The 57,671-nt window shown below is 60.1% G+C and carries 51 protein-coding genes and 1 pseudogene (1 of these 52 running past the window's edge); 39 read left to right on the forward strand and 13 right to left on the reverse strand.

The genetic code is table 11. The features are described 5' to 3' along the window. Together LCF59_RS04290 and LCF59_RS04295 are read right to left on the reverse strand one after the other, a co-directional pair. Positions 1–141 (reverse strand): transposase DNA-binding-containing protein (locus tag LCF59_RS04290; protein WP_292286257.1); only part of this gene is annotated, 141 nt, incomplete at its 3' end. 797 nt (positions 142–938) lie between these two features. Further along, positions 939–1,622 carry a fumarylacetoacetate hydrolase family protein gene (locus LCF59_RS04295; RefSeq protein ID WP_292285946.1) on the reverse strand — a complete coding sequence of 228 codons (684 nt, stop codon included), beginning with the start codon at positions 1,620–1,622 and terminating at the stop codon, positions 939–941. A 139-nt stretch (positions 1,623–1,761) separates the two neighbouring features. Here LCF59_RS04295 and LCF59_RS04300 point away from each other — a divergent pair, with 139 nt between their 5' ends. From LCF59_RS04300 to LCF59_RS04380, 17 genes are all read left to right on the forward strand, one after another. Next, entirely contained in the window at positions 1,762–2,481 is a 720-nt protein-coding gene (locus LCF59_RS04300) for a FadR/GntR family transcriptional regulator (RefSeq protein ID WP_292285948.1), read from the forward strand. Positions 2,482–2,558: 77 nt separating this feature from the next. Then, a complete protein-coding gene (locus LCF59_RS04305) occupies positions 2,559–3,545 on the forward strand; it encodes an ABC transporter substrate-binding protein (RefSeq protein ID WP_292285950.1) in 987 nt (328 codons plus the stop codon). 75 nt (positions 3,546–3,620) lie between these two features. Then, positions 3,621–4,436: an ABC transporter permease gene (locus LCF59_RS04310; protein ID WP_292285952.1), complete on the forward strand. Its 816-nt coding sequence runs from the start codon at positions 3,621–3,623 to the stop codon at positions 4,434–4,436. Positions 4,437–4,441: 5 nt separating this feature from the next. After that, positions 4,442–5,248, forward strand: a complete 807-nt coding sequence (locus tag LCF59_RS04315) for an ABC transporter ATP-binding protein (protein ID WP_292285954.1) — start codon at positions 4,442–4,444, stop codon at positions 5,246–5,248. A 4-nt stretch (positions 5,249–5,252) separates the two neighbouring features. Then, positions 5,253–6,005 carry an ABC transporter permease gene (locus LCF59_RS04320; RefSeq protein WP_292285955.1) on the forward strand — a complete coding sequence of 251 codons (753 nt, stop codon included), beginning with the start codon at positions 5,253–5,255 and terminating at the stop codon, positions 6,003–6,005. Further along, positions 6,002–6,979 carry a 4,5-dihydroxyphthalate decarboxylase gene (locus LCF59_RS04325; RefSeq protein ID WP_292285957.1) on the forward strand — a complete coding sequence of 326 codons (978 nt, stop codon included), beginning with the start codon at positions 6,002–6,004 and terminating at the stop codon, positions 6,977–6,979. The genes LCF59_RS04320 and LCF59_RS04325 overlap by 4 nt, the downstream gene beginning before the upstream one ends. Beyond that, the gene (locus LCF59_RS04330) at positions 6,976–7,731 is read left to right on the forward strand and encodes a sulfite exporter TauE/SafE family protein (RefSeq protein ID WP_292285959.1); all 756 of its coding nucleotides are present in this window, start codon (positions 6,976–6,978) and stop codon (positions 7,729–7,731) included. Before LCF59_RS04325 ends, LCF59_RS04330 begins: the two co-directional genes overlap by 4 nt. Positions 7,732–7,826: 95 nt before the next feature. Beyond that, on the forward strand, positions 7,827–8,828 hold the full coding sequence (locus tag LCF59_RS04335; protein ID WP_292285960.1) for a tripartite tricarboxylate transporter substrate-binding protein: 1,002 nt from the start codon (positions 7,827–7,829) through the stop codon (positions 8,826–8,828). 79 nt (positions 8,829–8,907) lie between these two features. Then, positions 8,908–9,420, forward strand: coding sequence for a hypothetical protein (locus tag LCF59_RS04340; protein ID WP_292285962.1), 513 nt, complete (start codon positions 8,908–8,910; stop codon positions 9,418–9,420). Continuing rightward, positions 9,413–10,927, forward strand: coding sequence for a tripartite tricarboxylate transporter permease (locus LCF59_RS04345; protein WP_292285964.1), 1,515 nt, complete (start codon positions 9,413–9,415; stop codon positions 10,925–10,927). The genes LCF59_RS04340 and LCF59_RS04345 overlap by 8 nt, the downstream gene beginning before the upstream one ends. Further along, positions 10,924–12,180, forward strand: coding sequence for a hypothetical protein (locus LCF59_RS04350; RefSeq protein ID WP_292285966.1), 1,257 nt, complete (start codon positions 10,924–10,926; stop codon positions 12,178–12,180). Before LCF59_RS04345 ends, LCF59_RS04350 begins: the two co-directional genes overlap by 4 nt. Beyond that, on the forward strand, positions 12,177–12,665 hold the full coding sequence (locus LCF59_RS04355; RefSeq protein WP_292285967.1) for an OsmC family protein: 489 nt from the start codon (positions 12,177–12,179) through the stop codon (positions 12,663–12,665). The genes LCF59_RS04350 and LCF59_RS04355 overlap by 4 nt, the downstream gene beginning before the upstream one ends. Next, positions 12,665–13,141 carry a (2Fe-2S)-binding protein gene (locus LCF59_RS04360; RefSeq protein ID WP_292286259.1) on the forward strand — a complete coding sequence of 159 codons (477 nt, stop codon included), beginning with the start codon at positions 12,665–12,667 and terminating at the stop codon, positions 13,139–13,141. The genes LCF59_RS04355 and LCF59_RS04360 overlap by 1 nt, the downstream gene beginning before the upstream one ends. Further along, on the forward strand, positions 13,138–15,243 hold the full coding sequence (locus LCF59_RS04365; RefSeq protein ID WP_292285970.1) for a molybdopterin cofactor-binding domain-containing protein: 2,106 nt from the start codon (positions 13,138–13,140) through the stop codon (positions 15,241–15,243). The genes LCF59_RS04360 and LCF59_RS04365 overlap by 4 nt, the downstream gene beginning before the upstream one ends. A 354-nt stretch (positions 15,244–15,597) precedes the next feature. Further along, positions 15,598–19,482: a hypothetical protein gene (locus tag LCF59_RS04370; RefSeq protein ID WP_292285972.1), complete on the forward strand. Its 3,885-nt coding sequence runs from the start codon at positions 15,598–15,600 to the stop codon at positions 19,480–19,482. Between the two features lie 48 nt (positions 19,483–19,530). Further along, a complete protein-coding gene (gene galE / locus LCF59_RS04375) occupies positions 19,531–20,661 on the forward strand; it encodes a UDP-glucose 4-epimerase GalE (RefSeq protein ID WP_292285974.1) in 1,131 nt (376 codons plus the stop codon). Beyond that, the gene (locus LCF59_RS04380) at positions 20,658–21,614 is read left to right on the forward strand and encodes an endo alpha-1,4 polygalactosaminidase (protein WP_292285976.1); all 957 of its coding nucleotides are present in this window, start codon (positions 20,658–20,660) and stop codon (positions 21,612–21,614) included. The genes galE and LCF59_RS04380 overlap by 4 nt, the downstream gene beginning before the upstream one ends. Positions 21,615–21,656: 42 nt before the next feature. On the opposite strand, the gene LCF59_RS04385 is transcribed toward LCF59_RS04380, so the two are convergent. Next, entirely contained in the window at positions 21,657–22,979 is a 1,323-nt protein-coding gene (locus LCF59_RS04385; protein WP_292285978.1) for a hypothetical protein, read from the reverse strand. Next, a complete protein-coding gene (locus LCF59_RS04390; protein WP_292285980.1) occupies positions 22,913–24,622 on the reverse strand; it encodes a hypothetical protein in 1,710 nt (569 codons plus the stop codon). Before LCF59_RS04390 ends, LCF59_RS04385 begins: the two co-directional genes overlap by 67 nt. Before the next feature lie 244 nt (positions 24,623–24,866). Here LCF59_RS04390 and LCF59_RS04395 point away from each other — a divergent pair, with 244 nt between their 5' ends. From LCF59_RS04395 to LCF59_RS04420, 6 genes are all read left to right on the forward strand, one after another. Next, entirely contained in the window at positions 24,867–26,309 is a 1,443-nt protein-coding gene (locus LCF59_RS04395; protein ID WP_292285982.1) for a polysaccharide biosynthesis/export family protein, read from the forward strand. 5 nt (positions 26,310–26,314) lie between these two features. After that, positions 26,315–27,349, forward strand: a complete 1,035-nt coding sequence (locus tag LCF59_RS04400; protein ID WP_292285984.1) for a hypothetical protein — start codon at positions 26,315–26,317, stop codon at positions 27,347–27,349. Then, positions 27,342–28,088: a hypothetical protein gene (locus LCF59_RS04405; RefSeq protein ID WP_292285986.1), complete on the forward strand. Its 747-nt coding sequence runs from the start codon at positions 27,342–27,344 to the stop codon at positions 28,086–28,088. Before LCF59_RS04400 ends, LCF59_RS04405 begins: the two co-directional genes overlap by 8 nt. Continuing rightward, on the forward strand, positions 28,085–29,593 hold the full coding sequence (gene pelF / locus LCF59_RS04410; protein WP_292285988.1) for a GT4 family glycosyltransferase PelF: 1,509 nt from the start codon (positions 28,085–28,087) through the stop codon (positions 29,591–29,593). The genes LCF59_RS04405 and pelF overlap by 4 nt, the downstream gene beginning before the upstream one ends. Then, positions 29,590–31,008, forward strand: a complete 1,419-nt coding sequence (pelG, locus tag LCF59_RS04415; protein ID WP_292285990.1) for an exopolysaccharide Pel transporter PelG — start codon at positions 29,590–29,592, stop codon at positions 31,006–31,008. Before pelF ends, pelG begins: the two co-directional genes overlap by 4 nt. Positions 31,009–31,321: 313 nt before the next feature. Next, positions 31,322–32,050, forward strand: a complete 729-nt coding sequence (locus LCF59_RS04420; protein ID WP_292285992.1) for a response regulator transcription factor — start codon at positions 31,322–31,324, stop codon at positions 32,048–32,050. A 121-nt stretch (positions 32,051–32,171) separates the two neighbouring features. Here LCF59_RS04420 and LCF59_RS04425 read toward each other — a convergent pair whose 3' ends face one another. Both LCF59_RS04425 and LCF59_RS04430 read right to left on the reverse strand, forming a co-directional pair. Beyond that, positions 32,172–33,590: a hypothetical protein gene (locus tag LCF59_RS04425; protein WP_292285994.1), complete on the reverse strand. Its 1,419-nt coding sequence runs from the start codon at positions 33,588–33,590 to the stop codon at positions 32,172–32,174. Positions 33,591–34,076: 486 nt separating this feature from the next. Continuing rightward, positions 34,077–34,199, reverse strand: a pseudogene (locus LCF59_RS04430) (IS3 family transposase); the annotation flags it as partial. A 339-nt stretch (positions 34,200–34,538) separates the two neighbouring features. Here LCF59_RS04430 and LCF59_RS04435 point away from each other — a divergent pair. The 10 genes from LCF59_RS04435 (at position 34,539) to LCF59_RS04480 (ending at position 45,473) form a co-directional block, all read left to right on the forward strand. Further along, a complete protein-coding gene (locus LCF59_RS04435; RefSeq protein ID WP_292285996.1) occupies positions 34,539–34,958 on the forward strand; it encodes a hypothetical protein in 420 nt (139 codons plus the stop codon). A 393-nt stretch (positions 34,959–35,351) separates the two neighbouring features. Beyond that, positions 35,352–36,062, forward strand: a complete 711-nt coding sequence (locus LCF59_RS04440) for a Crp/Fnr family transcriptional regulator (protein ID WP_292285998.1) — start codon at positions 35,352–35,354, stop codon at positions 36,060–36,062. Between the two features lie 6 nt (positions 36,063–36,068). Beyond that, the gene (locus tag LCF59_RS04445; RefSeq protein WP_292286000.1) at positions 36,069–36,299 is read left to right on the forward strand and encodes a hypothetical protein; all 231 of its coding nucleotides are present in this window, start codon (positions 36,069–36,071) and stop codon (positions 36,297–36,299) included. A gap of 172 nt (positions 36,300–36,471) precedes the next feature. Next, positions 36,472–37,773, forward strand: a complete 1,302-nt coding sequence (locus tag LCF59_RS04450) for an FAD/NAD(P)-binding oxidoreductase (RefSeq protein ID WP_292286001.1) — start codon at positions 36,472–36,474, stop codon at positions 37,771–37,773. A 12-nt stretch (positions 37,774–37,785) separates the two neighbouring features. Further along, positions 37,786–38,151 (forward strand): DUF5368 domain-containing protein, encoded by a 366-nt coding sequence (locus LCF59_RS04455; protein ID WP_292286003.1) that lies wholly within the window; start codon positions 37,786–37,788, stop codon positions 38,149–38,151. A 54-nt stretch (positions 38,152–38,205) separates the two neighbouring features. Then, complete coding sequence (locus LCF59_RS04460) at positions 38,206–38,685, forward strand: bacterioferritin (protein WP_292286005.1); 480 nt, start codon at positions 38,206–38,208, stop codon at positions 38,683–38,685. A gap of 12 nt (positions 38,686–38,697) precedes the next feature. Beyond that, positions 38,698–39,663 (forward strand): SLAC1 anion channel family protein, encoded by a 966-nt coding sequence (locus LCF59_RS04465; RefSeq protein WP_292286007.1) that lies wholly within the window; start codon positions 38,698–38,700, stop codon positions 39,661–39,663. Between the two features lie 280 nt (positions 39,664–39,943). Further along, positions 39,944–41,491 carry a bifunctional aminoglycoside phosphotransferase/ATP-binding protein gene (locus LCF59_RS04470; RefSeq protein ID WP_292286009.1) on the forward strand — a complete coding sequence of 516 codons (1,548 nt, stop codon included), beginning with the start codon at positions 39,944–39,946 and terminating at the stop codon, positions 41,489–41,491. 59 nt (positions 41,492–41,550) lie between these two features. Continuing rightward, positions 41,551–42,402, forward strand: coding sequence for an isochorismatase family protein (locus LCF59_RS04475; protein WP_292286011.1), 852 nt, complete (start codon positions 41,551–41,553; stop codon positions 42,400–42,402). Between the two features lie 383 nt (positions 42,403–42,785). Then, a complete protein-coding gene (locus LCF59_RS04480; protein ID WP_292286013.1) occupies positions 42,786–45,473 on the forward strand; it encodes a cation-transporting P-type ATPase in 2,688 nt (895 codons plus the stop codon). A gap of 424 nt (positions 45,474–45,897) precedes the next feature. On the opposite strand, the gene LCF59_RS04485 is transcribed toward LCF59_RS04480, so the two are convergent. After that, the gene (locus LCF59_RS04485) at positions 45,898–46,371 is read right to left on the reverse strand and encodes a phasin family protein (RefSeq protein ID WP_292286016.1); all 474 of its coding nucleotides are present in this window, start codon (positions 46,369–46,371) and stop codon (positions 45,898–45,900) included. A gap of 264 nt (positions 46,372–46,635) precedes the next feature. Here LCF59_RS04485 and LCF59_RS04490 point away from each other — a divergent pair, with 264 nt between their 5' ends. Then, positions 46,636–47,322: a Crp/Fnr family transcriptional regulator gene (locus LCF59_RS04490; RefSeq protein ID WP_292286018.1), complete on the forward strand. Its 687-nt coding sequence runs from the start codon at positions 46,636–46,638 to the stop codon at positions 47,320–47,322. A 9-nt stretch (positions 47,323–47,331) separates the two neighbouring features. Here LCF59_RS04490 and LCF59_RS04495 read toward each other — a convergent pair whose 3' ends face one another. Beyond that, a complete protein-coding gene (locus LCF59_RS04495; protein ID WP_292286020.1) occupies positions 47,332–47,772 on the reverse strand; it encodes a CBS domain-containing protein in 441 nt (146 codons plus the stop codon). Positions 47,773–47,923: 151 nt separating this feature from the next. On the opposite strand from LCF59_RS04495, the gene LCF59_RS04500 reads away from it, so the two are divergent. Beyond that, the gene (locus tag LCF59_RS04500) at positions 47,924–48,139 is read left to right on the forward strand and encodes a hypothetical protein (RefSeq protein WP_292286022.1); all 216 of its coding nucleotides are present in this window, start codon (positions 47,924–47,926) and stop codon (positions 48,137–48,139) included. A gap of 6 nt (positions 48,140–48,145) precedes the next feature. On the opposite strand, the gene LCF59_RS04505 is transcribed toward LCF59_RS04500, so the two are convergent. Genes LCF59_RS04505 through LCF59_RS04525 form a run of 5 tightly spaced genes read right to left on the reverse strand, consistent with a single transcriptional unit; the run spans position 48,146 to position 54,685 of the window. Continuing rightward, complete coding sequence (locus LCF59_RS04505) at positions 48,146–49,354, reverse strand: acetate/propionate family kinase (protein WP_292286023.1); 1,209 nt, start codon at positions 49,352–49,354, stop codon at positions 48,146–48,148. Between the two features lie 7 nt (positions 49,355–49,361). Continuing rightward, positions 49,362–50,759 (reverse strand): bifunctional enoyl-CoA hydratase/phosphate acetyltransferase, encoded by a 1,398-nt coding sequence (locus LCF59_RS04510; RefSeq protein WP_292286025.1) that lies wholly within the window; start codon positions 50,757–50,759, stop codon positions 49,362–49,364. Beyond that, a complete protein-coding gene (locus tag LCF59_RS04515) occupies positions 50,756–52,678 on the reverse strand; it encodes an alpha/beta fold hydrolase (RefSeq protein ID WP_292286028.1) in 1,923 nt (640 codons plus the stop codon). Before LCF59_RS04515 ends, LCF59_RS04510 begins: the two co-directional genes overlap by 4 nt. A 44-nt stretch (positions 52,679–52,722) precedes the next feature. Then, entirely contained in the window at positions 52,723–53,454 is a 732-nt protein-coding gene (gene phbB, locus LCF59_RS04520) for an acetoacetyl-CoA reductase (RefSeq protein WP_292286030.1), read from the reverse strand. Positions 53,455–53,497: 43 nt separating this feature from the next. Then, positions 53,498–54,685, reverse strand: a complete 1,188-nt coding sequence (locus LCF59_RS04525; RefSeq protein ID WP_292286032.1) for a thiolase family protein — start codon at positions 54,683–54,685, stop codon at positions 53,498–53,500. 422 nt (positions 54,686–55,107) lie between these two features. On the opposite strand from LCF59_RS04525, the gene LCF59_RS04530 reads away from it, so the two are divergent. The 4 genes from LCF59_RS04530 to LCF59_RS04545 all read left to right on the forward strand — a co-directional run. Next, positions 55,108–55,797: a hypothetical protein gene (locus LCF59_RS04530; RefSeq protein WP_292286033.1), complete on the forward strand. Its 690-nt coding sequence runs from the start codon at positions 55,108–55,110 to the stop codon at positions 55,795–55,797. A gap of 12 nt (positions 55,798–55,809) precedes the next feature. Next, positions 55,810–56,580, forward strand: a complete 771-nt coding sequence (locus tag LCF59_RS04535) for an SDR family NAD(P)-dependent oxidoreductase (RefSeq protein ID WP_292286035.1) — start codon at positions 55,810–55,812, stop codon at positions 56,578–56,580. A 65-nt stretch (positions 56,581–56,645) separates the two neighbouring features. Then, on the forward strand, positions 56,646–57,140 hold the full coding sequence (locus LCF59_RS04540) for a hypothetical protein (RefSeq protein WP_292286036.1): 495 nt from the start codon (positions 56,646–56,648) through the stop codon (positions 57,138–57,140). Between the two features lie 30 nt (positions 57,141–57,170). Next, positions 57,171–57,671, forward strand: the 5' portion of a protein-coding gene (locus LCF59_RS04545) for an HdeD family acid-resistance protein (protein ID WP_292286037.1). The gene runs 48 nt beyond the window's last position; the window shows 501 of its 549 coding nt (coding positions 1–501); it begins with the start codon at positions 57,171–57,173; the stop codon falls past the right edge of the window.

Raw genomic sequence — 57,671 nt, forward strand, 5'->3', positions numbered from 1 at the left:
CGACCAGTCCTGAAACGCTGTGGGCAGCGATTTTCCCGGGCGTTGCCCGAGGGCCTCGAGCATTGCCTCAAGCCGCCTGTTCAGCCGGGCATCACCCAGATCGCATCCGGCAGTTTCCGTTCCCACCCAATTCTGTCCCATGTCCGCACCTCAATCATTTGGTGCCACATGACGAATCATGATCGATTCCTCTCGGACAAGACCAAGACTGATGGGTGAATCAATTCACCGCATCAGACTTGTGGGTAACTGCAAGTCGGACGCGGCCGTCTGATCTTGGTTGCGCTCCGATAGTAAGTCTGACTTCATCCCCTGCTCTTAAATCGAAGTTATGTCCACTGCCAAAGGTGATCTCCACCTGTATTGGTCGGATGGTGACAAACTGCGCAATGTGGAGGAGAGCTTTGGAGAAACGCGCAAAAGTTGTGGATGCCCTGAGGGTGCTCACAAACAGAGCCTTTTGGGAATCCCATGATTCACGTTTCCGCCGAAATGCGTTAGGCTTGATCTGCTGTGCAGTCGCAGTTCGTCCTCAGGCACATGGACAGGATCAGAGCCGATTCGCAATCGTGACTATCGTTCCTGCGTCAGGCTGCTGTCCGCCCGATCAAGGGTGCGCTTATCATGTGTGGCCACGTCAGTCGGACCGCGCGCGGGGCGGTGTAGTCCTGTAGGCTGGCAAATACATGGAAGTCCTGATTGCCGGCCGAGCCGTCGGCGTCGCGCTGAATATCGATGGGTGGTAAAGGTTTACAAGCGATCAGAAACGAACATCACGGTGCGAGGACCGGTTGGGTCGGGGCAACTGTTTCAAGTGCGCCGGGCACGCTTGCGCGGCGAGAATTGTGGTGGAGGATGGCCTTCGGCATGCAGGCCCATGCACAAGGTCGTTCTGATCGGAGGGCTGCCGGGCAGAGATGTCCGCCCGGCAGAGACGTTCAGGTCACCTTGACCGTCATCGACCCCAAGCCTTCGACGCTGATTTCCATCTCGTCGCCCTTTTGCACCGGGCCGACGCCCGAGGGTGTGCCGGACAGGATCACGTCGCCGGGGGCGAGTTCATAATATTCCGACAGGTAGGCGATCATCTCGGGCACTTTCCAGATCATCTGGTTCAGGTCGCCTTCCTGTTTGAGGTCGCCATTGACTGTCAATGCGATGCGCCCGTGGTCTAGGTGGCCGATCTTGTCGACGGTATGGATCGGGCCAACCGGGGCAGAGGCGTGGAAGGCTTTGCCGATTTCCCAGGGGCGGCCCATCTTCTTGGCGACGCCCTGAAGGTCGCGGCGCGTCATGTCGAGAGACAGCGCGTAGCCGTAAACGTGATCGAGCGCATCCTCGAGGCTGATATCAGTGCCGCCGGATTTCAAGAAGACCGCCACTTCGGCCTCGTGATGCACGTCTTTGCTTTGACGTGGATAGGGGAACGCGCCGCTGGAATTCAGGTCATCGGGGTTCTTTTGAAAAAAGAACGGCGGTTCGCGATCCGGGTCGTGCCCCATCTCGACCGCATGGGCGGCGTAATTGCGCCCGATGCAATAGACCCTGCGGACGGGAAACGCCCCGCCACCGGCGACGGGGACCGCGACAGTGGGCGGCACGGGGATCACGAAATCGGACATGGAACACTCCCTTTTGATTTTGTCTGTGCGATCTTTAAAGGTAAACAATTTTCAGATCAATCCATACCAATCTGCACTGTATACAAAAATATACATTGATTTACCGATTAATCGGGGTAATCATGGGATTGTGAACACATTGGATAACCAATATTGGGAAACGGTCCCGGCAGAACGGTCTGCGAATGCACTCGACACGGTCGAACGTCTGCGCAGCTATATCACCGAAGGTGCCTATGCCCCGGGTGACCGGCTGCCACCGGAACGCAAGCTGATCGTCGATCTGGGCGTGTCGCGCGGGGCGTTGCGGCGCGGGTTGGATGCGCTGGAACGCGAGGGCACGATCTGGCGGCATGTCGGCAAGGGTACGTTCGTGTCGCGATTCGAGACGGGCGATACGCTTGATATCGCGGACTGGACCAGCGATGTGGCGCATCAGTTGACCCCGGTCCGGATGGTGCGCGCGCGTCTTTGCATCGAGCCTGCCATCGCAAGCGAGGCGGCGCTCAACGCCTCGGCCGAGGCAATCACCCGGATGCGGCTAGCGCAGGAACGCAGCCATGCCGCGCAAAGCTGGGAAGAATACGAGCTTCAGGACGACAGCTTTCACCGCTCGATCGCCGAGGCGGCAGACAACCTGCTTTTGCTGGGGCTGTTCGACCAGCTCAACAAGGTGCGCCGCGCGGTGGCCTTTGGTGCGGTCACCCGCGCAACGCCACGCCCGTCGCAAGATCATTCAAGCTTTGCGGAACACGAAGCCATCGCCGCCGCCATCGAGGCGCGGGACCGCGCGAGAGCTCAATCCGCGATGCGCCGACATCTTGATTCGGTGTCCGCCCGACTTTTCGAGGAGGAATAGACCAAGATCGCCCGCGACCAGAGCCAGACAAACCGGCCCGGCGACAGACGAAACGACATGCATCAGGGAGGAGCGACATGTCACTATCCAGAAGATTGATCCTGAAAGCCACCACCGGCGCCGCCGCGCTGGCGATGCTGGCCACCGGCGCGCTCGCGCAATCGGACCCGCTGCGCGTGGGCCTGGGCGATATCGCCAGCGTCGAAAGCCTGAACCTGCTGATCGCGATGGAGCGCACCAAGGAACGCGGCGTCCCGATGGAGATGACCTTTTTCAATTCCGAAGACGTGGCCGTTCAGGCGGCCTTGTCCGACGAGGTCGAAATTGGCGTCGGCGCACCTTATGCTTTCATGGCCAATTCCAAGGCCCCGATCCGCATGTTCTACCGCATGTCGACGCTACTGTTCTTTCCAGTCGTGAATTCCGACGTGTATTCCGATTGGACCGATTTGGACGGAGAGGAAGTCACCGTACATTCGCGCGGCTCGGGGACCGAAGCGCTGATGCGCCTGATGGAGCAGGTGCACGACATCGAATATTCGAACCTGTCCTATGTTCCGGGGTCCGAAGTAAGGGCCGGCGCGATGTTGCAGGGCACGATCAATGCGTCGATCGTGGATGCAACCAATTTCCGCCTGTTGCAGGAAAAGGGCGGGGCAAAGTTCATGCGCCTGCCGCTCGACGGTGTAAACGCCACCGACGAGGCGCTGTATGCCAGCGCCGAAACGCTTGAGGCTCGCGCCGACGATATTCAGATTTTCGTCGAGGAACTGTTGCGCACCTGGCAGGATATCGCCGACGATCCGGCGATCGTGGGTGAGCTGCGCGCGCAGTATGACCTGCTGCCCGATCTGCCCGAAGACGTGGCGGCCGAAGCGGTGCCCTATTTCGCCGAAGCAGCCGAGAACGGCATCTATCCGCTCGACGGTGGAGAGCCGCAGGATGCGCGCGACGACATCGCATTTCTTGCCGCCGCAGGACAGGTGACGCTGAACCCTGACGAGGTTGATCCAACGGAGTTCTGGGATTTCACCGCGCTCGAAGCGGCCAAGGCAGCGCAGTAACGCGCCCTTTCAAGCCCGCGCCTTCAACGGGCGCGGGCCACTCCTGACCCGACCCCAACGCTAGGATACACCCCGATGGCGAACACACAAACCGATCCCGGTGTGATCCCCGGCCCGACCAGCCGCGCCTTCGATATGCTGGGCGGCACGCCTCTGATTTGGCGGATGGCGTCTTTGGCGCTGTTCTTCGCGATCTGGGAAATCGCCGGGCGGACCAATTTCAACTGGGCCTTCCCGACGTTTCTCGAGACCATGGCAGCGCTATGGGAGATGCTGGCCAACGGGTCGATGTTCTCGGCTTATGGTCGCACGCTGGAGCCTTTGGTGATCGGGTTGGTGATATCGCTTGGCATCGGTGTCAGCGCCGGCGTGCTGATGGGCCTGCGCCGTGATGTGGAATGGATCACCCTGCCGGTTTTCATCACCATGCAGGCGGCCCCGATGGCGGCGCTCATTCCGCTGATCACCTTTGTCTATGGCATCGGCCTGACCTCCAAGGTGCTGGCGGTCTGTATGCTGGCCATGCCGGTCATCGCAATCAACAGCTACAAGGCAGTGCGCAACGTGCCCCCGTCTCTGGTCGATATGAGCCAGTCCTTCATGGGCAGCCGCCGCCAGCAGGTCTTCAAGATCATCCTGCCCGCCGCCAGCCCGATGATGTTCGCGGGAATCCGGCTGGGCGTCGCCGAAGGCTTTTCCGGCGTCGTGTTGGCCGAGCTTCTGATCACTCCCACCGGCATCGGCGACCTGATCACTTTCAACCGCTCGGTGGCCAAGTTCGCGCACATGTATGCGGCGATCTTTTCCATCGTGGCCTTCGCGGTAATTGCGGTGTCGTTGCTGCACCGTGTGGAAACATCCCTCTTTCGTCCGGAAAAGCGAGGCGCATGATGAACATGCCAAGCACTCTTCACTCTACAGAACGCAGCCCCGTCGCCACAACGCCCGAAGCGGTGATCGAAGTACGCGGCGTGCACAAGGTCTATGCCGGTAACATCACCGCGCTTCAGAACATCGACCTTGATTTCAACCGCGGCGAGATGACGTCGCTTCTGGGTCCGTCGGGCTGTGGCAAGACCACGCTGCTCAAGATCATCGCGGGGTTGCTGAAACCAACCAAGGGCGATGTTGCGGTCAACGGCCGTCCGGTTGCCGGGCCCGGTCCGGAGCGGGCCTTCGTGTTTCAGGATTTCGCGCTGATGCCCTGGGCCTCGGTGCTGCGCAACGCGGCGTTCGGGCTGGAATTGCAGGGCGTCGGCAAGTCCGAGCGCGAAGACCGCGCGCGCCACTACGTGAACGAGGTCGGCCTTTCCGGGTTCGAGGACAAGTATCCGCATGAGCTGTCCGGCGGGATGCGCCAGCGTGTCGGTCTGGCCCGCGCCCTGGCGGTGGATGCCGATGTGCTGCTGATGGACGAGCCGTTTTCCGCGGTCGACGAACAGACCCGACGCAAGTTTCAGGAAGACCTGATCCGCCTGCGCGAGATCGAGAAGAAGACCTTTATCCTCGTCACCCATTCCATCGAGGAAGCGGTTTACCTGTCGGATCGCATCGTGCTTCTGTCGCCGCGCCCGGGCCGGTTGAACAAGATCGTCACCCCCGAGATCGACCGTTCCGGCGATCCCGATCTGATCCGACGCAATCCCGAATATCTCGACCTGATCGACGACATCTGGAGCGGCCTTCGGGCCTATGTGGAGTAGGCGCATGGACCTCTATGGTTTCAAAATTCCCCGCGTTGCCGCGTTGCTCTTTTGGGCGGCGCTGTGGGAAATCGTCGGACAATTCGAGCTTTTGCTGCTTTTCCCGCCGCTCTCGGAAGTGCTGTTCGCGCTGCCCGACGTGGTCACGACCTCCAGCTTTGCCGAAGCAGCGCGGATCACCGTCGCCGCATATCTGGGCGGTCTGGCGTTGGCCGTGGTGCTGGGAATCGGCCTCGGAATGCTGATGGGGCTGGTCAAGGCCGCCGACAACCTGCTGAATATGTGGGTCAACATCTTCCTGTCCGCTCCGCTGTCCGCGCTGGTGCCAGTCATCATGATCCTCTTTGGCATGGGCATGCCCACGGTGGTCGTGACGGTCTTCATGTTCGCGGTCTGGATCATCGCGCTGGATACACGGGCAGGTGTCTTGCACGTGTCGCCATCGCTGATCGAGATGTCGCGGTCCTTTGGCGCGTCGCGCTGGGAACGGTTTCGCATCATCCTGCTATCGGCGATGCCGGAGATCCTCGCGGGGGTTCGTCTCGGAGTGATCCGCGGCGTCAAGGGTGTGGTCATCGGCCAGCTTCTGGTGTCGATCATCGGGGTCGGCGCATTGTTCAGCCTGTATTCCCAGAACTTTCTGATGGCGCATTTCTGGGCGTTGATCCTGATCCTGTTTGCCTTCGCGCTGACGCTGGCCGACGTGATCGCGCGGCTAGAGACACGCATCGAATATTATGCCGGAGCGCGCGCATGAAACTGACGCTTGCCACATGGGATCATGACCGGGTCATGCCGCTGCATGGCGGCCAGGTGCCGGTCGAAGGTGTCACCTTCGAAAGCCACATCCTGCCCACTGGCAAGCTCTTTCCCATCGCGGTGCAGGAGGTGCGGTTCGACATCACGGAACTGTCGGTCTCAAGCTATGTTTTGCAGGTGTCGCGTGGCGAATGCGCATATACGGCGATCCCGGCCTTCGTCAGCCGGGCATTCCGCCATAGCGGGTTTTACGCCCGCACCGGGTCCGAGATCGAAACGCTGTCCGATCTGAGGGGCAAGCGCGTTGGCGTGCCCGAATACCAGATGACCGCCGCGCTCTGGATGCGGGGGCTGCTGGCGGATGAGCATGGCGTGGATCCGGCCGGTATCACCTGGCGAACTGGCGCGCTGGATGCCGGCGTGCGGCATGAACGACTGAGCCTCGAACTGCCCGACGGCATGGTGGTTGCTCCGATCGCGGATGGCGAGACCTTGCAGGACCTGCTTCTGGCCGGAGAGATCGACGCGTTGCTGGCCCCGAAACCGCCGCAGGCATTTCTGGACGGAGATCCCCGCCTGCGCCGCATCATCCCCGATTTCGGCGCGGCAGAGCGGGCGTATCACGCGCGCACCGGGTATTTTCCGATCATGCACCTGATCGCCGTGCGCAAGACGCTGGTGGCGGAACATCCGTGGTTGCCGGAGGCCCTGATGCAGGGCTTCACCACCGCCCGCGACATGGCGCTGGCGCGGCTTGAGGATGTCTGGCTCGGCTCGGCCAACCGCCTGTCGCTGCCTTGGCTGAACGAAACCATGGAAACGACCCGCGCCGCGCTGGGGCCGGACCCATGGCCCTACGGCTATGCCGCCAACCTCAAGGAACTTGAAACCATCTGTCGTTATTCCTCCGAGCAATACCTCGCCGCGCGCCGCGTTTCGCCCGAGGAACTGTTCCCGGAGCAGGTCAGATGACTGCCGACATGATCCATGCCGGCCTGGGTTGGCCGGTCGCCGGCTCGCTTGCCGCGCTCAGCTTCATGGCGTCTTTCATGACCGTGGCCCTGGGCATCGGGGGCGGGGCGGTGATGCTTGCGGTGCTGGCGGTTCTGCTGCCCGCCGCCGCGATCATCCCGGTGCACGGGCTGGTGCAGCTGGGTTCGAATGTGGGGCGATTGTCGATCATGCTGCCTCATGTCCACCGCGCGGTGGTGCCGGCCTTCGTGCTGGGCGCGCTGATTGGCGTCACGGTCGGCGGCAGCATGGTGGTGCAACTGCCCGCCGGTGCGATCCAGATCGGGGTCGGCTGCTTCATCCTCTGGTCGGTGTTCTTTCGCCCACCGGCCTTCTTGCGCAATTCCAGCCTGATCACCGGCGTGATCTCAAGTTTTCTGACCATGTTCTTTGGCGGCACCGGGCCGTTTGTGGCGACCTTCGTCAAGGGTCAGGGGCTTGACCGGCTGACCCATGTCGCCACTCACGCTGCGTTGATGACCATTCAACACCTGCTGAAAACACTGGTTTTCGGCCTGCTCGGTTTCGTCTTTTCGCAATGGCTCGGCTTTGTGGCGCTGCTGATCGCCGCCGGGTTTCTGGGCACGCTTGTCGGTCGGCAGGCGCTGACCCGCATCAACGAGAAAAATTTCCTGTTCGCGCTGAATGCCGTGCTGACGCTGCTAGCGCTGCGCTTGATCTGGGGAGGCGTGACAAGTTTCACCACATCCTGACGCCACACACCCAAACCGCAAGGCCGCGCATCGGGGTCATTGCGGAGCGAAGATCAAAACCGATGCATTGATCCGAAATTTTTGGGAGGAAAACCATGAAAACGACCACTAGCATAACCCGCCGCACCCTGCTCGGCACCGGTGCCGCCGCTTCGGCGCTGACGCTTGCCACGCCATCGCTCTTGCGGGCGCAAAGCTATCCGGATGGAAATATAGAAGTCTATATCCCAACCCGCGAAGGCGGCGGCGCAGACCGCAACTTCCGCGCGTTCTCGAGCATCTGGAAGGAAAAGCTTGGCACGGATTTCGAACCCGGCTTCTATCCCGGCGCGTCGGGCCGTGTCGGTTACGAGATCTACATGGGCAAGGCCGAACCCAACGCCTATAGCCTGATCTTCGGAAACATGGGCCCAGAGGTTCTGAACTGGGCTGTGCAGGAACCAAAGTTCGACATCAACGATTACTTCTATTTCGGTCGTGTCGACACCGATCCGTGCTGTGTGTTCGTGGGTGCCGAAAGCCCGCTGCAGAGCATTGAACAGATCGTCGAGGAGGGCAAGAAACGCACCCTCACCGTCGGCACCAGCCGCATGGCGCATCCCGCCTCGATCGGCATCCTGGCCCTGGGCGAGGAAACCGGCGCGAAATTCAACTTGATCCCGCTGTCCGGCGGCAAGAACACCGTCGCGGGCGCAGTGACCGGAGAAGTCGATTTCTCGGTCCTGACATCGGGATCGGTGATCGCTGCCGGAGACAGCGTCAAGACCGTTCTGATCTTTGGCGAAAACCGTGTCGGCGAGGCGCTGGATAACGCCGTGAGCATCAATGACGCCTATGGCATGAACCTGCCCGAGATGCTCTCGGCGCGGGCCTTCGGTATCCACCGGGCCGCCGCCGAGGAGTTTCCCGACCGGCTCGACATCCTGCAAAGCACCTTCGATCAGACCTTCGAGGACCCCGGTTTGATGGAGGCCTATGTCGCCTCCGGTGGCACGCCGGAATACCTCAACAAGGGGGGCGTCGATGAATGCGCGCAGTTCGTCAAGGACATGCTGGAACTTGGCGCACGCTACAAGCCGCTGCTGACCGGCGCGTGACACGCTGACCCTCTAGCCGGCCTTCGCGAACCGAGGGCCGGTCGCCGCATCCTGACCGTCTGACGCCATAGGAATTCCGATGTCCCTTGATCCGAAAGAACCGCCCCGTCACCTCGGAGGAGAGCTTGTCATCCCCGTGATGGCGGTGATCTTCACGCTTTATTACTTCACGACGATCTGGAATTCGCCCTGGACGGCACAGGTCAGCGCCTTTGCAATCGGCGGCATTCTCCTGTTCGTCTGTGCGCTGTTCTTCATCAAGATGGTAGGGTACCTGCAGCGAGGTGAGGGGCGGCTGACTTTCGGCAACTTGTTCAGCTATGAGGACATCCGCAGCGGACGGATCGGGCTGCTGATCACCACCGTCGGGTTCTGCGTGTTGATCGGAGACCTGGGGTTCACGCTCACCACCTTCCTGTTTCTCTGGCTCAGCATGGCGATTCTGGGAAAGTTCAAACGGCTCGGCCTGATCACGCTCACTGCGACGCTGATGTCGCTGGGAGGCTGGGCGGTGTTCATCTGGGCCTTCGAGACGCGCTTCCCGCGCGGCTGGTTCGAAAACACGATGCGCATGGTGCTGTCCAATGGGTGACACGTCCACGATCCTGATCGAGGTCTTTCTGGAGACCATCGGCTTCTGGTGGGTCATCGTGCCCACTATCTTCCTTGGCCTCATTGTCGGCGGCATTCCCGGCTTTTCGGCGGCCAACACCATCATCATTCTGATGCCGCTGACGCTGGCGATGGAATTGCAGACCGGTCTGATCTTCATGGTCTCTCTCTATTGCGCGGCGCGGATGGGAGCGGGGATACCGGCCATCCTTGTCAATATTCCCGGCACGGCAGGGGCCGCGGCGACGCCGCTTGACGGCTATCCCATGACCAAACAGGGGCGCGGTCAGCAGGCGCTGGCAATCTCTTTCGTCGCGTCTTCCCTCGGAGGTCTGCTGACGACGCTCATCGCGCTGGCGGCAATGCCGCTTCTGGCGCGGGTTGGCTTTTACATGCACTCGGTCGAGATGATCGTGATCATGCTGTTCGGCATCTCTCTGATCGCATCGATCGCGGCGCAGGACATGGTGAAGGGCCTGATTGCCGGGTTCTTCGGCCTGATGCTGGGGGCCATCGGGGCGGATGTGGTCTATGCCACGCCTCGCGGCACGATGGGGTTTCTCGAGCTTTACGACGGTGTTCCCCTTATCCCTGCGCTTGTCGGGCTTTTTGCCGTGTCGGAGGCGTTCATCATCATCGAAAAGCGCGTAATCCTGACCGAAGAAGGCCAGGCGGCAATGGAAAATCCGACTTGGTCCGCGACCTTCGAAGGCGTCCGCGAAACGTTCAAACGCTGGGCGCACATCGTCTGGACGTCTCTGATCGGTCTGGTCATCGGGGTCATCCCGGGGGCTGGCGCCTCGATCGCCAGCTTTGTCGCTTACCAACAATCGCGCACCTTTTCCAAGACACCCGAGAAATACGGCACTGGCCACATCGAAGGGCTGATCGCCCCGGAAGCCGCCAATAACGGCGTCACCTCGGGCACCTTGGTGCCGCTTCTGGTGCTGGGCATTCCGGGTGGCGCCACGGCGGCGATCATGCTGGTGGTGATGCAGTTCCACGGCGTCAGCTTTGGCCCGTCGCTGTTCCAGCAGGAACCCAAAGTGGGCTACGGCATGTTCATGGCGATGGCGGTGGCCTATTTCATCATGATCCTGACGATCCTGCCGCTGTCGCGCTACATGAGCCGTGTGACCACGGTGCCGACGATCTACCTCGCGCCGATGATCATCTCCTTCACCCTGGTGGGGGCGTTTGTGCCGCGCGAATACATGTTCGACATCTACCTCGCGCTGGCGTTCGGCGTCATCGGCTATATCGCGCGCCGGACCGGGTACCATGTCGCGGCGATCCTGATCGGGGTCATCCTCGGCCCGCTGCTGGAAACCTATTTCCTGCGGGCGCTCAAGAAATCCGAAGGCGATATCTCGGTACTGTTTTCCTCGACGCTGGGCAACATCCTCTGGGTGGCGCTGATCGTGTCTTTGGTGCTGCCGCTGGTGTTCGACCGCAACCGCAAGAAGAAAGCAATGGTGATCCAATGAAGGTCAACTATGACATCCCGCTGTCCAAGGGCATCAAACATCTGGCCCGGCTCGACATTGCCGGGGGCGGGCAAGTGGTGGTCCAGGGCGAATACGCCTATATCGGCCACATGAAAGCGCCGCATGGCACGTCGATCCTCGACGTCTCGGACCCGGCCAATCCAACCGTCGTTGGCCATGTAGAGCCGCCCGAATGGTCACACACTCACAAGGTCCGCGTGGCGGGTGATCTGATGGTCACCAATGTCGAACAGGACCAGCGCCATTTCCTGCGCAAGGGCGACAAGATCCCGGACCTGCGCAAGGAAGGGCTGGACGATGCGGCCATCGCGGACAGGCTCGGCGTCAAGCCAGACGACATTCCGACCTTGGATGCTGCGCGCGAACGCGGTTACGATGGCGGCGGATTTCGCGTCTGGGACATCTCCGACAAGACCGCGCCGCGCCTGCTGTCCTACGTCAAGACGCATGGCTTCGGCGTGCACCGCTTCGACATGGACGAAAACTACGCCTATATCTCGACCGAGATGGAGGGTTATGTCGGCAATATCCTCGTGATCTATGATCTCGCTGATCCGACCAACCCGACCGAGGTGTCGCGCTGGCACATGCCCGGCCAGCACGTCGCAAACGGTGAAACACCCACCGGCGCGGGATACAGCCACCGGCTGCACCATGCAATGCGATGCGGCGACGAATTCTGGGCCGCCACATGGCACGCCGGAATGCGCGTTCTGGATGCCAGCGACATCACCAATCCGCGCCAGATCGGCAGCTATGTCTGGCCCAAGGCGATCCCCGAACCGACGCATACGGTCATGCCGCTTGAGCAACGCATCAATGGCCGCCGCTATGCCGTCGCCATCGACGAGGAACATGACCACCGGCCCGGCCGCCTGCACGGGTTTCTGTGGGTGATGGATGTGACCGACCTGGACAACATCGAAGCGGTCGCGGCCTGGGACCTGACCGAACGCGCCTGTCCCTATGTCGGCGAAGAGGGTGCACGGTTCGGCGCGCACCAATATCGCGAAAAGCTGGACGGCACGCTGGTCTATTGCACCTGGTTCGCCGGCGGCCTGCGCGTGCTCGATCTTGCCGATCCGCTCAACCCGCAAGAGGTAGCCTGGTTCATGCCCGAGCGCGGCCCCGGCGGCGCGCCGCAATCCAACGATGTCGATGTGGACGAGAAGGGCCGCATCTACATGCTCGACCGCGTGAACGGACTGGACATTCTGGAGTTGACCGGATGACCGACCAGTCGCAAGACCTGTTGCCGCCCAGCGTCGATCCCAAGACCAAGGCGCTTGGCATCCGCCGCGTGTCGATGCGCAATGAAGCCTCGACCCGCAGCGTCATGATGGTGCGCGATCACATCGTCATTACCGACGAGAAAGAAAGCGACACCGGCCCGACGCCGCTGGAGATGACGCTGTCGTCGCTCTGCGGCTGCGAAGGGGTCATCATCAACCGTTGCGCCGAGGCAATGAAGTTAGACTATTCTGCCGTCGATATCGAGGCGGATGGCGAGGTCGATCAACGCGGCAGTCGCGGCGTTCAGGGGGTGCGGCCCTATTTCAACTGGGTCAAGATGCGTATCCGCATCCACACCGAGGAATCCGACGAACGCCTTGCGCGCTTGCGCCGCAACGTCGAATACCGTTGCCCGGTGATGAACCTCTTTTCCTCTGCCGATGTCACGCTCGACGTGACCTGGGAAAAGGTTGCGCCTGCGTGATGGATCGGTCTGGGCTGACACTGACGGTCAACGGCAAGACGCACGAGCTGGAGGCCGATGGCGACATGCCGCTGGCCTACGTGCTGCGGGACTTGCTGGGGCTGAAAGGCACCAAGATCGGTTGCGGGTTGGAACAATGCGGCGCGTGTACGGTGTTGGTGGATGGTGCCGCGACGCAAAGCTGCGCCTCGCCGGCTGCCTTGTTCGAAGGGCGCAAGATTGTCACTGTCGAGGCGCTGTCGGACGATCCAACCGGTCGCCGGGTGCAGGATGCGTTTGTCGCGGCGGGCGCGGCGCAATGCGGCTATTGCACCGCTGGTCTGGTGGTCGCGGTGACGGCGCTGGCGCAAACTCCCGACGCGCCGCGCGACCGCGACGCGCTGAAGACCGCGCTGGCCCCGCATCTCTGCCGCTGCGGCACCCATCCCCGGATCCTCGCTGCGGCGGAGGCGGTGCTTGGACAGGAGGGGACATGAGCCTGAGAGGTACTTCTCTGGTGCGCGACTGGCTGCGGGTGCGCGACGGGCGGCTGGTGCTGCGCACCGGCAAGGTCGATCTGGGGCAACGCATCTCGACCGCCATTGTCCGCATCGCGGCGCAGGAACTGTCGCTATCGCCAGACCGGATCGACGTCGCCCCGGTGCGCACTGGTGACAGCCCGGATGAAGGCATCACATCGGGCAGCAATTCCATCGAGCAGACGGGCTATGCCCAACGCCGTGCCTGCGCCACCGCCCGCGATGCCGCACTGACGCTTGCGGCGCGGCAAATGGATGTCGAAGGTGACGATCTGGAGCTTGCCGACGGCCTGATCAGTCATCGCGGCAGCAACCGGACGTTGGACCTGCTGGATCTGCTGGCAGAGTTGCCGGCTGATCTGGCTGTCGACCCGGAGGCGCCCACCCGCCAGGCCTCTATTCCCGATTGCCCGCCGCGCGGCCTGCGCGAAATGGTGGAAGGGCGCTTTACATATGTGCACGACCTCGACCGCCCAGGAATGCTGCACGCCCGCATCGTCCGTGCGCCGCTGCTTAGGGCAAAGCTCATCGCGCTCGATCCGACTACGGAGGCGCGGCTGACCGACGCGGGGCTGACCGTCGTGCGTGACGGCAGTTTCGTCGCCGTCGCCGGCGCGCGCGAATGGAAGGTCATCCGCGCTGCCGAGACCTTGCAGCGCGCTTGCGAGTGGGACATCGGCACGGGGCTAGAGACCGGGGACGTGTTCGAGATGATGCACAGCCACGACGCGCAGCGTTTCGCGATCAGTAGGGGCAAGCCAGATCCGGATGCCGCCGTGCCATCCTGTCCCGACGCGCCCGGCTACGAGGCGACATACAAACGCCCCTACACGCTTCACGCAGCCCTTGCCCCATCGGCGGCGATGGCGACGTTCCGGAGCGGCAGGCTCGAAATTCTGACTCATTCGCAGGGCATCTATTTCCTGCGCGACAGCATCGCAGACAGCCTTGGCATGGCGCTGGAGGATGTCACGCTCGAACATGTCCCCGGATCGGGTTGCTATGGCCATAATGGTGCCGACGATGCCGCCTTCGACGCCGCTTTGGTGGCGCGCGCGTTACCGGACACGCCGATTTTGCTGAAATACAGCCGCGCTGACGAACATGCGCGCGAACCCGTGGGCACCGCCATGCAGGTGCGCGTCGCCGCCGATACCGGGGGTGACGGGACAATCGAACGCTGGTGGATGGAGGCGCGCGGCGACACCCATCGCGGGCGGCCGCGCCCCGGCCCGAACCGCGCCGGTGCCGCGCGGCTGGCCTCGAACACGATGCGCGAGACGGATGTGCCGCGCTTTGTGCCCGAGCCGAACATGAACCGTCACGCGGGCCTGCATCGCAACCTGGATCCGGTCTACCGCCTGCCGGAGACCGCGCTGGTCAAGGCGCTGGTGCCTGATCTGCCGCTGCGCCCCTCGGCGTTGCGCTGTCTTGGTGCGGTTGCCAATGTGCTGGCCATCGAATCCACGATGGACGATCTGGCCAGCGCCGCGGGTATCGCGCCGCTCGATTACCGCCGCCAGCACCTGGACGATCCGCGCGCTCTGGCCGTGCTTGACCGGCTCGAGGCTGCGCTGCCGCCGTTGCCCGAAAACGCAAGTCGCGGCATCGCCTATGCGCAATACAAGAACGTCATGACGCGCGTCGCCGTCGCCGTTGATCTGAGTGTCGATGATCGTGGTGCCTCAAATCTGGAACAGATCACCCTGGTCGCCGATGCCGGTCGTGTGGTCGATCCCGAGGGCCTGCGTGCCCAGCTCGAAGGCGGGGTGATGCAAGGCGCAAGCTGGGCGCTGTTCGAGGCAGTCACCTGGGGCCCCGAAGGGCGCGAGTGCCTTGATTGGGACAGCTATCCGGTGCTCCGCTTCGACAATGTCCCCCAAGTCGACATTCACCTTCTGGAGCCACCCGACGCCCCCTCTGTCGGAGCCGGAGAGGCTAGCCCCGGTCCCACGGTGGCTGCCATCGCAAACGCCCTGCACGAAGCCACCGGACTGCGCTTGCGGCAGATGCCTTTCGATGCGGACACCATCATCAAAGCCGCGCTTGAAAGCGGTTGATCTGGCCGCAAAAGCCAGCTTCACGCGCAACCTGCGATGCCGGCATCGCCGCATAAGCCGACACGGACAAGTGCCACGGTGTTGTCCTTCACGCCGGGCAGATGCATGGAAACCCAGAGCGCCAGCCGATCCGGAGCAATGGTGAGTCGGCAACCTCACCCCCCCGAAAGTTGGAGTCAGCGGCTTGAAGATCGGGTTCTCGAGGGCGGTCTGCACCTTTAGGAGGAAGATTTTCCGCCCAGATTGCGCCCTCTGTTGAATTGCGCTGCCGGTTCAGTGTCGCCGATAAAGTAACAGTCTGTTGCACCAAGCCGTAACGACTTTTCTTTATCGCCTTTGCAGCGGAGTGCTGACATGCCTGTTCAAATTGGATCGCAAACCATTGACGGAACGCTTGCTGACTGGACAGACGACGACCTGCTGTATGTGGATAGCGGACCAAGAAAATACGCGCTCTACGGCGCGATAAGTTCGGATGGATTGGTTTTTGCGATTAGTGGGGCAGCACCAATCGGCGAGAATACGACGATCTGGCTGGACACGGATCTGGATCGGTCGACGGGACATCAGATCTGGGGGTTCGCGGGGGGCGCGGACTACAATATCGAGATCGCCGCCGATGGCACGGCTGCGCTTTACACCGGCGCGGCCGGGGATGTGTTCATTGCAGATCTCGAAATTCGCTACAACGACGATGCCACGGTGGCGGAAGTTGCGGTTCCTTTGGCGGCGGCCGGGATCACCGATGCCGTTCGGGTCTATGCCGACATCAACAACGAGGTCTTTCTGCCCGGCGATTACTCCAATGTTGACCTCATCGTTGGAAATGATGGTCAGACCTTTGCTGACCCAGTTGCCGTTGGAGCGCTCACGCTTGATGGCGACCTGACGGATTGGGAGGGTACGGCGCCGCTCTTTATCGCCGAGGATGGATCGTCCATCCAAGGTCAGATCAGCGAAGACAGCGCGGTGTTCGCGCTGACTTCGCCAGTCCCGATCGGGGCAGCCACGACGATCTGGCTGGACACGGACCTGGATCGGTCGACGGGACATCAGATCTGGGGGTTCGCGGGGGGCGCGGACTACAATATCGAGATCGCCGCCGATGGCACAGCTGCGCTTTACACCGGCGCGGCCGGGGATGTGTTCGTTGCAGCTCTCGAAATTCGCTACAACGACGATGCCACGGTGGCGGAAGTTGCGGTTCCTTTGGCGGCGGCCGGGATTACCGATGCCGTTCGGGTCTATGCCGACATCAACAACGAGGTCTTTCTGCCCGGCGATTACTCCAATGTTGACCTCATCGTTGGAAATGATGGGGCCTCTCCGTCTCCGCAGGACCCCGTCGATTTCGGCCCCTATACAATTGACGGAGAGTTGACGGAATATGCCGCCGAAACCCTGCTTTATACCGATGGGATCGCTTTTATAAACGGTGACGTCGTGGAGGAGGGGCTGGTGATCGGCCTGTCCGCAAACGTGCCGATTGGCGGCTCCACGACGATCTGGCTGGATACGGATCTAGACCTTGATACCGGCTACCAGGTTTTCGGCTCAACCGCGGGTGCCGACTATAACATCGAGATTTCGGCCGATGGGACCGCCGCACTGTACACAGGTGGGGCAGGAGAGACGTTCGTCGGCGATGTTGATATTCGCTATTCGGATGATGGGCAGACAGCAGAAATCGCCGTGAACGAATCCCTGGCCGAGTTCGGAGCTCAGGTCAGAATATTTGCGGATATCAACGACTCGGTTTTTCTGCCCGGTGACTATGCCAGTGGCAACTTGATAGCGGGGACACCAGATCTGCCCCCGGGGTCACCAGACCTGAAGGTTGGCATCGTCTACTCTGAAACGTCGGCTGAAAATTACTTCAATCTGACGAATTATGGCCAGCTTGTCATGTCGGCACAGAATCAAGCCATGCAGGCAGGCATTCCCTTTGATTTGCTGGGCGAAGCAGACCTGACAGACGCTGCGCGGTTGGCCGAATACGATGCCCTTGTTTTCCCTGGTTTCGCCAATGTTCAGACAAGCCAGCTGTCCGAGATCAAGACGGCGCTGGATATTGCGGTTCAGTCGGGCACCGGCATCGTCGCCGCAGGCAATTTCATGACCAATGACGAAACAGGCGCTGCGTTGCCGGGCAATTCCTACGCGCAAATGCAATCGTTGCTGGGTGTGACGCTTGACGGGTTTGGCCAAACAGAAGGCGTTGAGGTGTTTGCCCGTGACGGCGGCAATCCCATTCTGGACGAATATGATGCGGGTGGCTTGGTCGATTCATATGACACGCTTACGTCTTACGTGAACTTCCGGGACGTAACCGGAACAGGTTCGGTGCTCTTTGATCAGATCACAACGCTCGATGGTGTCGAAACATCTCACGAGGCTGTCATTGCGACAGAGGTCGCCGGAAACCGCAATGTACACTTTGCCACGGACGCGGTGATCGGCAATTCGAACATCCTGCACGAAGCGATCGACTGGATCGCGAAGGATGATCCCGGGACCGCAGATGTTGCGCTTCAGATGTCGCGCAATCCATCACTTTTCTATTCGCGTAACGACATGGATTTGAGCCAAGAGTTCTTTGATGTCGCGATACAGGATCCCGGCATCTATGACAGCCTGAACGCGATTCTGGCGGATTGGCTCGAAAAATACAATTTCGTGGGCTCCTACTATATCAATGTGGGTGCCAACCCGCCGGATCAGCAGACCGATTGGGCAATCTCGGGTCCGCTCTATCAAGACCTTCTGGCGATGGGGAACGAGATCGGAACCCATAGCTATACGCATCCTGACGACACCAACCTGTTGGACGGCGATAGTCCTGAGCTTCTGGCACTTCTGGAGCTTGTTGATCCACGCAATCCGGACTCCATCGACCCTTGGGATTTGACGGCGGCCGAGCAAGACATCCTGCTCAACTCGTATCGCTTCCAGTTCGAAACGTCGGCTTTCGAGATCGAACAGAAGCTTGGCATCGAGGTGACGGGTGCAGCGGTGCCCGGGGCGCCCGAAACGCTCGATACGTCGCACGAAATAATCCGTTTCTTTGACTACATGTCCGGCGGATATTCCGGCGAGGGTGCGGGATATCCCGGTGCCTTTGGTTACCTGACGCCAGACCTTCAGGATTCGGTTTACCTTGCTCCGAACATGTCTTTCGATTTTTCGTTGATCCAGTTCCAGGACAAGACACCAGAAGAAGCGGCTGCGATCTGGGCCGAGGAATTCGCCGATATCACCACCAATGGAGCGACACCGATCATTGCCTTCCCTTGGCATGACTATGGACCAACGGAGTGGCGGTTCGACGGAGAACCATCGAGCTACACGTTCGAAATGTTCGATAACTTCCTCGCGAGTGCATACGAGGCCGGGACGGAATTTGTAACCGGGCAGGATTTGGCAGACCGCATCGCGACCTTTGAGGACAGCGAATTGACCCTGAGCCGAACCGGTGACGTTCTTGCAGCGGACGTTGTTTCAGGCGATGCGGCGGGGCGTTTCGCACTGGACGTAGGCGAACAGATCGCGTCGGTCTCGGGCTGGTATGCGTGGGACGACAGCCAAGTTTTCCTGCCGCAGAATGGTGGTCAATTCGAGGTGACGCTGGGTGCTGTGGCAGAAGACGTCACGCGCCTGACCGCGTTGCCAGACCGCGCGGACCTGGTGTCAGTGACCGGTGATGGCCGCGCCTTGCAGGCGGTGATCGACGGAGGCGGTGTTGCGTCGCTCAACCTTGGTCCGGAGTGGGACAATGATGCGGTCATCATACGCGGGGCTGACGGCGCAACCAATTGGACCGGCAGCGGGCTTGATCTTGTGCTGGACGGCGGCGTGAACGAATTGCTCGTCGACTATGTCGATCAAGGAACCGGCGGCACCATGGAGAGCGAAATCATCCTTGGTGGATCCGCCAAGGATGTCATCGACGGCAGCGGTGGCGCAGACTGGCTGCTGGGCGGCGCCGGAAAAGACAGTTTCGTTCTTGGGTCAACTTCGGCGGGATCGGTGGTGCTGGATTTCCAGCCAAGCGAGGACACCCTGGTTTTCGCATCGGACATCGTTTCCGATCTGTTCCAATGGTCAGATGAAGTAGATGCCCTGAACGATTTTGTGAATCATGACGGTGATGTTCGTTTGATGGATGGAGATACTGTGTTCCTGACCCTTGTCGGGGTCTCGAAGAGTGAGCTCGAGGCCTGTGATGTTACCTTTGCGTAAGAGTAAATATTCATTCGCGAAAGCCACGGCAAACCGACGGAGACGGCAATGACGAAATGCATACTTGCGACCGGAGGTGCTGGGTATATCGGATCTCACACGACGGTAGAGCTTTTGCGTGCCGGCCATTCCGTGGTCATACTTGATAATTTCGAGAATTCAGCCCGTGATGCTTTGGCAAGCATTCCGAAAATCGCCGGTGGCGGGAAAATTTGGCTTGCCGAGGGGGATGTTCGTAACGCCCGCCTCGTCGCTGATGTGATTCAGCGTCATTCAGTCGATGCAGTGATTCATTTTGCCGGCAAAAAGGCCGTTGGCGAGTCTGTCGCTGATCCTTTGCTTTATTATCACGATAACATCACCGGTGCATTGTCGGTTTTGTCTGCGATGCGAGGGACGGGGTGCAAACGGCTGGTCTTTTCTTCATCGGCCACTGTTTACGGGGACGTCAAGATGCTGCCGATCCCGGAAACCGCGCCAACATGCAGTTCGAACCCATACGGGCGCACCAAGCTGATGATCGAAGAAATCATCGACGATTTTGTTGCGTCCACGGATGATTTTGGTGCTTTGTCACTGCGTTACTTCAATCCGGTTGGGGCGCATCCTTCGGGGTTTATAGGGGAAAGTCCAATCGGAACGCCAAACAACCTCTTTCCCTTTATTGCTCAGACCGCAGCAGGCATGCGCGACATGGTTCAAATATTCGGAAACGACTACGAAACGCGCGATGGCACGGGCAGTCGTGATTACATTCACGTGGTTGATCTCGCCCGAGGTCACGTTGCGGCCGTAGAGCACTTGCTTTCGCAGACGACCAACATCTTGCCACATCGAAAAGTGAATCTTGGCACTGGGAAGGGCCATACCGTGCTCGAGGTGCTGAATACTTTTTCAAAAGTGTGCGGATTCCAGATACCTCATCGGATCGTTCCACGCAGGCCTGGAGATGTCGGATTGTCCCTCGCCGATCCGTCGCTCGCGTTTGGGTTGTTCAACTGGAGGGCTGAACTTGGGCTTGATGAAATGTGCCGTGACCACTGGCGTTTCCAGGCGGCTACGAATGAGCCGCGGGGAAGACGGCGGACTCGTCTGGGAGCAGAGGCTCGCTGGGCAAATCGTGTCTGGGAAGACTTTGAAAGCCTTGGCATAGCCGAAGGCAGAAACGCTCTGGCGTGACACTACTGGGACGCGCATTGCTTCCAATGTATCTTTTGGCTTCGCCAGTGACCGGCATGGCATGCGGGGTGTCGCAGATTGACCGCTCTGCGAGGTTGGAGGACGCGCTCCAAAACGGGTACGGGGTGCAATACTGGGGGCCGGATTTCAACGCCGACACGCTGAACCAGGCTTCGCACGGTCTCCTCATCTTGGAGGCTGCGAAAGTCGGAGCCTTGGACACACCTGATGGAAAAGAGCGTTTTTTCACGCCGGCCGAAATTCAGACTATTGGTCAAGACGGCACAAGACCGGTTCTGGTCTATCTGAATTTGACCGAGGTAGAGCCTTGGCGCGATTATTGGCCGTCCGACAAGACCGTCCCGAACTGGGTGGGTCCGGTCACAGCCCAAGGTGATAAACTTGCTGCATTCTGGCGCTCCGAATGGCGCGACATACTGCATGACCGGGTGGCCCGTCTGTTGGCGACCGGAGCAGATGGTCTCTTTCTTGATGACGCGCTGAACTACTTTGTCTTGGGTTCAATGGCTTCAGATTCTTCAGGCAAACCGACGAGCATTGAGAGGTCGGCCGGGGTCATGTTGAACCTCGTCAGGGAGATCGCGTCGACGGCGCGAGAGATCCGCTGCGATGCTCTGATCGTTGTCAACAACGGCGTCTTTATCGGTCGGGATGCTCCTGCGTCGGCGCGTGATGACTTCGACGCTTACCGTGATGCGATTGACGGCATCATGATCGAAGACGGGTTTGGAGCGGCGGACCATCCCGATCTGCATGCCGCTCTGAAACAGGATTATCTGGACCGCGATGTGTCCGTTTTATCTCTGGATTTTGCTTCTGACGTTGAAGCGAAGCCTCTCGCGCAAAAGGCCCGAGACAAGGGATATGCGCCATATATCGTACCAGATGGCAGCTTTTCATACCTTGCACCGCCCGCCTCACGTTCTCGGTGATCCCGAATCCTGACGGACGATGGCCCCAGGCCAAACAAGGTGTCATCGACCAAACATTGCTGCGATATTGGCGTCGGTCTGAGACAGGGCTTGCAGCCGCTCCAGATATCCGGTGCCTTCGAGATCGCTTGCAATGCGACGCCAGAGCGCTGGATCGGTTTCTTGTTTCGCCGCCTGACGCAAAGCGGCAAAGGAAGCATCTGGAAACTGCTTCCAGATCGCCCATGCCGCATCGATGAGCGGTGCCTCCGCAAGACGATCATCTGAAAGCCAATGGCGATATGGCAAAAGTGCCTGCCCGCCTCCGTACCGGACCAGCGGTAAAAGGTATTTGAGGGGCAGGTCGTCTGGAACATCTGGATGCCGTAAGGTTGTTTCCAGCAGACCAATATCAGCACTCCAATCGGCATAAAGCGCAAGCGTATTCCAACTTTCACGGTCTGGCGGACCGGTGACGGCCCAGGGCTGTGCCAACATACGGGCAGCACCAAAAAGCTCGACCCGGGAGAGCGTGGAGACCAGCAAAGGGCGAGTTTCGGGGGCACTGGCAACCATTTGGGACGCTATGGCGCGTGACTGCTGCGGGACTGCCGTCAAAACTGTTGCGATGGGCAAAGCGAGACCTTCGGCGTTGGGACCGCCAAGCCAGTTAGCCATTGTCTTCACGAATTCGCCGGGGTCTTCCGAAGAAAGTGCAAGTGCCGTGAAGCGTTCTGCTTGCTCTGGCGCATCGGCACCGCCCATCTGGACGGCAGTTTCAGCCAATGCACGCGCCTCCGACGTGGCGCCCTGGTCCGCAACCAGATCAACAAGTCGCAGTCTTTCGGACCCGGTCAGGTCGGCAAAATTGACAGCCTTCAGTAAAGCCCGTTCGTTTTCGGTGTCTCCCAACCGATGATAGAGACGTCCCAATCGTTGCCTTTGAAGCTGATCCGATGCAGGGGAATGCGCCTCTTGCAGATGCTCAACCGCCAAAACCAAGTTGTTCGATCGCAACGCAAGGTCGGCGCGGGCGGTGGCGATTGCGTTGGTATTGCCGCTGCGCTTGGCGAGTGAGGCCAGCAAGGCATCGGCCGTCTTTGCATCGCCTGACGCCGCGATCAGTTCGGCATGACGAAATGCCAGTTGTGGCGTAAGTTGCTCGTCCATGGCGTCCAGTCTCGCGAGTGACTCCGAAGGCGGCAGCGAGGCAAGTTCCGCCTCTTGGCCCAATTCTCCTTTGGGCAGCAGGATCAGTGCCGCCGCGGCACCCAGCCCTGCCAATATTATAAGTTTAAGAAGAGGGTCGCGCCGGTGCATCAATCGCACCCGACCGCGAATGATACGGTCCTTGATGATTTGGCGTTCGGCAGGAACACGCGCCATTTGCCGTTTTCGACAAGTGTGACGTCAAGCGGTGTGCCATCGGCCGACACGTCAGGTCGGTGCGTGGCGCGGAATGCAATGGGTCCATGACCATCCGCAGTGATCTGCGTCCGGCATCCAGCAGCGCGCATGTTGGAAAGCGTGGGCCGTGCTTCGACAATGCCAACCATCTGCCCGGCCAATTCCATATCGGTCTCATGTCGAGGGGTCAGCGCCAGAAGCGGTGCGTCATGCTCGGGATCCAAAGTCACGAACAGGGCATCTCCGATGCGCCGCGCACCGAGGACGCCTTCGCTTTTTGGTAAATCCAAGGCCCATTTCTCGGCCCGGTCGACGCGCATTGTATCCAAATTGCCCCGATCACGGACGTCCCATGTTGTCGATGTTCTCGGAACAAGCCGCGTTGACGCGGCGCCGTCCAGCCATGCCGCGTAGCGCGGGACATCCATTGCATTGCGCGTCGATGATGAGTGCACCTGCTGTGCCTCCTTGATGGCCTCGCGGGCGGAAAAGTCGAGCAGGTCGTCAGCACGCATGAGCAACGTATCAGGTCCAGAAGGCCAAGGAATATTGCTTTGCGCAACGGCAGCATTGCGTGTGTGCAACCCTGACCCATCGCCAAAACCCGGCTCTCCCTCCAAGATGGGCAGGGTTGGAGGAATTATCCGAGGCGTCGCATTGGCGGTCCCATCCTCAGAACGCGACAGGCGTAGCGGAAAAGATGCCTGAAAGTTGATGGCATTTGCGCTGATACTGATGGGAACCGGGCTGACATGCGGCTTGCCGGCAAATGCGACACCCGCCGCGAATGCCGCCCTATCTTCAAGCTCGGGCTGGATTTTCGGATCTGGCCAGCCGAATGTCATGACTGCTCCGTCGGACCCAAGGATCTCCTTGGCGAATTCGTATGCTGGTGTTCCCAAGGAGGACTGCACGGAGGCTGCGGTGCGCTGGCCCCACCCATCTGCGAGCAAAATGGTCAATGCGATCCGTCGGCCCTGAAATACGGACAGATCGGGCACCGGTCGCGGTCCATGGCCGGTAAAGGCTTCAACGATGCGGTCCGGATTTGCCAACCAGCGCCAGGACTCACCGGGGTCTTGTACGACTGCCGCCCTGTCAGAAAGCCACGTTCGGTTCTCGATCTGGAAGCCGAGGGCGCGGCGCGTCCCATCTGTCCCGTCCAATACCGCGAGAGGCGCTGCGTAATCCGGTACCATTGGCGCGATGAGCCGACCCGGTGGGACAGTGATACGTTCCTTTGATTGGAACCATTCCGGCGCGGTTTCAAGTCGTGCCCTGGTTCCATCATGCAGGATTGCGACGTCGGTTTCATGCGTGTCAAGTCTGGCCCAAAGCGCGTCACCACCCGGATTTCCGATCATCACCTCGGGCAGGGTGCTGCCACATCTGTCGGATTGGGTATTCAACCAGACACTCAAACCGGGTTGGTTCGGCACCATGCCATCGAACCAACTCAACACCCCGGCAACATTGGCCAAGGGGAGCGCGTCGGGAAGTGGCCGGGACACGTCAATATAGATCGGCAATAACCCATGCCTGGCAAGTGCCGCGTCCAGATACCGGGCGATGCGGCCATTTTCCTGATCGGGTTCTTTGCGCCCATCAATCAGCGCGATCACGTATTTCGGCAAGGATTCGGAGCCGAGACAAGCAGCGGACAGAATCGAGGGTATTACCCAGAAATACACGCAAGACATAAGCCCCAGCCAAAAGTTGGTTGAGGCTCCGTCTTTGGGATGAGGTTGGCTCGACATAAGATGTAGAATCCAAACTAACGGAGAATTGTGGAAACTTCTTGGCAAGAATACGGTGCTGTCAACATCAAGTTAAGGCAGAGAGTGTGTTGGGAAAGAAAGGTCTGGAATGTTGAGCACGATGCTCTCGAAGGCTGGGATTGGTCTTGCCGCATTGATGGTTTTTGGCGGGATCGAAACTTTGCCGTCATTGTTCGGAGTTGAAGGCGCAACGTCACTGGCCACGGGGAGGGTGGCCCCCGAAGACCCTACCGTCCATCAGGCTCGGCATGAAACCGAGTCCTCTGACAACATGGTTTCGCTGGCGATGTTCAAGGACACGGAACCCAAAAGCCCAAGCCTGCTCGATCGCATCTTGTCTGGCATCGGTTGCGAAAGCGGCAGCGATGCTGCGGATCGAACAGTTGTTGGCGACCAACTGACATTGCGTGTTTTTGAACATTCCGAGAGTGATTTTGGACGATTTGAACGACGCGACCTTTCGGGCACGTTTGCCGTCAGCTCCACGGGAGAAATCGCTGTTCCCGGTATTGGACGGGTGAAGGCTTTTGGAACGCCATTGACCTGTCTTGAAAACGCCGTAAGGGCGGCTCTATCATCGGAAATGAACCTTTCCACAACAGTGACGGCCTCTTTTGCCAAGCGCCCGCCTGTTCTTGTAAAAGGAGAGGTTATTGCACCCGGCAGTTATGAGTACGTTCCCGGATTGACGGTAGATACGCTCCTTGCAAAGTCGGGGTACGGCAGCAGCAGTTCGGATGCCGCTCTTCGGCGCAGCTTGGATGCGCGTCGTGACGAATTGCGCACATTGCGCGCGGGGCTTTTGCTTCGGCACAAGCGCCTGTCGGCCCAGCGTGCAACCGAAGAAACATTTACAATGACGGATGGTACGGCTGCCGTTGTGAACCGCCAAATCGAAGAGGATCGGATCAATAGCGAAGTCGCCGTGCTGGAAGCCGCGTCAAGCGAGCGCGCAATCCGCGACGCACGGGACACAGCAAGACGTGCAGAGCTTCAAAGTGCGCTCCATCTGGCACTTTCGCGGCGTCAGATGGTGGCGGCACGCCACGAAGACCTGAAGCGCAAACGCGATGCGCTGGATCTGGAAGTTGCAAAGGAATGTCGCGGCCGATGCAGCTCAAGCAGGCAATTCGCCCAGTTGCGGCTCGACAGCTTGAATGATCGCGTCGCCGACTTGGATCTGGTCTTGCAAGATGCCGAGACACGCGTGATCGAAGCGCGCCACGCGCTGAACCGCCATGACAGAACCATCGAGCTAGAGCGCGCTGAAAGCAGCAAGACGCTGGCTCTCGATATTGTCGAGACCCTTGTGAAGCGAAACGCGATAGATGCTGAATTGGCATCCGTAGAGGGACAGCTGAGGGCGCTGGGCGATCTGGTGGGCCGTGTCGTGACGGTGAAACGTCAGAATGGAAAGGACATTCGCATCCTGGAATCCGATGAGACCATGCGCTTGCTGCCGGGTGATATAGTAACGGTCGGCGCTGTTGATGATGCGGCTCTCGCGTCAGCCGAGAGGGTCTTCAAGTGAGAGCTTTGATCGACAATCTATTGGCAGACGAAACCTCAGGCCAAATCTCGGGCCAAACCTCACGCAGCGGTTACGAGGATGCCTTGCGCGGGATTATTGGAGCAGCGGTCCTGTTGGTGCTGATCGCCGGTGCAGAACCGCTTTTGTTCGGCGCCGGATTTTATGAGACTTTGAAATTACATCCCTTTTGGATCGTGATCCTGATCGCGTCTTTACAGCATGGCCCAGGTGTCGGCATCGCAAGTGTGGCCTTGGCGACGTTCCTCATGGGGTGGCCAGACCGCTTTGTCGGCGAAGACGCTGCTGTCTATGCTGCTCGCGTCGCGGTGCTGCCTCTTCAGTGGCTTGTCGTGGCTCTCATCGTGGGACTGTATAGCCAGCGGAAAATTCTTGAAACCGAAGGTCTGCGGGCAGAAGTCACGAGGCTCGAGGATGTATCCGACACCCTTGCCGCTGAAATCGAGAGAATGGACAGCCTCGTCTTGGACTTGGAGCGTGCGTCTGCCGCCAAGTCCGGCGCGACAACGACACAGATCATACCCGATGCGTCGGAGACTTACACCGTTCTTGCACGGGCCTTGCCTGATCTTGCCGCGCTTGCAGTCGCCCGCGCAAGTGAACTTCCCGCGACCTTCGAGGCCGCGTCTGCAGCCCTCTTCGATGGTCCCGTCGCACTGATCGCAGCGGCACCAGGAGAAGACCCCTTATTTATCGGGAGTGCGCCTGAATTGGGTTGCAGCCCTGAAGTCATGTCTGCGTCCCTGGGTGCCTTACTCGGACATCAAGATTGTGACACAGTCAAATTGCAGGATGCTGGTCTCGATGCCGATGGCGCTGCCCGGATCGTTCGGAAATGTGCGCATGTAGAGAACGGATTGACTGCAACGGTTATTTTCTTTGCCGAGACTCCCGCGGAAGCTGACGCTGGTGCGCAGCGTCTCGATCTCATAGCCGAGATGGCCCGCATCGCGATTGACAGGGTCAGCCTTGACCTCGGCCTCGACAAGAGAGCGAAGAAGCTCTCTCAGAAACGTGGCTGACATATCGTTGCTGCGCAGAACTGCCGCGTTTTGTTTGACGCTGGCAGCGGTTTCAGCCTTTGTGATAGCGATTTACATTGGTTTTTGGTTCGCACTGATATTTTATTGCGCGATTTCTGTCGTGCTGTGTGTCGCGCTCACGCTTTTCGATCGGCATGATGCAGGATTTTTTGCCATTGCCGTGTTAACGCTTGGCCCATTTGCCGGCCCGGTCATCATGATCGCAACCATGGGTGCAAAACGCAGGCAACCCCAAATATCATTCGAAGCCCATCGAGACATCCCGAGCGACACGCGTGCCGACCTTTTATTCCAGGAAATCGCAGAAGACCGCCGGCCACGTGGCCGGGACGCGTTGGAACCTCCTTTGGAAGACGTATTCCTGTCCGGAACGCTCACGGATCAGCAAACGGCTTTGGCCGCGATCGTCAAACATTACACCGCTGATCTGCGCCCTGTATTAGAGCGCGCGCTTGCCTCTGAAATTCCTGCAGTGCGTGTTCAGGCAGCTTCTGTCTTTGCACATCTGAGGGATACATTTGCAGCGCGCGCCCGAAGGCTATTGCAGGGTGAGCATGCGTTGTCCGGTGAGGCGCTCGATGCTGAAATTTCAGCGGTATCGGGGTCCGGCTTTGTAGACCCTGCGGAGCTTGAAGCTGTGCCGCGCCCGGCGCCAACACCTGACTCGGGATCAGTCTTGGAAAATCCGAAGCTCAGAAATGAATTGATTTCGACATGACCGATACACGCTGTGCAGATGTCTGTTTGGTAGTTGAAGGATGTTATCCTTTTGTCACTGGGGGGGTGTCATCCTGGTTGGATTGGCTCATCCGGGAGCAGAAAGATAAAAGTTTTTCCGTGCTCGCAATTACCGCAGACGACAGCGTGCAGGACGTGAAATACTCCCTGCCAGACAATGTGTTGAACCTTGAAGTCCTGCCGCTTAGCACCACGCAAAAACGTATGCGACTGGGAGACCCGAAAATCGACGCTTCGGTGTTTGGCGATGCGCTGGTGCGGCTATGGGAAAATGGCGACGCAGATGCGTTTGATGTGCTGTGCGACCTTGCCATGACACCGGCGCGCCGGGGGTTCCCGTCTGTGCCAGGTCGGGCGGTTCGGCCCGATCACGCCGACCTGATTTCTTCAACACCAGCTTGGGACGCTATCGAAAACTGCGCGAACAATCTTGCGCCGGAGGCCGCCTTTTCGGATTTTTTCTGGGCGTGGCGCACGCTGGTTGGCGGGATGGTCTCTGTCCTGACATCGCCCGTGCCCCCGGCGCGCATTTATCATGCAATTTCCACAGGATATGCCGGGCTTTTTGCGGTGAGGGCCGCGCGGGAAACCGGTGCGCGGATCGCACTCACCGAGCATGGCATCTACACCAATGAACGACGTATTGACATGGTGATGGCCGACTGGCTGGGAGACCGCGTTCGAAAAGGCTTTACGCTCAAGGATCCGCGGCGTGATACCCGTGACCTTTGGATCGCAATGTTCGAGAGTTTTGCCAAGGTCGCCTATGCGAGGGCTGATCGGATCACAACGCTTTACAGCGCCAACCAGGGATTCCAGCGCGCGCTGGGCGCCCCCGAAAATCGTCTTTCTGTCATTCCAAACGGCATCGCGTTGGAGAGGTTTGATGACCTGAAACGCCCCTCAAACAAGGCACGACCAGTTGTCGGTTTGATCGGACGTGTGGTTCCGATCAAGGATATCGAAGCATGCATCCGTGCAGCCGCAGTGATCCGGGAGACTGTGCCTGACGTCGAAGTGTTGATAATCGGACCGACCGATGAAAACCCGGAATATTATGAAGCCTGCAAAAAACGGGTGTCCGAACTGAACCTCGATACAACCGTCCGTTTCATGGGGCGCATGAATATTTTCGAAATTCTGACATCGCTTGACGTCTTGCTTCTGACGTCGATCAGTGAGGCGCAACCCCTTGTCCTGCTCGAAGCCGGTGCCGCGCGGATTCCCTGCGTCGCGACCGATGTCGGTTCGTGCCGGGAAATCATAGAAGGTTCAGAAACGGAGTCCCCGGCGCTTGGGCGCGGTGGGTTCGTCGTGCCGCCAATGGACCCGGATGCGCTCGCCGCAGCGGTGATCTGTCTTTTGTCGGATGAAACGCTCCGCCTTGAATGTGGTGAGGCCTTGCGCGCCAGGGTCGAACAAAGCTTCACCTCGCGATCCTCTTCGGCCGCTTACGCCGCGCTCTACGAGGAACTCGTGGCATGAGCTCAAGCCCTTACTCCCAGCTAAAACTGCGCGCTGTCCTGAGGCAGGCCGATTGGTGGCTGGACGGACCCATCCTGAAACCGCTTCACAATCTTCTCGCCGCCTTGGTTCTGGCGGCTGGTCCTTGGCTCCTCGTGATCGTTACTTTGATCTTGATCTCCTGGACAGCTGACAACCGTTTCACAGACGAGGCCCTGGAGGACATGCGTCTCGCAGTTGTCTATGCCTTCATGCTCGCACCCATTGTGGCGGCACCATTGGGTATTATTGCAGCTCGAACGATCGCCGATACGGAAGTGCCACCCGACGCGTCGGCCGTTGGTGCGCTGCTGTTGGTGGTGTGTGGTGTGGCCGGGACCGCTGCAGAAGTCTTGGTTATCATCGTCGTGCTGGTTCTCGGGGTGTCGAATCCTGCCTTGACACTCGCGTTTGCCTTGCTCACGTCTGCCTCCGCAATGATGTGGGTGGCATTCGCAGTTCTGGCTGCATGCAAAGCGCGTCGACATCTGATCCTATCTTTTGCCACAGGCTTGTTCATTGCCGTTTTGCTGAGCGTTGGTGTCGCAGATCGTGCAGGCAGCGGAAGTGCTTTGGTGTGGTGTTTCACGTCCGGGATCGTCTTTTGTCTTGCCCTTTGTCTTTCACCATTTCTGAACATCAGACATCAGCTTGCCGAATTGCGCCATGCTGCTGGACAGCTACGCCTGTGTGCCAAAAAAACATGGCCGCTCGCTGTGGGGGCTTCCTTGGCGATCATGGGGATTTGGGCTGACAAATGGATTGTCTGGTTCGGTCCTGGCGGTCAGAGCTCTGTCGCCGGTTTCCGTCACATGCCCACGTACGACAGTGCACTGTTCCTTGCCCAGCTATCCACGCTGCCCGGTCTTGCAAGCCTGGCCATCTATTTCGAAGAACCTGTGCGCCGTGCGATGGATCGGTTTCGGGCGAAGCTGGCCAACGGGGCGACGTTGCGCGCTGCAAATTTGTCGGGAATGGCGGTATCAGAAATGATCTGGACTGGTATACTTCGTATCATGATGACGCAGTTCGCGGTTTCTGCCGCGCTGTTGTTGTTGGCCCCTGTGATTGCATCAGCAATGGGCCTGAGGCTTGACCAGTTCTTGGTCCTTCGTATGGGAATTGTTGGAACGTTGCTGCACGCATTGTTTCTCGCTGCTTCTGGCGTCCTGGTGTTATGCAATGCCAAAATGGCCTTTCTGATCCTGCAAGCCGCGTTTCTGACTGCAAATCTTTCTCTCAGTGCAGTTTTGACACCTGTGTTTGGTGTGAACGCGCTTGGATTCGCGCTCGCTTCGGGACTGACCAGCATTTTTGCATGTGTGGTCGCATTCGAAACAACGAAAAAGTTAATTGCTTATTTATTCATTTTTGGAAACGATACTGTATTAAATTAAATTTGAGACCTGACATTGCTACCAAGGTTTCGGGAGAAAAGACATATAAAATTTCTTTTGTGTAACAATCGGTTAAATATCATTCACACGAAGCAATTTCGCTAAAAAGTTGCATGGTCAAAATGCACTCGGCTACTGGATGAAGAAAGCTGATTTTTTGTGCTTAAGCCGCAAAGCCTTTGGCAGTAAATAAAGGACCTGAGCCATTTGCGACATCATCCCTGATGATTCGTGGCAAGGTTCATGTCAAAAGATTTATTGTGTCCAGTAAGTGGTGCCGTTGGTGAGCGTATAACTGACAGGACTATTTCACATGCCGGATGACGGAAGACATAGATCGAACACCGCATATGTCATCTTGATTATAGATGATTGCCCCTTGCGCCGCGCAGCTTATTTGGCACTTTTTGAACTTTATGGGTCCAGCACTGCCGTTTTAAACCATCGGGATGGTGAAATTCCTGTTGGATCACCCACCCTCAAAGAAGGCGCTCTCACTTTGGTGGTGTTTGGTGGCTTGCTCATAAGTAGTGCCGATGGCCGTGCTAAGCTCGAGGCTGTATTGCAAAACCGCACGGGCCGCGTGGTTGCCCTGGTTGAGAACCATACCTCAGATTGTGTCTCTTGTGCGCTCGACATGGAGTTGGGCGGCGTTATACCGGCATCCGAGGAACCGTCAGTAGTTTTTGCCGCCCTCGATTTCATTGCTGCGGGCGGTTGCTATATCCCGCATGCTTCTACGGCAATCGAGGGATTACAGGACGTGTCACTTCTGCAAGAAAAGGTGGCAGGCGGGGATAGTCACGAACGGAATGAGACAAACACTGAAGACCTGAGCAAGGCCATAACCGACAGGCCAGTTTTCACCCGCCGTCAAAACGATGTTCTGATTGACCTTGCGCATGGAAAATCAAACAAGGCGATCGCGGCAAGTTTGGGTATTTCCGAGGCGACAGTGAAAAGTCATATCCGGCAAGTCATGCTCAAGCTGAATGCGAAAAATCGAACCCAAGCGGCATTATTAGCGCGGGATCTTGTTTAGCATCATAACCCATTGAGTTTCAAAGCCAGCAGACGCCGGCTCTCAGCCAGAGCGATGGCAGAGAGCAAGAGCGTCGGATTGCGGTCGTATCGCATTGCCAAAACGCCGCCAATTCTTGAGTTCAGGTTAACGTCCAGAAATCGAATCTGTCCGGTGCGTCACCTCCCGAAAGGTTGTCGTTGCCGGCGCCACCCATCAACATATCGTTTCCTGCCCCTCCAAAAACCGTGTCATGGCCGGCCATGCCCTCCAACTGATCGTGGCCTTCGTTGCCGAACAGCATGTCATGGCCCCCGCCGCCGATGATGGTGTCGTTGCCTCCCAACCCAAAAACGATATCGTTCCCGCCAAGCGCGTAAATAAGATCGTCGCCGGAGGTTCCGAAAACGAGATCATCCCCATCACTTCCAGTTATCGTTGCACCGTATCCGGAGCCGATAAAGATGGCATGTGTTTGAGGAATGTCAGTCGACGTGAAGACATCATCCGGAAGCTGGCCCTGGATCGGTGCGTAGTCAGCGGTTTGCGGGTTATGCGCAGCGGTCGGGGTCCCGACCGTTGTTGAGAGCGCATCTAGAAGCGCCAGCCAAGTGCCAGACAGGGCTTCGGGCAACGTGTCGCCCCATTCGATCGACAAAAGTTGTGTGTTTGTTCCTGACAGATTCCTGGCAACCTCGACGAGGAAGTGCGGATTTTGCAGAAAGTTGTTCTCCATTACGAGAAAATCAATGTTGGCCAGAAAGGCTTCGACTTGCGAGCTGTCTTGCGCATATCCCGCGTCCCACCGCAAATAACCGCCACCATTCAGTGCAATCGACGTGTCGTCGTCGGCCCCGTCCAGCGCATCGAGATGTGCTGCAACGGCGTTCACCAAGTCCATCATGTCGGCAGCAGTGGCCGTCACGCCATCTGCCGCATAATAGCGACCGACATCGTCAAGAAAAAAATCTCTGTATCCGGCTGCGAAAAGCGTTTCGACCTGGTCCAGGACGATATCCCACCACGAACCTTCTGGTGCTATGACAGGTTGACCTGCATTGGGTAAAGGCACGGCACCATCGCTGAAATCCACAATGGGGCCATAGACCGTTTCTTCCGTCGAACCTCCTTCCGGAGGGCCGGTTGCAACACCAAGTGCGTTTTCAAGCCACGAAGGCACATCCGCGTCCGGATTCAACGGCATCACGTCTTGATTGATATCAGGTTCAAAAGACGTAAAAGCGGAGCCGGTTTGGTCCAAAGTCCAGCTATCCTGCCAATACGTCCTGTAATGGTCCGTAATGCCAAGGTTGACATACCCAAAGACGTGGCGTGTTCCATCTCCATCCGTGTCAGCACTCCGGATTTCGAGCATCTGGTCGGGCGTAAAAAACGTCACTCCGGGGGTGCCGGTCGCGCGCGACGTCAGGCCCGTCTCAAGGAATATAAGGTCCGTCTCCGAGACCAAAAGTTGTTCGAAAACCGGGCCATATGCGCGCCCGCCATCTGGTTGCCGCGCTCCGGTGAGTAAAAAAACAAAATTATCTGCAACGGGTGGCATATCTTACCTTCACTTTCGCAAGATGAATCCAAAGTTTTTCGAGACACTTAACTCAGCTGTCCCATCCCAGAAGGTGGTATGGCCGTTTTCTTGACCAACTCGAGTTTGAGTGTGTGCCAGTCTTTCGTTTCCTGCAAGGGCGTCTTGCTGTTCAAGGTTGATTGCGAAAGCTGCTGGTCATAAAGCAGCACGTCGTGGTCCAGTGTTGCCTCCAAATCCTCGCCGGATTGGAGGTTGTGGCTTTGAAGCATTTTTTTTCGGACAAGCGAGTTTTGGTAGCCATCGATATTTCCGAAGCCTGTCCGAAAGCGCACAACATCTGAATGCTATTCCTTTGTTTGCGAAAACGGCCCCGCTGGGGCCTTTTCTGACCCCTCAATTTTCTGGCACTGCGTTGCATAAATGCGCATCGTCTTCTGCGCCAAGACCAGGAAGCAACGTGATTTCCGGCGTTATGAGCTTGGAAAAGCTGTGCGCCTTGTCCAAGGCAACGGCGGAAATGCTCTCACCGTCATAAAGAAACTCTTCCATGATCCGCAGCTTGTCCGCCGCAGACCAGCGCAGACGGCGACCGCCATCGGTGATGATTTCTATCTCAGACACAAGCACATGCTTAAGGCTATCCTCAAGCCTCCTTGGTCAGCCCCAAGGTGTCCGGCCGAAACAGGGGCCAGTTCAGTGATCACTACGCTTTCCACCTGATTGTCACGGACCCGAATCCTCAGGTTCTGGGGTAAGAGCTTCCGGCGTTGATCCGCGTGGGCTATACCTCGTTCAAGCTCTACACGACATATGAAGATCTTAAGTTGAACGACCGTGAAATCATAGAGGTCCTGACGCTGGCCAAGCGCGAGGGGGCGCTTACAATGATCCACGCGGAGAATTCAGACGCGATTGCCTGGCTGACCGAGGCGCTTGAAAAGGTCGGGCAAACCGCGCCGCGCCATCATGCCGATGCCCGTCCCGCCATCGCCGAGTGCGAGGCGACCCATCGCGCTGGCCGAGATCGTGGACGTGCCGATGCTGGTCGTTCATGTGTCGGGCGGAGAGGCAATGGAGCAGATCGCACATGCGCGTTCCAAGGGTCTCAAGGTCTTTGCCGAAACCTGTCCACAGTACATTCTGCTGACAGCAGACGATCTTGCTCTCGCCGGGTTCGAGGGTGCGAAGCAGATCTGCTCTCCGCCGCCGCGCGACAGCGCTTCGCAGCACTCTGTCTGGCGCGCCCGATACGAATATGTGACGATTGGAGGTGCGGCAGGGCAGCTGTCTTGGCGCCATGACCCGCCAAAGACAAGTCCTCGCGCCCCGCCATGGATGCGGCCCATATCGAAAACCTACAGAACAGGGGACGACTGTCAGCTCTGACCGCGTGCTGTCTTTTCAAAGAGTTCAGGTCCGATCCCGAGGCTGCTCGAAACCTTGAGGCCAATTCGCGTTCCGGTTGGCGACCAAGGTCAAGGTGCCGGGATAGGCACCATGAAAACTTGTTCCAAAGTGAAAGTGACGATGTCACCGTTCCGAGTCGACCCGTGATGCAATACTCGCATCACGTATTGAGGGTGATCATATGCCATGCACCTTGAGTTGTTCAGCCGTGGTCTGCGCACGCGCCCGCGTCTTCACTTGCGGCAATGCTGGAGACCCTTATGGCTTGCAGGCCGGGGCGTTGCAGCCACCGGCCGCGTTTGCCGGTTGCACCGCTGCCGCCGTTGAAGATTCTCTTGCCACAGGCGAGGTTTCGAAAGCAGGACCGGTCCGTTGAAGAGCCAACCCGAGACAGGTGTTCTTGTCGAAGAAGTGCGCGCGGCCGGAGGACAGTTGCGAACCGGCCGCGCTGGCGAGGTCGCGTTCCAATGGAATGGTCCGCCCCGATACTTCGTTCTTTTGACCCGCGGCAGCATCCGGGTCCATTTTCGCACGAAGGACCGACCGGTGCCCTGGGCCGAATGCCGCGCGCTTGGCGGCCAGGATTGCATGCCGGTCACCTCGGCCATCCTGGCCCGATCGGAAATCGCTATGCGCGCAGTCTACCTGACACCGAGCAGATGGCTGGTGTTGCCGCCCGAAAAGTTGCAAGACTTGGTCGCGGAGAACATCGTTTTCCGCCGCGCACTCTTCCGGCAACATGCGTCCCGTTTGCCCACGTTCTTTGCCCGTACCTCTGGCCGGGATAACCCGAGCGCCGAGCAGAGATTGGCAGAGTGGCTGCTGGGCAATTCCGATGGAGGGCGGATCGATGTCACCCACCAGCAAATTGCCAGCGATCTTCTGACCGCTCGGGAAGTCGTCTCGCGCGGCCTGAAACACTTTGTCGACGCGGGATGGATCGAACAGGGCCGTGGGTGGATCAGGGTGATGCGTCCCAAGGTGTTGTCGAAACTGGCGCATGTATCGCCGCCATCTGCGGGCTGTGGCAAGGGCCTTTCATGTTCACTCAGGTCGGCAAACCGGCGTCCTGAGCGGGGATGATACGAAATGCCGGACGCCGACAGCCCGAGCCAGCCTGCCAAGGATCGGATCATCGCGCCCGTTACGCGGGACCTGCACGTGCGGGCGAGCCGGGAAATTTCGACCCTGCTGTGGTCCAAGCCCGGCCTGCCGCTTGTTGCGATCCGTGCTGTCGTGAACGCCATATGGCTGGAGTTGCAGCGCGATCGGGTTTGGGTGGAAGAACACGACACGGAGCGTCCCGCCAATGACCGGTAATGCTTGTAGATGGCCTTCGATTTCTTCGGCGATCTTCATTTCCACGGGTGGAATGTGACCAAGTCACAAAGCGTCGGGCCGATTGTCGGGTAGAATGAAGCATACCGACACGCAACTCGCGTCATTGGGGCGCGGTGCGCAGCGCAACTTTGGTATCAGGAGGAGAAACGAGATGAAACGCAGAGATTTCCTGAGCCTGGCCGCGCTCAGCAGCGCTGCTGCCGCCGTGCCGCTGACAGCGGCGCAACCGGCGCGGGCGGAGGTTGCGACCTCGGCCCATATCGTCATCGTCGGCGCCGGGGCCGCAGGCACCGCGCTGGCCAACCGCCTGACCCAGCGGCTGGACGGTGCGCGGATCACCATCATCGATCCGCGCACCACGCACCTTTACCAACCGGGACTGACGCTGGTGGCGACGGGCCTGAAACCGGCCAACTACGTCACCTCGGACGCAAGCCACTGGCTGCCCGGCGGTATCGAATGGATTGCCGAAAAGGTCGCCGCAGTGGATGCTGAGACAAAAACCGTCTCGACCGAGGGCGGGCAGACCATCAACTACGATTGGCTGGTGCTCGCCCCCGGTCTGGTGCTGGACCATGGCGCCATCGAAGGGTTTTCGACCGACATGATTGGTGAAAACGGCATCGGCGCGCTTTACGGCGGGCCAGAGCACGCGGCGCGCACATGGGCCGCCGCGCAAAAGTTCACCGAGGACGGCGGCACCGGGATTTTCACCCGCCCTATAACCGAGATGAAATGCGCCGGCGCGCCGCTGAAACACACTTTCCTGGTCGACGACATCGCCCGCCGGGCGGGAAATGCCGGCAAGATGAACATGGTCTACGCCGCGCCGCAGACCGCGCTCTTCGGCGTGCCAATCGTGGCCGAAAAGGTGCGGATGCTCTTCGAGGATCGCGGCGTCGACACGAGGATGAGCCGCACGCTGACCGCCATCGATGCCGGCAACAAGCGGGCGACCTTTGCCACCGACAGCGGGACCGAAGAGATGGAGTATGACTATCTCCATGTCATCCCGCCGCAGCGCGCGCCGGAGTTTATCCGTCAATCGGGCCTGTCATGGGCCGACAAATGGACCGATCAGGGCTGGGTCGAGGTCGACATGAAGACCCTGCGTCACCTGCGGCATCCTGAAATATTCGCGCTCGGAGACGTGGCCGGCGTGCCCAAGGGCAAGACAGCGGCCAGCGTGAAATGGCAGGTGCCCGTGGTCGAGGATCACCTCGTCGCCGCCATCGACGGGCGCGAGGGAGCCGAAACCTACGACGGCTATACCTCTTGCCCGCTCATCACCAGGATCGGCCGCGCCATGCTGGTCGAATTCGACTATCACAATAACCTTGTTCCCTCCTTCCCGGGCATAATCGCCCCGCTGGAGGAACTCTGGATCAGCTGGCTGATGAAGGAGGTCGCGCTGAAGGCCACCTACAATGCCATGCTGCGCGGCGACGCCTGAGGAGGACCCGATATGAAAGACCTGACATTTGGCACCCTGATCGCCGTCTTCGAGGAAATCTTTGGTCGCGGGCTCTTCTGGGCTATGGTGGCCGCCGCAGTTGTCGTGACGCTGGGGTATCTCTATGTCCTGATCCGGGATCGTTCGGTCAGTTGGAAGAAATTCCTGCTTGCGCAACTTTCCATGCCCGTGGGCGCCGTCGCGGCCGTCTGGTTCGTGATGATCATGACCCATTCGCAGCTGTCTGACATCGGGGGTCCGGTCGACATCATCGTCCTGCTGGGTGTGGCTGCTGCCGGGGCCATCGGGATGGCGATCCTTGTCTACACCGTCGAGGCGCTGATCGGCAGCGATCGGACCAAGGGCGAGCACGAGTGATGCCAACGCAAGGCCGGGTCTGAAAATCCGGTCCTGAAGGAAAAGGAAACATCCATGTCCAACGAAAAGATCATCGAATACCTGCAACGCGCCGTGAAAATGGAAATGACCGCAGCGCATCAATACCAGTTGCACGCCCACACGCTGGACGACTGGGGGCTGACCAGGCTCGCCGACCAGATGCGCGAGGAAATGTCCGAGGAGCTGGGCCATTCCGATCTGTTCATGCAGCGTCTGATGTTCCTCAAGGCCAAGCCCGAACTGGGTTTCGACAAGGCCCCCGCCGCAGCCGAGACGCTGCAAGACATGTTCAAGAGCGATCTCGTGGACGAGGAGGAGGCAATCTCCTACTATACCAAGGCTGCCATGCACGCTGCCGAACTGGGCGACATCGGCACTCGCACACTCTTCGAGAAGATCGTGCTGGACGAGGAAGGCCACAAGGGCTGGCTGGAACTGCAACTCGACCTGATCGAGCGGCTTGGCGAGGCCACCTACAGTGCCAAGCTGATTTCTTTCGGCGACGAAGGCTGACGGAGGCACGAGATGAGCGCACAGACCGAAGAGGCGTCTTTGCCGACACGGCTTGAACACTTTCCGATCAGCGTTTTCGGGATAACCATGGGACTGTTTGGCCTGGCGCTGGCGCTTCGGTCGGGTGGGTTTTATCTGCCGGGGACCGTGGCGGGATATGCCGGGCTGTTCGTGCTGGCAGCCCTGGGGGGGATCTTCGCGCTCAAGGCGGTCCGGCACCCGGCCTCCGTCGCCGCGGAATGGGCGCACCCGGTGCGCCTGGCTTTCTTTCCGGCAGTCTCGATTTCGCTTCTGCTGCTGGCGACGTTCCTGAGAGAGGGCAGCCCCGGCATTGCCGGCCCGCTATGGATCATCGGCGCCGGAGCGCAGGCGATCCTGACACTGGCGGTGATCAACGCATGGATCTCGCACCGCGCCTTCGGGCCGGGACAGCTGTCGCCTGCCTGGTTCATCCCGGCGGTGGGCAACGTGATCGTGCCGCTGGCGGGTGTCCCGCTTGGTTACGTGGAACTCAGCTGGTATTTCTTCGCCGTGGGTCTGCTGTTCTGGATCGTCCTGCTGACGCTGATCTTCAACCGGCTGATCTTTCACGACCCCTTGCCCGGCAAGCTGCGTCCCACGCTGGTGATCCTCGTTGCCCCGCCCTCAGTCGCCTACCTGTCCTGGATGGTGCTGAACGGTGGCGAGGTCGATGCCGCCGCGCGCGTCCTGTTGAACATCGGTTACTTCTTCGCCGCTCTCGTGGCGCTCCAGGTGCCGGCGCTGGTCAGGCTTCCCTTCGCCTTGTCATTCTGGGCGCTGTCTTTTCCGCTCGCGGCCCTCACCACTGCCAGTTTTCACCATGCCACGCTGACCGGGTCCGGTTTTTACCACGGGCTCGGCCTGGCGCTGCTGGGAGTTCTTATCCTGACCATAGCGGGCCTGATCGTCCGGACCATCCGTGCCGCGATGGCACAGGAAATCTGTCAACCCGAATAACCCTGAAAGGGTCCTGGACATGACGACCCGGATCCGCGCCTCCAAGCCTGGCGGCTGGGTCACGAGGCTGCTCGATTCACAGACCGTGCCCAGCTTCCGAAGCAGCCTGGCCGCATGGTGCCCGTGTTCAGGGTCATTCGGTTCGGGTCATCCCTCGTCGCGGCTGTGCGTCCAGAATGCCGGTCAATGTCTCGTTCGATTAACCAGCGTTAAGGAATGCTGTCAGCAATAGGATAAACTTTGCGACATCGTCGTGGCAGGAAACATCGCGGGAACAACAATGCGTGAAGACGAACAGGAAACGGCACATGCGTTCATGTCTGATCCCGATACCTACGGGACGACAGACACCGTCGAGCGGATCGACACCCACATCTCGCACCTGTTTCTGGCGGGCAATCGGGTGTTCAAGCTAAAGCGTTCCGTGCGTCTTCCCTATCTCGATTTCTCCAGCCCGGCGCGGCGGCTTGCCGCCTGCGAGACAGAGCTGCACCTCAATCGCCGCACCGCGCCGGAGCTTTATCTCGGGGTGCGCCGGATCACTGCCGGCACGAATGGGCCGGAATTCGATGGGTCAGGTGAACTGCTCGATGCGGTGGTCGAGATGCGCCGATTCGATCAGGACACGCTGTTTGATTCGATGGCGCAACGCGGCGCGCTGAGATCCTCGCATCTGGATGCACTGGCGCATGAGATCACGGCGCTGCATGCGAAGGCCCCGGTCGACGACGACGCCGACGGGGTCGAAAATATCGCATCGGTCCTGCGCGTCAACGCGGAGGCCTTTCGGCAAAGCAGCGTCTTTTCCGAAGCAGACATCGCCCGGCTCGTTGCGGCCTTCGAAAGCGCCCTCGAAACACATGCCGCGCGGCTGGATGCGCGCGCACGCGCCGGCCAGGTCAGGCGCGGCCATGGGGATTTGCACCTTCGCAATATCTGTCTCTACGAAGGGCATGTGCGGCTGTTCGATTGTCTCGAGTTCAACGAGGCGCTTGCGACCGTGGATGTGCTTTACGATCTGGCGTTTCTGGCCATGGACCTTTGGCATCGCGACTTGCGGCGCGAGGCGTCGCAGGTTGTGAACCGCTATTGCGATGCATTCGGTCAGGAAGACGGGTATGTGCTGATGCCGTTTTTCATGGCCCTGCGCGCCGCAGTGCGGGCGCATGTCACTGCGACACAATGCGAAACAGCGGAACTGGAGCGTGACAAGCTGTCGAAAGAGGCGCGCGCCTATTTCGATCTGGCCGAACATCTGCTTGTCCCAGAACCCGCGCATTTGTTGGCCTTGGGGGGGCTGAGTGGATCGGGAAAATCGACGCTTGCCGCGGCGCTGGCGCCGGATCTGGGCCGTGCGCCGGGGGCGCGGGTGATCGGCAGCGACCGCACGCGAAAGGCAATGTTCGACACAGCGCCGGATCATTCGCTGCCGCCCGAGGCCTACAGCGCCGAGGTCTCCGCGCGGGTCTATTCGGCGATTGCCGCCCGGTCGGAGCGGCTTCTTGAAGATGGGGTCACCGTGATTGCCGACGCGGTACACGACCGCGCCGATGACCGCGCCCGGATCGAGGCCGTGGCCGCAGTAGTCGGCGTGCCGTTTGACGGGGTCTGGTTGCAGGCCGATCCCGAGGCCCTGCGTGGGCGTTTGAAGACACGTGATCCCGGCGCGTCGGATGCCGACGCCAATGTCCTGGCCGACCAACTCGCCCGTGCACCGAAATCGATCGACTGGCAGACCGTTCCAACGGGTGCGACTGTCTCGGACAGCGTGACCGCGATCCTGGCGACAGTGACCGGGGGCAGGAACCAGCCGTCCCGACGTCAGTGATACACACCCGCCCACGCGATGGTCGTGACGCGGTCTGGCTACCCGACAGGAGAATGACAATGGCTGAAGACGACACCGGACTCCGCACCCTGAAAGAGGCGCTGCGCCAGCCTTGCAAGTTTCGCGACATGACACTCGCGATGGAACCGATGCCGAATTACAGCAGCACGCCGGATGGACCCAACGAAACCCCGATCGCGTTCTGGGCGTCCTGGGATCTGCCGGACCGTCCGCGCCGGATCGCCCTGCTTCTTGATGATTGCCAGGAAGAATACCGCGCCTATGCCGGAGGCATCCTGCCCAACATGGTCAGCCTGGTCGATGCGTTCCGGGCGGCACGGACCCGGAGTGACGGGGTCTGCATTGCCTGGAGCGCCTGGAGCCGCCGCTTCGATGATGGAATATCGAATGCCATGGATCGCTGGTACGGCCCCAGAGGCCTGCGCCCCGAAAAGCCGGAAAACGCGGCCTACGTCTTTACCGGGGGTCCCGGACTGGAGCCGCTGGCCGAGATCGCTCCAACGGGAGACGAGATCGCAGATGGCTGGTTCTATCATGGAAGGCATCTCGACATGTTCTGGACGTTCGACGCGGACGGCGCGTCTTATCTCGACCAGATGCTCAAGGCGCATGATATCGATACGATCGTCATCGTCGGTCTGTGGACGGATGAATGCGTTCTGAGCACGGCTTATGCCGGCAATTCCCGTGGGTATGACGTGGTTGTGGTGGGCGATGCCGTAGCGACGGCGACGGCCAACCAGGAGGCAGCGCTTACGATCGCCAACAGCACGGTCGCCAAGGTCCTCTCGACCGAGGACGTTGTCCAATACATGCAAAATGACTTTGTCACGGGAAAACCGGGGGCCGTGAAGGGGACACAGTTTCCCGATGGTCGAAAGGAAAGTTGACATGGACGACTGGCGTGCCTGCTGGTTGGCAACCGGGGCCTTCGACCGGTTGCCAGTTTAACCGGCAGGTCACCTGCCCGAATACGCCAGGCTTGCTGCGCCGCCTGATGCACCTTTTGCACATGACGCATTCACTAATTTCGCCCAAGCTGTTCCACAGGCGGAAGCCGGAGTTTCCCAGGTCTGGAAAGGACTTGCGCGCGATAGCCTGCCTTGGCGCGGTCTTTGTGGATTTTGCGCTCAGCCGTTTCGGCAAGACAAGGGGTGCGGCACGAGGAAAAGATCCGGTGTGTTGAAGCCGATGGCACGAAAGCGCACCCTCCAAACCGCAATGCCGATGTGGCACGCAACAGCAGGCCTCCGACACGAACAGGACATATAGCATGACGCCAATTCAGTCCCGCAAAGTCGAGAAAGTGCTAGAGGATTTCTCTGTCCAACCAGACAGCGGCCTTGATGAAGACGAGGTGCAGCAGCGACGAAAGGAACATGGCCGCAACCGCTTGACAGAGGCCAAAACTGCAAGTCCGTGGAAGATACTGGCGGACCAGTTCAAGAGCCTGGTGATTGCTATTCTTGCCGGCGCCGCGATCGTATCGTTTGCGATGAACGAGATCGTGCAGATGCTCGCGATCCTTGCGGCGATCCTGCTCAATGCCATCATCGGGTTTTTTACCGAATGGAAGGCCGTTCGCTCGATGGAGGCGTTGCGCAGTCTGGGGACGGTGCAAACACGGGTCCGGCGCGGCGGGCAGAGCACGACAGTCGATGCCGAGACCCTTGTTCCCGGTGACATCGTGTTGCTTGACGCGGGCGACGTGGTGACGGCGGATCTGCGGCTGATCGAATCCAACGGGCTGACCTGTGACGAGGCGGCGCTGACGGGCGAATCTGTTCCGGTGACCAAAACATCCGACGCGGTGGAGGAGGACGCACCGCTCGCGGAACGTGCTTCGATGGCTTTCAAGGGGACGGCGGTCACGGATGGCAGCGGCACAGGCGTTGTGGTCGAGATCGGAATGGATACCGAATTGGGCAGCATTGCCCAAATGACCACCGAGGCCGAGCAGGAGGTCAGCCCGCTCGAAAAGCGGTTGGACCGGCTGGGGCGCAACCTGGTGGTGCTGACGCTGCTTGTGGCAGCAGTCGTGGCCGTCCTGGGCGTGCTGGGGGGCCGCGATATCGTGCCGATGCTGGAAACGGCGGTGGCGCTTGCCGTGGCCGCCGTTCCCGAGGGTCTGCCGATCGTGGCCACGGTGGCCCTGGCGCGCGGCATGTGGCGGATGGCGCAACGCAATGCGCTGGTGGAACGGCTGGCGGCGGTCGAGACACTCGGATCGACCAGCGTGATCTTTGCCGACAAGACCGGAACGTTGACGCAGAACAGGATGCGGGTGGCGCGGCTGGTATTGCCGGGTGACGACGAGGATATTCCTTGGGAAAAAGACGAGCGGCCAGATGACCCGTCGACACTGGCCTGTCGGCTGCTCGAAGTGGCGGCCCTGTGCACCAACGCCGAGTTGGACAAGGACACCGACGGCGATGAGGCCGGTGCAGAGCCTGACGACAGCAACTCAGAGGATCAGCCGAAAGGCACCGGCGACCCGATGGAAATCGCCCTGCTGCACGCGGCCGCCGCGGTGGATATCCGGCGTGACCAGCTTCTCGAAGAGCGCCCCGAGGAGCGTGAGGAGAGCTTTGACGCCGACACCAAGATGATGGCGACCTTTCACAAGGCAGAAAGCGGTTACCACGTCGCCGTCAAGGGCGCTCCCGAGGCCGTTCTGGAGGTTGCGACACATGTTGCCACTCGCAACGGCGACTCCGAGACACTGTCGGACCGGGGCCGGGACGACTGGGCAGACCGCGTCGAGGCGCTGGCAGGGCAGGGGTATCGGGTGCTTGCCTTCGCCGAACGGCAGGTGGACAGCCCTGACACCGATCCCTATGACGACCTGACCCTGTTGGGACTTGTCGGTTTGGCCGACCCCCCGCGCAGCGACGTGGCAGAGGCTATAGACCAATGTCACAGGGCCGGGATCGAGGTCATCATGGTCACCGGAGATCAGCCTGTCACCGCGTCTGCGATCGCGCAGGATGTGGGGCTGTCGGATGACCCACGGGCAATGGTGGGCAATGACCTGCCGCAGGCGGACGGGGATCAGGACAATGACGCGCAAGACCGTCTGACCGAGTATCAGGTCTTTGCCCGCGTTTCGCCGGAGCAAAAGCTGGACTTGATCCGGCACTGGCAGGACTCGGGGGCTGTCGTGGCGATGACGGGGGATGGCGTGAACGACGCGCCGGCGCTCAAGAAGGCTGATGTTGGCATTGCCATGGGGCAGCGCGGCACCGATGTCGCCCGCGAGGCGGCCGATATCGTGCTCAAGGATGATGCCTTTCCCACGATCATCGTGGCAATCGAACAGGGCCGGACGATCTTCGAGAACATTCGCCGCTTTATCGTCTATCTGCTGTCGGGCAATCTGGGCGAGGTCCTGGCGGTTGGCCTGTGCGCCGTGATCGGCGTTCCGCTCCCGCTCTTGCCGCTTCAGATCCTGTTCATCAATCTCGTGCTCGATGTCTTCCCGGCGCTGGCCCTCGGTGTCGGCGAGAGCCCCTCCGACATCATGGACCGTCCCCCGCGGGATGCGAAGGAACCGGTTCTGACACGGCAGCACTGGATCGCCACGGCCCTTTGGGGGGCGCTGATCGCAGGCTCGGTCCTGTTGGTGTTCTCTGTCGCCCTTTGGCAGGACCTGGGCGAGGACGCGGCGGTGACGATCGGATTTCTGACATTCGCGCTGGCACGGCTCTGGCACGTATTCAACATGCGCGACGCGGGCACCGGCCTGATCCACAACTCCGTCGTGCAGAACCGATGGGTCTGGTACGCGATTGCCCTGTCGGCGGTCCTGGTGGCAGCCGCCGCTTGGCTGCCAGGGCTTACCACGGTTCTGGGTGTGGTGCCGCTGGATATGGCGGGATGGATGCTGGTTCTGGGCGGCAGCCTTGTGCCGCTGGTGGTTGGGCAGGCTGTTCTTAGCATCATGTCGCGCGCGCAACTCTGACCCGAACGAACGCCGCCCCGGTGTACGCCGGGGCGGGTCAGACGCGCAGACGTGACGCCAGGACCCGGACCTTGGGTTACCCGGTTTCCTGACCGTCGAGAAGGAAAGTGATCTTGGAGTTCGCCCGGTCGCAGATGATTCGGCCATTCTCGACGGCGGGCTTCATTTCACTGAGACAATGGACGTGGCGGCGTTGCGCACTGCCTGCGATGCCGGTGCCACCGGATTTTGCCCTGCATCCTCGTGTCCCTTGTCGGAGACCGCGAAGACGTCGAACATCTTGGGCATGGATAGCTTGTCCCCGGCTTCTGACCTCGTTTCCGTACCGGCGCCGCCGCTGCGCTGGATGTCCCGCCGCGGGCCCAATGGTGTTTCACGGCATGAGCCAGCGCCGGGACCTGAGGTGTGTCAGGGCTGCGGCCAATCACACCGGTGTCGCGTGTTCCGATTTGGAGCGCGACGCCGCCGCCCGGCCCTTGGACTTGGTCGCGGCCTTGTCCTCAGCGGTGTCATCTGACGCCGCGTCGTCTTGTTCGGTCTCGTCTTGCGGGGTTGCAGCCAGCTGCGTGGCCTGCATGCACAATGTCATCCATTCCCTGTAGTCCTCGGTCAGACGCTCCAACGACCCGCGTTGCCATTCAGCAATTGCCTGCATGGCTGCCATCGGGTCTGGCTTGCCTGAGGAATTCATCTCGTTCAGGGTTTCGACGGCGGTTTCGACCGCTTTCTGACGGCGCTCGACCCAGTGCCGGGTAAAGGTTTCTGCCTGTTCAAGCATGCCTTCCTGCACCTTCATGACCTGCTCGAGCTGGGGCGCTGCCACCCCGTTCAGGTCGAACAGCGCCTGTGTCTGGCGTGACAGATCGCCAATGTCTGTCTTAGGTTGATCCTTTGCCACGGAGTAACTCCCTTATCGATACGATCACGGTCGTGTGAATTGCTCGTAAATTGAACACCGGCTGTCCGCTGTCGGCATTAACCCACGTCAATTCATCGAGGGCGAGCCCTTGGCTATCAAAATTTCGGGTCAAATGGTAAAAAAGATAGTTGGAGGCATACAGATTCGGATCTTTTGGCGTTTTTCGGTGTTGAGGTTACGCAGCGTTCAGCCCGTGAAACGGTTGAACATCGATTTGCAAAGTTCGATCAAGGAGGCTTTCCGGTGCTGAAGACGTATTCAATGTTCGACGACATCCTGCAGCGCGATCAACACGCTGTGGCCAAGGGAACGATACTCAAGAGCGAGGGCGAAGAATCGCATTCGCGTATGTATGTGGCAGGGGGGTGGCTGGCCGCCTCCAAATCTCTGGAGGATGGGGAACAACAGATTATCGAATTCATTCTGCCCGGCGAGACCTATGATCCCACCGCCACCGACGGAAAGACCAGCTTCCTGCAAATCGAGGCGCTGTGCGATGCGGTGATCGTCTCCATCGACAAGACGTCATGGGCGCAATTGCTCCGGCAGGATCCAGAACTGCGAAAGTCTGAACGGCAGCGCGAGATCGCGGCGCAGGCCCGGCAATCGGAACGCATGCTGCGCCTTGGGCGGGCGAGCGCAGAAACCCGCATCGCTTACGTCCTGATCGAGTTGTGCATTCGCGTGTCCAGACAAGGCACCGGGTTCGACAGTGAATTTCATGTGCCGTTCGGCCAGCAGCAACTTGGCGATTTCACGGGGCTGTCATCGGTCCATGTTTGCAGAACCTTGAGACGTCTGAACCGGGCCGGCGTGATCAGGACCGGCGATCACATGGACATCCTGATCAAGGATCAGCATGCGCTGGCAGAGCTCGCACAGGTCGATATTGCTGCGCTGCGCGACGAGATAACAACCGATGCCGCGTGACATCCCGGGTCAGTTGGGTATGTCGCCGGCACGGGCTTCGCTGATTTCGCCCAGGGCCTGCCCGGCGAGTTCCTCGGACACATGTTCGGCAATGTCGCCGATCGACAACATGCCGACAGCCGCCCCTGACCTGTCGATCACCAATAGTCGCCGGATCCTGATCTCACCCATCAGAGTCGCAGCTTCGGAGGCATCCTGATCGCCGAAACAGGTGATTACATTGGGCGTGATGATGTCTTCGATCCTGGTATCGGGTCCAAGGGCGAAGCCCCGGGCCGCCAGCGCGTGTATCACGATATCGCGGTCGGTGACGATGCCAATTGGCCTGTAGTCCTGAAGCACGGGCAATGCGCCCACGCCATTTGCGCGCATCTTCTCTGCCGCGCCGCGAATCGTGGTTTCGGCTGTTGCCGTGATTACCGGTGAGGACATGACATTCCTGACCAGCATGATTGAATTCCTTTCCGCCCGTTTGATTTGACACGCTCATGTCGCGCCTACGGCGCCAAGAGTGGACCAGCGGGGTACAGATATCATTAATCCGGGTCAATGCGCCGGTCATGATTGTTGTCCAGACTCGAGGCATGACTTGGAGGAGGTCATGAAAGATCGTTCACTATTCAAGAACCGGCTGCCTGCGTTGGTGATGGACGACGCTGATCGTATCCTTGAGATGCTCGGCCCGATGCCTGCGGACGTGCTTGCCGCCATGGTCGATTACGGGCTGAGCGATACCGAAATCGGTCGCTATTATGACCTTCCGCATGACATGATAACAACCTTGCGAGACTATTGGGGGATCGTTGGCAATCCCTGACCGGGGTCAACCAATCGAGCCATCATCGTTCAGCAGAAGCGCGTGAGCACCGCGGGCGAGCACCTGTTCCTCATCCGTGGGAAGCATGTAGACTTTGACCTTTCCGGCCTCGGGCGAAATCCGGGACGCGCCCTGGTCATTGGCCTCATCGTCAATCTGGACTCCTAGCCAGCCAAGCTCCGCACAGATTCCTTGCCGTATAGCGGGGGCATGTTCGCCGATCCCGCCGGTGAAAACCAGCGCGTCCAGCCCGCCAAGCGCGGCCACAAGCGAACCGATCTCGCGCCGGCACCGGTAGATGAAGAACGCCACCGCCGCCTTGGCATCGGGTGCGTCGCTGTCCAGCAAAGCAACCATGTCGCTGCTGACATCTGACAGCCCAACAAGACCGGAGCGCTTATAGAGCATCTCGCGGACCTCCGTCGGTGCCATGCCTCGTTCCTCGATCAGGTAGAGCACGACACCGGGGTCAAGCGCGCCGCAGCGCTGCCCCATCGGCAGACCGTCCAGTGCCGTCATGCCCATCGTCGTGGCCACCGATTTGCCGCCATTCAGGGCGCACATGCTCGCGCCGTGCCCCAGATGCGCGATCACAACGCGGTCTTGCGCAATCTTGGGCGCAATGTCCTGAAGGGCCGAGGCCACGTAATCATAAGATAGGCCATGAAAGCCGTAGCGCCGGATTCCCTCCTCGGCCAATTCCTTCGGCAGGGCGAAAACCTGGTCATCCCGGGGCAAATCCTTATGAAACGCGGTGTCGAAACAGGCGATCTGCGGGATATCCGGAAAGCGTTCGGCAAGGTTGCGAATGGCGGCAAGGTTATGCGGCTGGTGGCTGGGTGCCATCGGTGAAAGCGTGGCAAGATGCTTTATCACCTCGGCGTCCACATGCACCGGCGCGGTAAATTCCTGCCCGCCATGCACCACCCGGTGCGAGAACGCAGCGATTCGCGCGGGGTCGATCTCGGCCAGCAGGCGCTCGGTCATTTTGGCCAATGCGGTCTCTTGCGCCGTGTCCGGGGAATCTGGCGGGTCAAGCTGTTCCTCTTCGGTCTCCCCGGTGCTGGTATCCTCACGCTGCCAGATCATCGCGTCCGGCAACCCCCGAAGACCAAGCCGCAACCGCACGTCCAGACCATCGCCGCCGCGCTCGAAAATGGCACAGCGCAGGCTGGATGATCCCGCGTTCAGCGTGACAATCACATCCGGTTCCATATCCTTTTCACTCTCTTCGTCTGTTCTGCGCTGCGACCAGAACGGCAAGCGCTGCCGAGGCGCGACGTTCACGCGCGCTGTCGGCCCGACTGGTCAGCGCGATCGGGACACGCGCACCAAGGGCAATTCCCGCAGCCTCTGCCCCGGCCAGATAGTCGAGGCTCTTGGCCAGGATGTTGCCCGCTTCCAGATCCGGCGCGATAAGGACATCGGCCTGCCCGGCGACCGGAGACGTGATGCCCTTGATCTGCGCCGCGCCCTCGAAGACCGCGTTGTCCATGGCAAACGGCCCGTCCACGTCCGCCCCGGTAATCTCGCCGCGGTCCGCCATGTCGCGGATTTTCTCTGCTGCAACCGTTGAGGGGATATCCTCGGTCACCGTCTCGACCGCAGAAAGCAGGGCGACCTTGGGCCGCGCGATGCCAATGGCATGGGCAAGGTCGATCGCGCTCTGCACGATATCGCGCAACGTATTCAGATCGGGGCGAATGTTGACAGCGGCATCCGACACGAGCAGCAAGCGCGGATAGCCCGGCACGTCCTCGACAAAGACATGGCTCATGCGGCGGTCGGTGCGCAGGTCCCTGATATCGATCACCGACCTGAGCAAGGTATCGGTATGAAGGCTGCCCTTCATCAGGGCCTCGCATCCGCCTTCGGCGGCAAGTTGCGCCGCCGCGCGCGCCGCGTGTTCGGCATCGGGCGCATCACGGACCTCGACGCCGGAAAGGTCCACCCGCGCCACTTCGGCGGCGGCGCGTATCTTTTCCTCCGATCCGAAAAGAACCGGCTCGATCAGGCCCGCATGTGCGCTGTTTATTGCACCTTCGATGGAGGGCTGATCGACCGGATTGACCACGGCCATGCGGATTTTGCCCATCTCTCTGGCCATATCCTCGATATGCTCGAACCTGTCGGGCGGCTGACCCTGCTCCAGCGCCACTGGACGATCGAACGGGCGCGACACCTGTTTGTCGGGCGCGATCACGCCGATCCGGCCCTTCAGGATGACCGCCCCGTCGTCGCGGTGGCAGTGGCAGTCAAGCTGCACCTTGTGCGATGCGGCATCGAGCGAGGCAACCGTGACCTCTGCAACCGCCAGATCGCCCTGCTTGAGCACGCCGGGAAAATCGAGCGACAGAGCATCAAGCCGCGTGCCCGGACCCGGAAACCGGGCGATGATCAACGTGACCAGCAAGGTCACGGCAACCCCGCCCTGCGCAAGGGCTGCGCGAAAATCCGGGTCTGAGGCCAGCGCACGGTCGATGCCGTGCTCGGCTATGTCGGCGGCATGGGTCGTGAACCCGCGCATGTCGCCAATCGAGATGCGGCGTTCGATCTTTGCCCCGTCACCCGGCTTCAGGCTGTCGAAAGGACGGTTGGCGATGGTGTCGGACGGACTCATTTCTGGAACACATATGTGCCGGGCGCATCTTCCAGCGGCTGGTATTTTCCCTTGCCGGTGCCCATCTTCGGCGGCGCCGTCTTGCCACTTGATCGTTCGTTCAACCAATCAACAAGCGCGGGCCACCACGAGCCCTCGCGCGGCTTGGCCACGGTTTCCCATGTCTCGGGCGGGATATAGGGGTCGTCCTCTTCTGTAGTGTGAATGTGGAACGACCGCCCCTTGTGCCCCGGTTCGCTGACGATCCCGGCATTGTGGCCGCCGCTGGTCAGCACGAAGGTGAGCGATGGCTCGGTCAGCAGGTGCAGCTTGTAGACGGATTGCCAAGGCGCGATGTGATCCGAGGTGGTCGAGACGCAGAAGAGCGGCACGTCGATCGCGTCGAGTGTCACTGGCTGCTCGTCGATATGGTATTGCCCCTGCGCCAATTCGTTCCCCAGATAGAGCTTGCGCAGGTATTCGCTGTGCATGCGGTAGGGCAGGCGCGTCGCGTCATCGTTCCATGCCATGAGGTCGAACATGTCCTGGCGTTCTCCCATCAGGTAATCATGGGTGTAGCGCGACCAGATCAGGTCGGCGGAGCGCAGCAATTGGAACGCACCCGCCATCTGCTTGGTGTCCAGGTACCCTTGATCCCACATCATGTTTTCCAGAAACGTGACCTCGCTTTCGCTGATGAAAAGCTGCAACTCGCCGGGTTCGGTGAAATCGACCTGCGTGGCCAAAAGGGTGAGCGAGGCCAGCTTGTCCTGTCCGTCGCGCGCCATCTGGGCGGCCTTGGCTGACATCAGCGTGCCGCCCAGGCAATAGCCCATGCCATGCACCTTTTGATCGGGCACGATCGCTCCGACCGCGTCGAAAGCCTCTTCGACCGCATCGATATAGTCGGCCATCCCCATGTCGCGATCTTCTGCCGTGGGGTTGCGCCAGGATACCATGAACACCGTGTAACCTTGTTCGACCAGGTGCCCGACCAGAGAGTTGTGAGGGCTGAGATCTAGGATGTAGTATTTCATGATCCAGGCGGGAATGATCAGGATCGGCTCGGCGTGCACACTGTCTGTCTGCGGCGCGTATTGGATCAGTTCCAGCAAATGCGTGCGAAACACCACTTTGCCCGGTGTCGTTGCCACATCCCGGCCGGGCACGAACTCTTCCGCGCCAACGGCCGGTTTGCCCGAGATGGCGCGTTCCCAATCTTCCAGAAAGTTCTGCATCCCGCGCATCAGGTTGCCGCCGCCCTCGTTGAGAGTTGCGCTCGCAACCTCGGGATTGGTGGCGATGAAGTTCGAGGGCGATGCCATATCGAGCATCTGGCGGGTCACGAAGGACACGACATGTTCGTCACGCTCGGTCACCCCGTCGATGTCGCAGGCGGCGTTGTACCACCATTGCTGGGTCAGCAGAAAGCTCTGGTGGATCAGGTTGTAAGGCCACTGCTGCCAGCTCTCGTGATCGAACCGGTGGTCATGCGGCAGCGGTTCGATGCAGCCCGGTGTGTTCGGGTCGCGGGTGAGCTGATTCGTGTAAACGCCAAAGCGCATTGCCTTGCGCGCGGCCTTCTCGGCCAGTTGCGCCTGTTTGCCCGGGGCGCCCATCAGGTGCGCTCCCCAGGTAAAGAACGTGGACGCCATCCCGTAGGGTGTCACACCCAGAGTAAAGCGCGCCAGATGTGCATTGGCCGCACGGTCAATGCTCTTGGTGCTGTAGCGATCCGGCATCTCGAGAGGGGAATGGTGGACAATTTCAGGCGGCTCCGGCGCGAGATCACCGCAGGCTTCGGCTTTCTCTTCGGGGGTTTCCTGTTCATCCGGTGTTTCCTGCTTCTCTGGTGTAGCCTTCGAGTCCGTTTCAGCGCTGTCTGCGCTCTTGCTGTTTTCCTCGGTCTTCGGTCGGGTCTGCGTCCGTGTGTCGGGCATCGGAACCTCTCATCTGTCTTGAAAAGGGTGGCGTCAGTGTGTGGTCAGCCCATGCGCATGCCGCCATTCACAGGCAATGTGGCCCCGGTGACAAAGCCCGCATCTTCTGCGGCCAGAAAACGCACCCAACGTCCGATCTCATCCGGCTCGGCGAGGCGCGACATCGGCACCATCTTGAGGATTTTCTCGATCATCTCGTCGGGCACCGCCTCGACCATCGACGTGTCGGCATATCCGGGCGCGATCGCGTTGACGGTGATGCCCTTGGATGCCGATTCGCGGGCCAGAGCGCGGGTAAAGCCCTCGACACCGGCCTTTGCCGCACAATAATTGGTCTGGCCCATCTGGCCGCGCGCGGCATTGACCGAGGAAATGTTGATGATGCGTCCAAAGCCGCGCTCGCGCATGCCGCCGATGACATGCCGGGTGACATTGAACATCGAGCCCAGATCGACTCCGATCACCGCATCCCAATCTTCGCGGTCCATCTTGTGGAACATGCCGTCCTTGTTGACGCCGGCGTTATTGACCAGGATGTCGAGCGGCCCGATGGCGTCTTCCACATCCCGGACGCCCTTTGCACAGGCGTCGAAATCGCTCACATCCCATTCGAATACCGGGATGCCGGTCTCATCGAAAAATGCCTTGGCCCGGTCGCCCGCGCCAAGGTGGGTTGCGGCCACGGTCGCGCCGGCGTCGGCAAGGGCTTTCGCCGCCGCTGCGCCAAGGCCCTGAACGCCGCCGGTCACAAGCGCGGTTCTGGTCTGGTCGGTCATTCGCATTGTCCTTTCTGTATTGATCCATTGCGTCTCGGGGAGATCAGGCGTCGCGCTCCAGCAGCAGGGCAATGCCCTGGCCGCCACCGATGCAAAGCGTGACCAAGCCGCGCCGGATGTCGTCGCGCGCCATGGAATGCAGCAATCGGGTGGTCAGCACCGCCCCGGTCGCCCCGATCGGATGGCCATGCGCGATGGCGCCCCCTTCGACATTGACGATGTCCTCGGACAGGTCCAACTCGTTCGTTACTGCAATGGCGATGGCCGCAAACGCCTCGTTGATCTCGGCGCGCTCCACATCGCCTGCCGACCATCCGGCGCGGTCGAGCGCCTGATGGACCGCAGGCACCGGCCCAAGGCCGAACATGCCCGGTGCGACCGCGCCCACACCGGTGGCCACCAGCCTGGCGGCAACGTCCAGGCCGTGTTCGGAGGCAAAGCGCGCGGTTGTGACAATCATGGCAGAGGCGGCAGAGTTGAGCCCCGGCGCGTTGCCGGCGGTGATGGTGCCGTCCTCGCGGAAGGCGGGGCGCAGCTTGGCGAGTCCCTCGGCGGTGGCGTCCGGGCGGTTTGACTCGTCCTCCTTGAAGTCCGATTTGCCCGATTTCGACGTGACCTCGATGGGCAGGATTTCACCCGCGAAATGGCCGGCCTCCTCGGCCTTGGAAAACCGCTGATGTGACCGCGCGGCCCAAGTGTCCTGCGCCTCGCGAGAAATATCGGGTTCGGCGACCAGGTCTTCCGTGTGCCAGCCGGAATGTTTGCCGGAAAAGGCGTCGTTCAGCCCGTCGCGCAGCATCGCATCCTCGATTTTGCCTGGTCCCATCCGGTAACCCCAGCGGGCGCGGTCCAGCAGGTAGGGGCCTTGGTCCATGTTCTCCATGCCGCCGGCGATGACGCAGTCGGCCTCGCCCAGCCGCAGACTGCGGGCAGCAGAGGCAATCGCCTCGGCTCCGGAGCCGCAAACCCGGTTGATGGTCATCGCCGGGACACCCTCGGGAAGACCCCCGTTCAGCGTGGCCTGTCGCGCCGGGTTCATGCCGGTGCCTGCCTGGATCACGTTTCCAAAGACCACAGAAGACACCTTGTCCGGCGCAACGCCGCTGCGCCGCAGCACTTCGCCCACGACCTGTGCGCCCAGATCAGGCGCAGCGATTGTCTTGAGGCTGCCACCGAATTTTCCGATCGCTGTGCGAACGGGATGACAAAGGACAATATCGGTGTCTTTCATGATGCGCCGCCTTTCGCTCCTGCTGTTCGATCGGGGTTCTTGAAAAGCCCGAAAGAGGTGAGGCAGACCTGACCGACGGGTCGTGGATCCTCTGCGTCGGTCGGGGCTGCACACACATGATTTTCACAACCCCCGGCACGATGGCATCAATGCAGAGCCGGCCGCCGCAGGGCTTGCTGGACACACTGAGGTGATTTCGGCCCGGTCTCATTAACCCGCGTTAATGTTGGCATGACTAGAGAACGGTAATTTCAAGGGTGAAATCGATCTGCAGTCGGCGTGTCCGACAGACGACTGTCAAGGATCCGTGCGCGGCCAACGGCTTGCGATTGCGTGAGGCGAACATACCTCGCCCGGCTTTCGACCGGCGGCATGTCCGGTGGCAAGCGGCACCGAAGGCTCGTGATGGAGGTTATGGAATCATGGTTACGAAAAGTTTCGTGCTTCTCGGAGACGACGCCCCTGCACGACCGGGTACGGGGCTGACGGGACAGGAAAGCGCGACGGGGCGATATGAATTTCGGGTATGGCCGCATGACGTGCCGCAGGCGGCGGCGCTGCTTCAGAAATCCTGGCCGCTTGTCGGCGCTGAGCGGCGAACAGACCTCTATCTGCTGACACAGAACAGCCCATCGAGATTGGTGAAATTGCGCGCCGGAAATCGGCTCGAAGTGAAACGCCGAGGTCAGGACCTTGGCCCGCTACAGCATTGGACCAACCATGCCTATCCGCTGTTTCCGCTCCCTCTCAGAGCCTTGCGGGCCTTGGCACAGACGTTGGGCCTGACAGGGCTGGCGCCTGATGCGGGGCGATCTCCGGGTCATCTCGTGGCGCGGTTGGGCAATACGAGCCCGGCAATCCTGCCGATGGGGGTCAGCAAGTCGCGGCTCCTGTTCCGCAAGGGCAGCAGCCGCGCCGAGATATGCCGTGTCACCGTTTCTGGCTGGAGCCGGTTGACCCTGGCTCTCGAGGATCCTGATCCCGACAGCGCACGCGCGACGATCGATGCCCTGCGCCTGGGGCACATGCCGAATCGCTCTTACGGCGATGTTCTTTGCCGGCGGCGGCTTGCCGCTGCACAGGCGCCCCTAAGCTCACATCTGGTAAACTGAAAGGATCAGTCCATGAAACGTCTCGACGGGAAAACCTGCCTTGTCACGGGTGGTGGCAATGGCATTGGCAAGGCCGCCTGCCTGCGGCTGGCTCGCGAGGGTGCGCATGTCGCCGTCACCGACATCAATCACGGTGATGCGAAATCAGTCCGCGAGGAGATCACGGCCCAGGGTGGCAGCGCCGACGCCTGGTCGCTGGACGTGGCCGATGCCGACGCGGTGCACCAGGTTTTCGATGCGGTCGCCGACAAGTTCGGCCAGATCGATGTCGTTGTGAACAATGCCGGCATTTCCGGTGTCGACACGCCAACCCACGAGATCAGTGAGGAAGAGTGGCGCAAGGTGATCGATATCAACGTGAACGGCGTATTTTACTGCACCAAGGCAGCTATACCGCACCTGAAAAAGGCGAGCGGCGGCAGCATCGTCAACCTGTCGTCGATCTATGGACTTGTCGGCGCGCCGGATCTCCCACCGTACCACGCCTCCAAGGGGGCCGTACGGCTCATGACCAAGACCGACGCGCTGCTGTACGCCAAGGAAGGGATCCGCGTGAACTCGGTTCATCCCGGTTTTATCTGGACACCGCTTGTCGAGGGGCTGGCAAAAAGCTCTGAAGAAGGGGTCGAGGCGTTCCGCAAGGGACTCGATGATCTGCACCCGATCGGCCATGTCGGCGAGCCCGAGGATATCGCGGCGGGCATTGCTTATCTTGCCTCCGACGATGCGAAATTCGTGACCGGATCAGAGCTCGTGATCGATGGTGGCTACACCGCGCGCTAAGCCCGCCGGCTCGGCACGCGCCAGCCCTCCAAAGGGCACTCGAAAAGTGCAGAGGATATATCCAGATGACCACGATGATGACACCGATCACCCGCACATTGACCGCGAGCATGCTCGCGGTCATCCTCGCGTCGCCGCTCGCGGCGCAGGAGGCGTCCGAAGAGACGCAGGACACCGAGCGTGTCACTGCCGAAGAAATCCAAGCCGAATTCGATGAGGCGTTCGAGACGATCCGCGCCTATTCCGAGGACCAGCGCGATGAGGCTGTGGATGCGATACGCGAGACGCTTTCGCAAATCGATGCGGAGATCGCCACGCTTGAACAGCGGGCGCGTGAGAATTGGGCCGATATGTCGGAGGCCAGTCAAGAGCAGACACGCGAGACACTGGAAGCGCTGCGCGACCGCAGGAATGAGCTGAGCGAAGCATTCGGCGCCATGCAAGAAGGCAGCGTTTCGGCCTGGGACGAGCTTCAGGACGGCGTGGCCGATGCCTGGTCCGAGGTGAAAGACGCATGGAGCGCGGTCTTTGGCACCTCTGACAATGACGTGGAAGATTAATAGCTCTCGTCCGAGCAGGAAGGAAAGCAGATGACAGATCAGGATATGATCCAAGCCACCACACCGCGCGGGCTTAGGACTTGGCTTTGGATCGCGGGTATCGTCTCGATTGTCATGGGGGTGCTTGCAGTGCTCTTTCCCTTTGCCGCGACTCTCGCCACGGAGCTTGTGATCGGCGCACTCCTTGCTGTCTCGGGGGTATTGGAACTGGTTCGGGCCTTTGCGATGCGGCGCAACGGCAGCCTGACCTGGAACGTGCTTTTCGGTCTCGTGGCCTTGGTGGCGGGGGCTGTTCTACTGGGCTGGCCATTGCAGGGAATGGTGACGCTGACAATCGTCCTGAGCATCTTCTTTCTGCTTGGCGGCGCGCTCAAGCTGGTCGCGGGTTTCGATCTGCGGCCGTTCCCCGGCTGGGGCTGGATCGGGTTTTCCGGTGCGCTGTCGCTACTGTTGGGAGGGCTCCTGTTGTTTGGTCTGCCCGATACCGCGATGTGGGCCGTCGGGCTGCTGGTCGGCATCGATCTGATTTTT

The sequence above is a fragment of the Marivita sp. genome (assembly GCF_020055675.1).
In the GTDB taxonomy this organism is placed as follows: domain Bacteria; phylum Pseudomonadota; class Alphaproteobacteria; order Rhodobacterales; family Rhodobacteraceae; genus Marivita.

Excerpts from the sequence above, each read along its gene's own strand:
- LCF59_RS04340 (WP_292285962.1), top strand. The coding sequence starts at position 8,908 with ATGTCCCTTGATCCGAAAGAACCGCCCCGTCACCTCGGAGGAGAGCTT.
- LCF59_RS04305 (WP_292285950.1), top strand. The coding sequence starts at position 2,559 with ATGTCACTATCCAGAAGATTGATCCTGAAAGCCACCACCGGCGCCGCC.
- LCF59_RS04335 (WP_292285960.1), top strand. The coding sequence starts at position 7,827 with ATGAAAACGACCACTAGCATAACCCGCCGCACCCTGCTCGGCACCGGT.
- LCF59_RS04435 (WP_292285996.1), top strand. The coding sequence starts at position 34,539 with ATGCCGATGCCCGTCCCGCCATCGCCGAGTGCGAGGCGACCCATCGCG.
- pelF (WP_292285988.1), top strand. The coding sequence starts at position 28,085 with ATGACCGATACACGCTGTGCAGATGTCTGTTTGGTAGTTGAAGGATGT.
- LCF59_RS04350 (WP_292285966.1), top strand. The coding sequence starts at position 10,924 with ATGAAGGTCAACTATGACATCCCGCTGTCCAAGGGCATCAAACATCTG.
- LCF59_RS04495 (WP_292286020.1), bottom strand. The coding sequence starts at position 47,772 with ATGCTGGTCAGGAATGTCATGTCCTCACCGGTAATCACGGCAACAGCC.
- LCF59_RS04420 (WP_292285992.1), top strand. The coding sequence starts at position 31,322 with ATGCCGGATGACGGAAGACATAGATCGAACACCGCATATGTCATCTTG.
- LCF59_RS04540 (WP_292286036.1), top strand. The coding sequence starts at position 56,646 with ATGACCACGATGATGACACCGATCACCCGCACATTGACCGCGAGCATG.
- LCF59_RS04530 (WP_292286033.1), top strand. The coding sequence starts at position 55,108 with ATGGTTACGAAAAGTTTCGTGCTTCTCGGAGACGACGCCCCTGCACGA.
- LCF59_RS04535 (WP_292286035.1), top strand. The coding sequence starts at position 55,810 with ATGAAACGTCTCGACGGGAAAACCTGCCTTGTCACGGGTGGTGGCAAT.
- LCF59_RS04360 (WP_292286259.1), top strand. The coding sequence starts at position 12,665 with ATGGATCGGTCTGGGCTGACACTGACGGTCAACGGCAAGACGCACGAG.
- LCF59_RS04460 (WP_292286005.1), top strand. The coding sequence starts at position 38,206 with ATGTCCAACGAAAAGATCATCGAATACCTGCAACGCGCCGTGAAAATG.
- LCF59_RS04510 (WP_292286025.1), bottom strand. The coding sequence starts at position 50,759 with ATGAGTCCGTCCGACACCATCGCCAACCGTCCTTTCGACAGCCTGAAG.
- LCF59_RS04500 (WP_292286022.1), top strand. The coding sequence starts at position 47,924 with ATGAAAGATCGTTCACTATTCAAGAACCGGCTGCCTGCGTTGGTGATG.
- LCF59_RS04425 (WP_292285994.1), bottom strand. The coding sequence starts at position 33,590 with ATGCCACCCGTTGCAGATAATTTTGTTTTTTTACTCACCGGAGCGCGG.
- LCF59_RS04470 (WP_292286009.1), top strand. The coding sequence starts at position 39,944 with ATGCGTGAAGACGAACAGGAAACGGCACATGCGTTCATGTCTGATCCC.
- LCF59_RS04445 (WP_292286000.1), top strand. The coding sequence starts at position 36,069 with ATGCCGGACGCCGACAGCCCGAGCCAGCCTGCCAAGGATCGGATCATC.
- LCF59_RS04505 (WP_292286023.1), bottom strand. The coding sequence starts at position 49,354 with ATGGAACCGGATGTGATTGTCACGCTGAACGCGGGATCATCCAGCCTG.
- LCF59_RS04395 (WP_292285982.1), top strand. The coding sequence starts at position 24,867 with ATGTTGAGCACGATGCTCTCGAAGGCTGGGATTGGTCTTGCCGCATTG.
- LCF59_RS04315 (WP_292285954.1), top strand. The coding sequence starts at position 4,442 with ATGCCAAGCACTCTTCACTCTACAGAACGCAGCCCCGTCGCCACAACG.
- LCF59_RS04475 (WP_292286011.1), top strand. The coding sequence starts at position 41,551 with ATGGCTGAAGACGACACCGGACTCCGCACCCTGAAAGAGGCGCTGCGC.
- LCF59_RS04465 (WP_292286007.1), top strand. The coding sequence starts at position 38,698 with ATGAGCGCACAGACCGAAGAGGCGTCTTTGCCGACACGGCTTGAACAC.
- pelG (WP_292285990.1), top strand. The coding sequence starts at position 29,590 with ATGAGCTCAAGCCCTTACTCCCAGCTAAAACTGCGCGCTGTCCTGAGG.
- LCF59_RS04455 (WP_292286003.1), top strand. The coding sequence starts at position 37,786 with ATGAAAGACCTGACATTTGGCACCCTGATCGCCGTCTTCGAGGAAATC.
- LCF59_RS04320 (WP_292285955.1), top strand. The coding sequence starts at position 5,253 with ATGGACCTCTATGGTTTCAAAATTCCCCGCGTTGCCGCGTTGCTCTTT.
- LCF59_RS04365 (WP_292285970.1), top strand. The coding sequence starts at position 13,138 with ATGAGCCTGAGAGGTACTTCTCTGGTGCGCGACTGGCTGCGGGTGCGC.
- LCF59_RS04325 (WP_292285957.1), top strand. The coding sequence starts at position 6,002 with ATGAAACTGACGCTTGCCACATGGGATCATGACCGGGTCATGCCGCTG.
- LCF59_RS04355 (WP_292285967.1), top strand. The coding sequence starts at position 12,177 with ATGACCGACCAGTCGCAAGACCTGTTGCCGCCCAGCGTCGATCCCAAG.
- LCF59_RS04525 (WP_292286032.1), bottom strand. The coding sequence starts at position 54,685 with ATGAAAGACACCGATATTGTCCTTTGTCATCCCGTTCGCACAGCGATC.
- LCF59_RS04310 (WP_292285952.1), top strand. The coding sequence starts at position 3,621 with ATGGCGAACACACAAACCGATCCCGGTGTGATCCCCGGCCCGACCAGC.
- LCF59_RS04330 (WP_292285959.1), top strand. The coding sequence starts at position 6,976 with ATGACTGCCGACATGATCCATGCCGGCCTGGGTTGGCCGGTCGCCGGC.
- LCF59_RS04370 (WP_292285972.1), top strand. The coding sequence starts at position 15,598 with ATGCCTGTTCAAATTGGATCGCAAACCATTGACGGAACGCTTGCTGAC.
- LCF59_RS04345 (WP_292285964.1), top strand. The coding sequence starts at position 9,413 with ATGGGTGACACGTCCACGATCCTGATCGAGGTCTTTCTGGAGACCATC.
- galE (WP_292285974.1), top strand. The coding sequence starts at position 19,531 with ATGACGAAATGCATACTTGCGACCGGAGGTGCTGGGTATATCGGATCT.
- LCF59_RS04385 (WP_292285978.1), bottom strand. The coding sequence starts at position 22,979 with ATGGCGCGTGTTCCTGCCGAACGCCAAATCATCAAGGACCGTATCATT.
- LCF59_RS04515 (WP_292286028.1), bottom strand. The coding sequence starts at position 52,678 with ATGCCCGACACACGGACGCAGACCCGACCGAAGACCGAGGAAAACAGC.
- LCF59_RS04480 (WP_292286013.1), top strand. The coding sequence starts at position 42,786 with ATGACGCCAATTCAGTCCCGCAAAGTCGAGAAAGTGCTAGAGGATTTC.
- phbB (WP_292286030.1), bottom strand. The coding sequence starts at position 53,454 with ATGACCGACCAGACCAGAACCGCGCTTGTGACCGGCGGCGTTCAGGGC.
- LCF59_RS04295 (WP_292285946.1), bottom strand. The coding sequence starts at position 1,622 with ATGTCCGATTTCGTGATCCCCGTGCCGCCCACTGTCGCGGTCCCCGTC.
- LCF59_RS04450 (WP_292286001.1), top strand. The coding sequence starts at position 36,472 with ATGAAACGCAGAGATTTCCTGAGCCTGGCCGCGCTCAGCAGCGCTGCT.